This window comes from Metabacillus arenae (genome assembly GCF_014773385.1).
GTDB lineage: Bacteria > Bacillota > Bacilli > Bacillales > Bacillaceae > Metabacillus_D > Metabacillus_D arenae.
Genome location: NZ_JACXAI010000012.1, coordinates 57672 through 108122, shown reverse-complemented (window position 1 = coordinate 108122; position 50451 = coordinate 57672). Strand labels below are relative to the sequence as shown.

General features: G+C 38.5%; 47 protein-coding genes, 2 pseudogenes and 2 riboswitches (1 of these 51 cut by a window edge). Of the genes and pseudogenes, 9 read left to right on the top strand and 40 right to left on the bottom strand.

What is annotated here, in order from left to right; genetic code table 11:
* Positions 1–765 precede the first annotated feature (765 nt).
* A complete protein-coding gene (locus IC621_RS11370; protein WP_191158422.1) occupies positions 766–1092 on the bottom strand; it encodes a YuzD family protein in 327 nt (108 codons plus the stop codon).
* Between the two features lie 153 nt (positions 1093–1245).
* Here IC621_RS11370 and IC621_RS11365 point away from each other — a divergent pair.
* Positions 1246–1528: pseudogene (locus tag IC621_RS11365) on the top strand (NifU family protein).
* Between the two features lie 179 nt (positions 1529–1707).
* Here the strand turns inward: IC621_RS11365 and thrB are convergent.
* The 5 genes and pseudogenes from thrB to yutH form a co-directional block, all read right to left on the bottom strand.
* Positions 1708–2640, bottom strand: coding sequence for a homoserine kinase (gene thrB / locus IC621_RS11360; protein WP_191158420.1), 933 nt, complete (start codon positions 2638–2640; stop codon positions 1708–1710).
* Positions 2637–3698: a threonine synthase gene (gene thrC / locus IC621_RS11355; protein ID WP_191158430.1), complete on the bottom strand. Its 1062-nt coding sequence runs from the start codon at positions 3696–3698 to the stop codon at positions 2637–2639. Before thrC ends, thrB begins: the two co-directional genes overlap by 4 nt.
* Positions 3695–4993 (bottom strand): homoserine dehydrogenase, encoded by a 1299-nt coding sequence (locus tag IC621_RS11350; RefSeq protein WP_191158419.1) that lies wholly within the window; start codon positions 4991–4993, stop codon positions 3695–3697. Before IC621_RS11350 ends, thrC begins: the two co-directional genes overlap by 4 nt.
* Before the next feature lie 339 nt (positions 4994–5332).
* Positions 5333–5544 (bottom strand): annotated as a pseudogene (locus tag IC621_RS11345) (NAD(P)-dependent oxidoreductase); the annotation flags it as partial.
* 99 nt (positions 5545–5643) lie between these two features.
* The gene (gene yutH / locus IC621_RS11340; protein ID WP_191158418.1) at positions 5644–6657 is read right to left on the bottom strand and encodes a spore coat putative kinase YutH; all 1014 of its coding nucleotides are present in this window, start codon (positions 6655–6657) and stop codon (positions 5644–5646) included.
* A gap of 482 nt (positions 6658–7139) precedes the next feature.
* Here yutH and IC621_RS11335 point away from each other — a divergent pair, with 482 nt between their 5' ends.
* Positions 7140–7634, top strand: coding sequence for a phosphatidylglycerophosphatase A family protein (locus IC621_RS11335; protein ID WP_191158417.1), 495 nt, complete (start codon positions 7140–7142; stop codon positions 7632–7634).
* A 452-nt stretch (positions 7635–8086) separates the two neighbouring features.
* On the opposite strand, the gene IC621_RS11330 is transcribed toward IC621_RS11335, so the two are convergent.
* Positions 8087–8860 (bottom strand): TIGR01457 family HAD-type hydrolase, encoded by a 774-nt coding sequence (locus IC621_RS11330; protein WP_191158416.1) that lies wholly within the window; start codon positions 8858–8860, stop codon positions 8087–8089.
* A 97-nt stretch (positions 8861–8957) separates the two neighbouring features.
* Positions 8958–9395: a DUF86 domain-containing protein gene (locus tag IC621_RS11325; protein WP_191158415.1), complete on the bottom strand. Its 438-nt coding sequence runs from the start codon at positions 9393–9395 to the stop codon at positions 8958–8960.
* A 173-nt stretch (positions 9396–9568) separates the two neighbouring features.
* On the opposite strand from IC621_RS11325, the gene IC621_RS11320 reads away from it, so the two are divergent.
* Together IC621_RS11320 and IC621_RS11315 are read left to right on the top strand one after the other, a co-directional pair.
* Complete coding sequence (locus IC621_RS11320) at positions 9569–9832, top strand: DUF3055 domain-containing protein (protein WP_224752465.1); 264 nt, start codon at positions 9569–9571, stop codon at positions 9830–9832.
* A 220-nt stretch (positions 9833–10052) separates the two neighbouring features.
* Entirely contained in the window at positions 10053–10340 is a 288-nt protein-coding gene (locus tag IC621_RS11315) for a cytosolic protein (protein ID WP_191158414.1), read from the top strand.
* Positions 10341–10420: 80 nt separating this feature from the next.
* On the opposite strand, the gene IC621_RS11310 is transcribed toward IC621_RS11315, so the two are convergent.
* Complete coding sequence (locus tag IC621_RS11310; RefSeq protein ID WP_191158428.1) at positions 10421–10696, bottom strand: YutD family protein; 276 nt, start codon at positions 10694–10696, stop codon at positions 10421–10423.
* A gap of 129 nt (positions 10697–10825) precedes the next feature.
* On the opposite strand from IC621_RS11310, the gene IC621_RS11305 reads away from it, so the two are divergent.
* The gene (locus IC621_RS11305) at positions 10826–11497 is read left to right on the top strand and encodes a YhcN/YlaJ family sporulation lipoprotein (protein ID WP_191158413.1); all 672 of its coding nucleotides are present in this window, start codon (positions 10826–10828) and stop codon (positions 11495–11497) included.
* A 212-nt stretch (positions 11498–11709) separates the two neighbouring features.
* On the opposite strand, the gene lipA is transcribed toward IC621_RS11305, so the two are convergent.
* On the bottom strand, positions 11710–12606 hold the full coding sequence (gene lipA, locus IC621_RS11300; protein WP_191158412.1) for a lipoyl synthase: 897 nt from the start codon (positions 12604–12606) through the stop codon (positions 11710–11712).
* 241 nt (positions 12607–12847) lie between these two features.
* On the opposite strand from lipA, the gene IC621_RS11295 reads away from it, so the two are divergent.
* A complete protein-coding gene (locus IC621_RS11295) occupies positions 12848–13813 on the top strand; it encodes a M23 family metallopeptidase (RefSeq protein ID WP_191158427.1) in 966 nt (321 codons plus the stop codon).
* 298 nt (positions 13814–14111) lie between these two features.
* On the opposite strand, the gene cysI is transcribed toward IC621_RS11295, so the two are convergent.
* The 9 genes from cysI to IC621_RS11250 form a co-directional block, all read right to left on the bottom strand.
* On the bottom strand, positions 14112–15824 hold the full coding sequence (gene cysI, locus IC621_RS11290; RefSeq protein ID WP_191158411.1) for an assimilatory sulfite reductase (NADPH) hemoprotein subunit: 1713 nt from the start codon (positions 15822–15824) through the stop codon (positions 14112–14114).
* A gap of 25 nt (positions 15825–15849) precedes the next feature.
* Positions 15850–17670, bottom strand: coding sequence for an assimilatory sulfite reductase (NADPH) flavoprotein subunit (locus IC621_RS11285; protein WP_191158410.1), 1821 nt, complete (start codon positions 17668–17670; stop codon positions 15850–15852).
* A 524-nt stretch (positions 17671–18194) separates the two neighbouring features.
* Complete coding sequence (locus tag IC621_RS11280) at positions 18195–18305, bottom strand: methionine/alanine import family NSS transporter small subunit (protein ID WP_191158409.1); 111 nt, start codon at positions 18303–18305, stop codon at positions 18195–18197.
* Positions 18306–18307: 2 nt separating this feature from the next.
* Positions 18308–19816, bottom strand: coding sequence for a sodium-dependent transporter (locus IC621_RS11275; protein WP_191158408.1), 1509 nt, complete (start codon positions 19814–19816; stop codon positions 18308–18310).
* Positions 19817–20069: 253 nt separating this feature from the next.
* Positions 20070–21626 carry a Na+/H+ antiporter NhaC family protein gene (locus tag IC621_RS11270; protein WP_191158407.1) on the bottom strand — a complete coding sequence of 519 codons (1557 nt, stop codon included), beginning with the start codon at positions 21624–21626 and terminating at the stop codon, positions 20070–20072.
* Positions 21627–21779: 153 nt separating this feature from the next.
* Positions 21780–21969, bottom strand: a riboswitch (Lysine riboswitch).
* Positions 21970–22034: 65 nt separating this feature from the next.
* A complete protein-coding gene (yunB, locus tag IC621_RS11265) occupies positions 22035–22790 on the bottom strand; it encodes a sporulation protein YunB (RefSeq protein ID WP_224752464.1) in 756 nt (251 codons plus the stop codon).
* A 464-nt stretch (positions 22791–23254) separates the two neighbouring features.
* Entirely contained in the window at positions 23255–23557 is a 303-nt protein-coding gene (locus IC621_RS11260) for a YunC family protein (RefSeq protein ID WP_191158405.1), read from the bottom strand.
* A 133-nt stretch (positions 23558–23690) separates the two neighbouring features.
* On the bottom strand, positions 23691–25145 hold the full coding sequence (locus tag IC621_RS11255; protein ID WP_191158404.1) for a bifunctional metallophosphatase/5'-nucleotidase: 1455 nt from the start codon (positions 25143–25145) through the stop codon (positions 23691–23693).
* A gap of 164 nt (positions 25146–25309) precedes the next feature.
* Positions 25310–26161, bottom strand: a complete 852-nt coding sequence (locus tag IC621_RS11250) for a DUF72 domain-containing protein (RefSeq protein WP_191158403.1) — start codon at positions 26159–26161, stop codon at positions 25310–25312.
* Positions 26162–26306: 145 nt separating this feature from the next.
* Here IC621_RS11250 and IC621_RS11245 point away from each other — a divergent pair, with 145 nt between their 5' ends.
* On the top strand, positions 26307–26936 hold the full coding sequence (locus IC621_RS11245; RefSeq protein WP_191158402.1) for a VC0807 family protein: 630 nt from the start codon (positions 26307–26309) through the stop codon (positions 26934–26936).
* 223 nt (positions 26937–27159) lie between these two features.
* On the top strand, positions 27160–27753 hold the full coding sequence (locus IC621_RS11240; protein ID WP_191158401.1) for a TetR/AcrR family transcriptional regulator: 594 nt from the start codon (positions 27160–27162) through the stop codon (positions 27751–27753).
* 147 nt (positions 27754–27900) lie between these two features.
* On the opposite strand, the gene sufB is transcribed toward IC621_RS11240, so the two are convergent.
* From sufB to IC621_RS11150, 18 genes are all read right to left on the bottom strand, one after another.
* Entirely contained in the window at positions 27901–29298 is a 1398-nt protein-coding gene (gene sufB / locus IC621_RS11235; protein WP_191158400.1) for a Fe-S cluster assembly protein SufB, read from the bottom strand.
* 37 nt (positions 29299–29335) lie between these two features.
* Complete coding sequence (sufU, locus tag IC621_RS11230) at positions 29336–29773, bottom strand: Fe-S cluster assembly sulfur transfer protein SufU (RefSeq protein WP_191158399.1); 438 nt, start codon at positions 29771–29773, stop codon at positions 29336–29338.
* The gene (locus IC621_RS11225) at positions 29763–30983 is read right to left on the bottom strand and encodes a cysteine desulfurase (RefSeq protein WP_191158398.1); all 1221 of its coding nucleotides are present in this window, start codon (positions 30981–30983) and stop codon (positions 29763–29765) included. Before IC621_RS11225 ends, sufU begins: the two co-directional genes overlap by 11 nt.
* Entirely contained in the window at positions 30983–32293 is a 1311-nt protein-coding gene (sufD, locus tag IC621_RS11220; protein ID WP_191158397.1) for a Fe-S cluster assembly protein SufD, read from the bottom strand. The genes IC621_RS11225 and sufD overlap by 1 nt, the downstream gene beginning before the upstream one ends.
* Positions 32294–32310: 17 nt before the next feature.
* The gene (sufC, locus tag IC621_RS11215; protein ID WP_191158396.1) at positions 32311–33096 is read right to left on the bottom strand and encodes a Fe-S cluster assembly ATPase SufC; all 786 of its coding nucleotides are present in this window, start codon (positions 33094–33096) and stop codon (positions 32311–32313) included.
* A gap of 1214 nt (positions 33097–34310) precedes the next feature.
* Entirely contained in the window at positions 34311–34694 is a 384-nt protein-coding gene (locus tag IC621_RS11210; protein ID WP_191158395.1) for a carboxymuconolactone decarboxylase family protein, read from the bottom strand.
* Positions 34695–34828: 134 nt separating this feature from the next.
* Positions 34829–35641, bottom strand: a complete 813-nt coding sequence (locus IC621_RS11205) for a MetQ/NlpA family ABC transporter substrate-binding protein (protein ID WP_191158394.1) — start codon at positions 35639–35641, stop codon at positions 34829–34831.
* Positions 35642–35652: 11 nt separating this feature from the next.
* Positions 35653–36321 (bottom strand): methionine ABC transporter permease, encoded by a 669-nt coding sequence (locus IC621_RS11200; RefSeq protein WP_191158393.1) that lies wholly within the window; start codon positions 36319–36321, stop codon positions 35653–35655.
* Positions 36314–37342: a methionine ABC transporter ATP-binding protein gene (locus tag IC621_RS11195; protein WP_191158392.1), complete on the bottom strand. Its 1029-nt coding sequence runs from the start codon at positions 37340–37342 to the stop codon at positions 36314–36316. The genes IC621_RS11200 and IC621_RS11195 overlap by 8 nt, the downstream gene beginning before the upstream one ends.
* A 234-nt stretch (positions 37343–37576) precedes the next feature.
* Positions 37577–37685, bottom strand: a riboswitch (SAM riboswitch).
* Between the two features lie 137 nt (positions 37686–37822).
* Positions 37823–38140 (bottom strand): SCP2 sterol-binding domain-containing protein, encoded by a 318-nt coding sequence (locus tag IC621_RS11190; RefSeq protein ID WP_191158391.1) that lies wholly within the window; start codon positions 38138–38140, stop codon positions 37823–37825.
* A 295-nt stretch (positions 38141–38435) separates the two neighbouring features.
* Positions 38436–38744: a thioredoxin family protein gene (locus IC621_RS11185; RefSeq protein WP_191158390.1), complete on the bottom strand. Its 309-nt coding sequence runs from the start codon at positions 38742–38744 to the stop codon at positions 38436–38438.
* Between the two features lie 111 nt (positions 38745–38855).
* Entirely contained in the window at positions 38856–39203 is a 348-nt protein-coding gene (locus IC621_RS11180) for a toprim domain-containing protein (RefSeq protein WP_191158389.1), read from the bottom strand.
* A gap of 534 nt (positions 39204–39737) precedes the next feature.
* Positions 39738–39983, bottom strand: coding sequence for a YusG family protein (locus tag IC621_RS11175; protein ID WP_191158388.1), 246 nt, complete (start codon positions 39981–39983; stop codon positions 39738–39740).
* 205 nt (positions 39984–40188) lie between these two features.
* Complete coding sequence (gcvH, locus tag IC621_RS11170; protein ID WP_191158387.1) at positions 40189–40572, bottom strand: glycine cleavage system protein GcvH; 384 nt, start codon at positions 40570–40572, stop codon at positions 40189–40191.
* 67 nt (positions 40573–40639) lie between these two features.
* Complete coding sequence (locus IC621_RS11165) at positions 40640–40999, bottom strand: arsenate reductase family protein (RefSeq protein WP_191158386.1); 360 nt, start codon at positions 40997–40999, stop codon at positions 40640–40642.
* 601 nt (positions 41000–41600) lie between these two features.
* Positions 41601–43385, bottom strand: coding sequence for an acyl-CoA dehydrogenase family protein (locus tag IC621_RS11160; protein ID WP_191158385.1), 1785 nt, complete (start codon positions 43383–43385; stop codon positions 41601–41603).
* Positions 43386–43445: 60 nt separating this feature from the next.
* Entirely contained in the window at positions 43446–44624 is a 1179-nt protein-coding gene (locus tag IC621_RS11155; RefSeq protein WP_191158384.1) for an acetyl-CoA C-acetyltransferase, read from the bottom strand.
* Between the two features lie 13 nt (positions 44625–44637).
* On the bottom strand, positions 44638–47022 hold the full coding sequence (locus tag IC621_RS11150) for a 3-hydroxyacyl-CoA dehydrogenase/enoyl-CoA hydratase family protein (protein ID WP_191158383.1): 2385 nt from the start codon (positions 47020–47022) through the stop codon (positions 44638–44640).
* Positions 47023–47269: 247 nt separating this feature from the next.
* Here IC621_RS11150 and IC621_RS11145 point away from each other — a divergent pair, with 247 nt between their 5' ends.
* Entirely contained in the window at positions 47270–47419 is a 150-nt protein-coding gene (locus IC621_RS11145; RefSeq protein ID WP_191158382.1) for a YuzL family protein, read from the top strand.
* An 86-nt stretch (positions 47420–47505) separates the two neighbouring features.
* Here IC621_RS11145 and IC621_RS11140 read toward each other — a convergent pair whose 3' ends face one another.
* The 3 genes from IC621_RS11140 to IC621_RS11130 all read right to left on the bottom strand — a co-directional run.
* Complete coding sequence (locus tag IC621_RS11140) at positions 47506–48423, bottom strand: proline dehydrogenase family protein (protein ID WP_191158381.1); 918 nt, start codon at positions 48421–48423, stop codon at positions 47506–47508.
* Between the two features lie 1149 nt (positions 48424–49572).
* Entirely contained in the window at positions 49573–49842 is a 270-nt protein-coding gene (locus IC621_RS11135) for a YusU family protein (RefSeq protein WP_191158380.1), read from the bottom strand.
* A 30-nt stretch (positions 49843–49872) separates the two neighbouring features.
* Positions 49873–50451, bottom strand: the 3' portion of a protein-coding gene (locus tag IC621_RS11130) for a (2Fe-2S)-binding protein (protein ID WP_191158426.1). The gene runs 153 nt beyond the window's last position; the window shows 579 of its 732 coding nt (coding positions 154–732); the start codon falls outside the window, past its right edge; the stop codon is at positions 49873–49875.

The following is a 50451-nucleotide window of genomic DNA, read 5'->3' as shown; positions in this document are numbered from 1 at the left end:
TTATTTATCTAATAGCACTGAAAATAGCCAAAATAGACGGAAAGATTCCGACTATTGACTCGAAAAACGTGAAAATGGGTACATTTGCTTTGCTTAATCGGAAAACCTCCGCTTATATACACCTAAATGAGCTCTATTCTACAGTTTAACCGGAAAACCTCCACTTATTTTAACTATCACTGGTTCCTCTATTAAGGATAAGACTTCTTATGTTTCAAAAAAACCAAGTGAACCTCATTTTGATGCGTTGTGGGGAGACTTCCATCTGTGGGGTCTCCTCAGCCCCACTAATCCTGAAGAAGTCTAAGTGCTCGTGAACGTTACCCATTAAAATTAAATCCAACAATCTTTGTCATCGCAACATAATCCATGTACTAAATCACAAAGAATTCACAAACTCTCCAATAATTATTTCATACCCTGTGATTTCCTATGTGAATTAGGAAATGATAAGCGATGAAAATTCGCCAAACGCACTGTGAATTATATTGTGAATTCAAGTGCGTTTTCCTATGTGCTTTACAATGTTTGCACCTCTAAAGTAAACCCGTTATACCTCAATACAGCGAGTTTTTTTATTTGATTAATCCAAATCTGCCTCAAAAAGAAGATATGTCGTGCGGAAGATGTATTAATGAATGGCCTAGTTTCATTGCAGTAACCGCTATTCCAGTCTCATTCCCGTAATTGTCTATTCTGATTAGATAAGTCTTAAGGTATATAGAACTTAATTAGTCCTTTTTTTAACTCGCGCTTATTAAAATATCAAGCAACAGGAATATAACCGTGTTTTTCCATTTCCTTGTATATCACTTTTAAACGTGGATTTCCTTCACCTACTACATTTCCTTCGATTACAATTAACGGATAAAAGTATTCATCGTTTAGCACTTTTTCAGAAAAGCTTTTTTTTAACTCGTCCTCAGGTGGCTGATGGATATCAATGTAATCCATTTGAAAGGGCTGATCCGGGTACTTTCTTGAAATAGCCGCTTGCAGCCACTCATACGTTTCCCTGGATGATGGTAAATTAACGCAGCTTGGACATAATACTTCAGTACCATAAACACAAACTTCTACTTCTTTTTTCATTAGTTTGTTCCCCCGGTTGTCTTTTTTTCTATTGTAGACAATAATGGAGGAGAAATCCATTCTCAATTGTGAATTTCATTTTTTCATTCTCAGTTGCTTGAGAATATGGTAAACTATTGTTAATGTTCCACAAACATCTCAATAGATTTTCGGATGCGAATTGAATATAATAAAGGACATAAGGAAGGAGTCGATTATTTTGACTGAAGTGGAAATGAGAGAACAGGTTCAAGAAGTATTAGATAAACTGCGCCCATTTTTATTACGTGACGGCGGAGACTGTGAGCTAGTGGATGTCGAGGACGGGATTGTAAAACTTCGTCTTTTAGGAGCTTGCGGAAGCTGCCCAAGTTCAACGATCACACTAAAAGCAGGTATCGAAAGAGCACTGCTTGAAGAAGTTCCAGGCGTAGTAGAAGTAGAACAAGTATTTTAATAAGAATGATTTTAAAAAGGGCTGTTATTTGACAGCTCTTTTTTAGTTTACAAATGGATAATTTAATTAATGTATTAACGAAAACTTTAATTCAACCAAACCCTTGGGAAATCCGGCCATTTTAAGTAGCATTTCGGCCAAATTTCAGCAATTATTCGACCTCACAAAAAAGAACTACCCTAAGATAGTCCTCCCTTTTCTAAAACTGTACCAACAGACTCTACATAGCATCCTTTTTCAGCGATCCCCAGGTTTTTCACTTCACATTCTGGAAAAGCATCAGCAAATGTTTTAGCGAGCTGTTCAGAGTTCTCTTTCCTTGTTAAGCATAGAATTGTTGGGCCTGCTCCGCTCAATGCCACTCCGTAGGCTCCTTCTGCTCTTGCAATTTTTTCGGCTTCTGCAAGTTCTGGAACGAGGGATTGACGGTATGGTTGATGGAAGAGGTCCCGACTCATCATTTTCCCGACTAAGCCCCAATTTTTTGTAAGAAGGGCGGCGACTAACAGATTGCTTACAGCACTTGCCTCGACTGCCTTTGAATATGGCATTGCGCCTGGCAGGACGTCTCTTGCATCCTTCGTGAACACTTCATATGAAGGGATAATGGCAATGACATCAACATCAAGGTTGGGGATGTGGACGAGTTCTGTTTCGTCTTCCTGATGCAGGCCAATGACAAGGCCGCCTAGCAGGGAGGCACCAACGTTATCTGGGTGGCCTTCATATTCACTCGATAATCGTACTTTTTCGTCGTCGGATAGATTTAATCCCGCAAGCTGATTCGCTAGTTCAATTCCTCCTATAACAGCTGCAGCGCTGCTTCCCAAACCCCTCGCTAAGGGAATATCGCTCCAAACGTAAACTTTGCATGGAGGTAATTCAGCTTTGTACTTGTCTGCTGTAAACTTGGCTACTTGATAAACCAGGTTTTCTTTACCCGAAGGAATATCTTTGACCATTTCACTTTCAGCAACAAACTCCCACTGTTTATTGGGAGACACTGTCATTGTCAAATAACAATTCAGCGCAAGTCCAATGGAATCAAACCCAGGTCCAAGGTTGGCCGTGCTCCCAGGTACCGTAATTTTTAACATGTCACCTTCAGTCATACTTTTGCAACTCCTCTAAGCTGCTCCAATACGGCATCTTCGTCATTTGGAAGAACCAATGGCTTAATTTCAGATTCATCAACGGCTGTATTAGGATCTTTAAGTCCGTTGCCCGTTAAGACAGCGACTACCTTACTGCCCTTCTTAATTTCACCTGATTTTATTTGTTTAATAACACCTGCAATTGAAGCACATGATGCTGGTTCAGCAAAAACTCCTTCTGTTCTTGCTAAAAGTTTATAGGCGCTTAAGATTTCCGGATCTGTCACTTCATCAATTTTTCCATTAGATTCTTCTGCTGCTGAAACTGCTTTGTCCCAGCTTGCCGGGTTTCCAATTCGAATAGCAGTTGCAATTGTTTCAGGCTCTTCAATGACCTCATTTCGTACAATGGCAGCCGCACCCTCAGCTTCAAAGCCTCTCATTTCAGGCAAGCCTGTCTGGTTACGCTCGTGAAACTCTTTAAATCCCTTCCAGTACGCTGTGATGTTTCCAGCGTTACCGACTGGGATTGCCAGTACATCTGGAGCTGTTCCTAGTTGTTCACAAACTTCAAATGCAGCGGTCTTTTGACCTTCAATGCGATAAGGATTAACTGAGTTGACAAGAGTAATCGGTAATTTAGCACATATATTCCGAACCATCGTTAATGCTTGATCGAAGTTTCCCTTAATAGCATATATTTCCGCTCCATACATAACAGCTTGAGCGAGCTTTCCAAAAGCAATTTTCCCGTCCGGAATGACGATGATACATTTCATATTTGCTCTCGCTGCATAAGCTGCTGCCGCTGCAGATGTGTTTCCGGTAGAAGCGCACATGACAGTATCGCTGCCTTCTTCTTTCGCTTTTGCAACCGCCATGACCATCCCACGGTCTTTAAACGAACCTGTCGGATTGACCCCTTCAGTTTTAACATGGAGCTCTACGCCGAGTTGTTCAGATAGCTTAGGTAAATAGATCAGTGGTGTGTTTCCTTCATGTAATGTAAGCAGCGGTGTTTCTTCAGTTACTGGTAAATATTCACGATACTGTTGTAATAATCCTTTCCAACTCATGTCCAACTATTCCCTTCTACACGGTATGTGCTTTTTACGTTATCGACTACTGCAAGGTCATTTAAGAGCTGAAGAATTTCTTCAAAGTCTTTTTGTGATGCTTGATGAGTGACAATTACAATTTCAGCTAAGTCGTCTTTCTTTAACGGAAGCTGAAGGATCTTTTCAAAGCTTACGCCTCTTTCTGAAAATAGTGAAGTAATTTTTGAAAAAGCTCCAACTTGGTCTGCTACATGAATGCGTAAAAACCGCTGTGAATAAATTTCTTCTGGCAGCTTTAAGTTTTTATCAAATTGCGGAGCAACAGCGCTGTTACCATTTACGCCAAGACGCATGTTTTTCATTACTCCGACCAAATCTGAAACGACTGCTGTTGCTGTTGGAAGACTGCCGGCTCCAGGACCGTAAAACATCGTTTCTCCTACAGCTTCACCGTAAACATAGACTGCATTATATTCATCATTAACAGATGCTAGCGGGTGATAATCAGGAAGCAATGTCGGTTGAACGCTAACTTCAACCTTTTCTCCTTGTCTTTGTGCAACCCCAATGAGCTTCATTGTATAACCAAGACGCTTACTATAATTAATATCTTCCGCCGTTACCGAACTGATTCCTTTAACCGAAACATCCTCAAGATCGACATTCATGGAAAAGCCTAATCTTGAAAGAATGGCCATTTTTCTTGCAGCGTCTAATCCTTCAACATCTGCCGTTGGATCAGCTTCTGCATAACCTAAATCTTGAGCTTCCTTAAGAACTTCATCATAAGGGGAACCGTATTTGCTCATTTTTGTTAAAATAAAATTTGTCGTTCCATTAACAATACCCATTAATTTATTAATGCGATCTGAAGCCAAACCGTCTACTAATCCTCTTAAAATCGGGATTCCGCCGGCAACACTTGCTTCATAAAATAAGTCACAGCCGTTTTCTGTAGCGACAGATAAAAGCTCGCTTCCATAAACAGCCATTAAATCTTTATTTGCTGTTACAACATGCTTTTTATTTTGAAGGGCCTCTAATAAAAAGTCTTTTGTTTCCTCAATACCGCCCATCACTTCAATAACTACGTCTACTTCTGGATCGCGGATGACTTCATAAACATCCTTCGTTAAGTAATTTTTATCTACCACAACTTGACGTGCTTTTTCTATATCTTTTACTAATATTTTTGTTACTTCAACAGGACAGCCGATTAGGTGCATCAATTTATCTTGATGGTCTTTAATAATCTTAACAACACCGCTGCCAACCGTTCCTAAACCTAATAAACCAACATTAATTTTTTTCATACTCACTCACCTCTATGTCCCTTTCAAGTAGACATTTGTTTATATACAGTAGACACAAATGAATTTATTTGTCATTATATTATGCTAATAAATAATTTACAAGGGCGAATTTTCAGTTTTCAACAATGTAAGCGTTACAACAGTTGATATTTCAAGCTCTTTTTCTGCTTAATTTCTTTTTAAGCAGATTTTCAAAAAGATTGTATGTATCACTTACCAACCTTAACTCCGTTCCTCCTTCTCATTAGAGTTCGCTGTCAAATAGTTAAACACGATTATCCTTTTAGGATTTTTTTTCTATTAAACAGAGTTTTATGTTTTCTATCCAAAGCTTATCAAAAAACCTGTTGCGCGTTTTGCAATAGCTTGTCCGATTTTCCCCATTCCAAAAATACCGATTGTCTTATGGTGAATATCGGCAAGAACGTGCTCCATCCTTCCCACTTACCTTATTTTACATATTCTGCATCCTCTGAAATTCTTCTTAAAGACGCCATTAAGAGGGCAAATATTAAATCTGCGGTCGTATCGGTTAATACATCAGGGGTGCCTGTAAATGACAACCCCTTTATCAGAAGGCGCTTTTAACTAGGTTTCAATCACAACAGTCTAAGAAAACAGCTTTTCTCTATTTTATCATATAGGGGTGATCAAGAAGTATAGCTTAGCCACTCAATATTCGGTAAATAGATTTTTTTTGTTCGCATTGAGAGCATTTGATGAAATTCAGCTAGAAATTCTTCATATTCGCTTGAACGTGAAAGAAGATCTTTTAATTTTCTTTCGTAGTATGGGTTTTCTGTTTCAGGTGATAAGTAATAATTTTCAATGCATTCAAAATAATGAACTGGCAAGAGAAGTCTTGAGAACATGAGTCTCCATGAAAACGCTGAAAGCGGTGTAGTCCTGTCATATTCTTCTGCAAATAAAAAAACAGAATCACGGAATTGCGTTTGCTGATTAAAAAATTGATCGCGCATATACTCAGCAATATCTCTGCTTGCATGATCAAACACCCAATCGATTGGGAGTTTGATTAATTGATCTTGTCTCCATACATTTCCAGTAAAACGATGATGACAGATTGTTGCAGAATCTATTGGCTGCGGTTCATCATCCAATTCTGTATCTACTAAATATTGTATACTATTTTCTGCTAGTCCTACATAATATGGAAATGATTCAATAAACAGTTTTTCAAAGTGATCTAAAGGATGAGCCTGAACTTTTCCTCTCCAAAAATTCTCCAATTGATCGAGTCGTTTCTCCCACAATTGCTTCCACTGACCGATTCTGTTTGTTTTTATTACTTCATAAGGGAAACTCCTCCCTTTTTGATGAAATCTTGCCAATTCTCTTCCCTTTGAAAGTGAGCGTCCTTCATTATTGTTTGCACACTTAAAAACCACATACTTTTGATTGTCATGCTCCATAAAAATAGATCCATTTCTAGCGACCATAAACTGTGCTACGTAAGGATCAGCTTTTTCATATAAATATTGGCTCATATGATACAGTTCATATAGCTCATCTTCTTCTATTTGACTCACTGGGACAATAAGACACATAGTTCCCGGTGTACGAAAAGCTTTATATGGGCCAAAAGAAAAGATTTCTGTTGCAATTAATCCGTATGTTTCCTTAATTTTCTTTTTCACGGACATTTTCCTCCATTCTAGATGTGAGAGGTCAGAGGTGGGATTGGATGAAATCAGCGAAAAAGCTGATTTCTTTTTATAAAAACCACCTGTTTATCCTTATTTACTTTGGTGAACTTAAATTTCTGAAATAAAGGCAATCGGTGTCTCGCCGAGTGCTTCTATTCTCATCTCTCGCTTCTTACCTCTGGAAATGAGAGGTCGGAGGTGAGATTGGATGAAATCAGCGAAAGAACTGAATTCTTTTTTTAAAAACCACCATATACCCTTTTTCGCTTTAATACAGGAAAGCTCTCTGCTCTGATGAAAAAGCCCTTATCCTATCGTAGTCTTTTTTTTCCTAGAATATGAATGATTTTAAGCTAACAGTTAAACACTTTTTCTATATAGACAACTGGATGACAGATCGTTAAACATAACCATGATTTTACACACACATTCTGGCTGTTCATTGCGTATAAATTAGTAAAAAGGATTGGGTGAAGCTGATGAAAGACAAAATGGATGAGGTCGAAATAAGAGCCCGGCAATGGCTGATAGAAAGAGGCGTAACAGTTGATGATATTGCAGATCTAGTATTTTTTTTACAAAAGAAGTACCATAAAAATCTTACAAAAGAAGAATGCTTAAAAAATGTAGAAAGAGTTCTCGCAAAAAGAGAAGTGCAAAATGCCATTTTGACAGGAATTCAGTTCGATGTTTTAGCTGAGAAGGGAATGCTTGAAGCTCCACTGCAATCTATAATTGAAACTGATGAGAGCCTTTATGGTGTTGACGAGGTCTTAGCTTTTTCTATTGTTAATATATATGGTTCAATCGGCTTCACAAATTATGGGTATATTGATAAAGAAAAACCCGGTATATTAGCTTACCTGAATGATAAATCTTCCGGAAAGTGTCATACATTTTTAGACGATATCGTTGGTGCAATCGCAGCAGCTGCCTCAAGCAGGCTCGCACATCGTGCAAGAAATACTGAATAAAAAGGAAACGCTTCGCTGATAAGCGAAGTCTTTCTTTAGTATGTACAATAATTAGATTGATTGCATCCTTATCCGCATTATTGAACCGTAAGTGAGTTAATTGTACGTTTAGTTGAAAATTTTCACACATTGTAATAAAGGTGTGAACTTACCATTCTCTTGTCCCCACAGTTTGCATGCATCTTTGATGATGTGTATTAATAAATGAATAATAAATAAATTCTGATGTTTAAACAAAAAACGCAGAGCGCTGGTCCTTCGGCGAAAAGCACTCGGCGAGCCGTTAAGAAGCTTGTTCTTTAACCTTTTTAACAGCTCGCTGACCTAAGACCTGATTTCCGCCTGGAGCTGGATAAATGATAATCGCACTTTATCTGACTGTTAAAATGAAGCACCAAGCAAATGCCACTCACTTTCACATTTAGATTATTCATAAATCGCTAATCTCCCAATTAAATTTTCTCGTACCATTCCTCAAGGGAGTTAATAGCATAGGTTGGCTGCTCCTTAACACTAGCTAGGTGCTCCTTCATCGTAATACCTGTATGAACAAGCAATGTATCTAGACCACTGTTCATTCCTGCCATAATATCTGTGTCATAATTATCTCCAACCATTAATGTTTCTTCTTTGCTTGTTCCAAGTACTTTTAAAGCTTGCTCCATAATAATTGGCTCTGGTTTTCCAATAAAGATTGGAGCTATAGTTGTTGAGACAGCAATGACTGATGTTATTGAACCATTTCCAGGTACTAATCCTCGTTCAGTTGGAATAGCAATATCTGCATTTGTTGAGATAAAAATTGCTCCATTTCGAACAGCGATACACGCTTTTGACAGTTTTTCATAATTAATATTCCGATCAATTCCTACAACTACAAAATCTGGATGATCGTCATCTGCCAGTTTGAAGCCTTTTTCAATCAAAGCTTGCTGAATTCCTTCTTCTCCAATAACATAAACGCTTGCTGACCGCTTCTTTACATACATAAAATTTGCAGTTGCCATACTTGAAGTGAATATCTGTTCATCTGTCGCAGGAATTGAGAATTCCCTTAATCTTTCTGCAACCTGTTTTGGTGTCTTTGAAGAATTATTGGTTACAAATAAATAAGGAATATTCTTTTCCTTTAGCAGCCTAACAAATTCACAGGCTTCCTCTATTTTCTCGATTCCTCTGTACATAGTACCGTCTAAATCAATTAAGTATCCCTTATACTGTTTCATTTTGAAATCACTCCAATATGTTCATATCGTGTTCATTATCCCAAATAAAAATAACGCTTTCTATATGAAAGCGCTGCAGTATTCAAAATCTCTACAATTAATGGCGAAATGCTGAAACAGGACCAAGCTCATTTTCTAGATATATTCTCACTTTTGGAGCAAAACGATGCAATGCTTCTTTTTCTTGGGCAAGGACTTTATTAATTTGCTGATGATCCATTGAAAGGTAATGCTGAACAAGATCTTTACGGAAATGAATAACCTTCTTTAAACTATCAGCGTCCTCTTTTTCCACAACCTTTTCGTCCAGCAGAATGTCTATTATATCTTCATAACTCCCTGGATCTCTCATGATAAATCCATCAATCATCGCATTCCCTACATCCAAAATGGATTCAATAATCGTATGAGCAATCCTTTCTAGAGCCATTTTTTCAATTTCAGTTTCCCAATGAGCAGTTGACCCAAAAAGAGAAAGCTTCTCTTCTAAATAGATCAGGTTCTCCTCGATTTCCTCGCGATTTACAAAATACATGTTTTCACCTTCCTGCCACAGGTATGGGTTCACTTATAAAACCATATTCCTATGATATTTTACCATAAACTGCGCCTTTCCACTTTCACCAATTGAAAATTTCTTCGTTCCAAAAAGTCAGATCTTTGCTATGATGAAAGGTAGCAAAGGAAACTTGTTAGGAGTTGAACCAATTGGAACGATTTTTCTTATATGATGATTTAGTGGAAACTAAGGCTAGATTTGTAAGTTTTATGGGAGAAAATCAGCGCTTCGATTTAGCTATTTTAAAAACGGATCGGTATTATGGAAAAAGTCTTATCTTAGATATTCAAAGCAACCGATTTGCGATCATCGGGGAAGATGACTTGAAGGAACCTGGCTATATTGAATATGCTTTTAAGCTTGAGGAAGACGCAGCAGAGGAACTTCGTGACTTCTTATTTGACATAATGTGACGACGTACGAAAATCTTAAAATACCGAATCCATCCCCTACTGGAAACATGCAAATCCTTTCGAAAAAGCTTGCTTTGCTTTTTGGGAGGATTTGCTTGTGACTTTAGAATAAGGCTGGAAGCCGAAGCGGTTTAATTAGTTTTTTTCTAAATTAATCTGATCGAATAAAAAAACCTGCTTTTCAAAAACTAGTTTTAATCATTAAAAAGCAGGTGAAAAAATGAGTGATAAAGAAAAAGAAACGTATTCAGATTTTTCGAATGTAGAAGCGATGAGAAATTTTTTAGTGCCTGAGGCAACACCAGAAGGTCCCTATGGAGCGCCTAGAGGAAAATATGAACCAGTTGAAAACAAAAGCTCTCCTTGGAGAGAAGGGCAAAGATATTACAGTGCATTTAGCTATGAATATAAATCTCTCCACCAAAACTTGCCAAGGCAAGATCCAGGGTCTCACCCGACTCATGACAATTCATCCGAAAATGATGGGCCTCCTTATTCTAGAAGTTAAAAAAGGGTGAGAATAAATAAAATCGGCGAAAGAGCCGATTTCTTATTTAAATTATCCAATAAAAAAGTGAGCCTGAAATCTCACTTTTTTACTTTTTTTAGAACAAAATACGCACATCCGAAATTGCAATATTCATACAAATATTCTTCCAGCGTACTGATTTTGGTATCAAAAGTTGCTTTTTGATTTTGGTCATCAAAAAAACCTTTTAATCTAAGCTGGTTATAGCCCCAATCCCCTACGATGTAATCATATTTATTTAATATATCAGAATGACGGCCTTTAAAAGCCTCTTCATTAAAACCATTTCGCACGTCTTGTACTACCTCATAACATTGATTTTGAATACAAATCATGGTTTTCACCTCAATTCTTAAGCTTCCCAGCGTTCTATGTTCTATCATAATCAATTCTCCTGTCTCCATCAATTACTAAGAAAAAATTTATCCCTTCTCGGTCAAGCTAAAGGTAAGGAGGTGTTATCCATGAAACAACTTGTAGCTTTAAGCATAATCGGAATGTCGATAATGGCAGGCTGTCAAAATCAACTAGGTGAGGATGATATATACGAAGAAAGCGGGAATACAATAAACGTATCGGAAAGAACCGATATGTATAATAAAGATGGGGTCAGGAATGACAAAAATGATAAAAACTCAAATTTCGGATATGTCCGTCACCAAAAAAGCCCAATCGCAAATGATACAAACAATCAAAGGCATATTGGTCTTAATCGTGAAGAATTAGCGGATGCAATAAGTACCTTAAGCGTTCAACTGCCAAATATTCAGGATGCAGCAACCCTTGTAACTGACGAAGAAGTTCTTGTAGCTTATAAAACAGATGCGAAAGATAGAAATAATGCAGCCGATATGGTGAAAAAAACTGCCGCATCTGCTGTACCAAGGTATTATCACGTGTATGTATCAGACGATCCGAATATGATTGGGCAGATTGAAAATTACAGCACACTTGATTCAAATAGCCGAAACATCGATTCCATCATCGATAAAACGATCCGTGAAATGCTTAAATCACCTCAGGGAAGAAAATTAAGTGATGGCGAAAATGCGAATGGTGAAGGGTATGGCGAAATGAATGAAGAGCTTGACGACGATTTTAAAGATAATTTTGATAAAGTAGGGAATAAAAGATAGGATAGCGTCAGCCACTAGCCAATCGGCGTTAAGTATAAGATAAATCTCTAGTTTGATGGATTGGCTTATGTTTTAAGGTTACTTTACTAGACCACGATAACTTTCTTTAATACGTTTTAAAAATAAGCCTGGCACATCTACCCTATTTGTCCAAGTGGTTAGGCGGCCAGGCAAAATTTTATTAAAGCAATGAATAACGAGTGAAATTACTATTAAGCTTGAGCTTGTCTTTTCTTCGAAGCTTCATTCACTTGTTCGTCTGCATGGTATGAAGAACGAACTAATGGACCCGCTTCACAGTGGCTAAAGCCTTTTGTCATTGCAATTTCTCTTAATTCAGCAAATTCGTCTGGATGGTAGTATTTCTGCACCTTTAAATGCTTTTTCGATGGCTGTAAATATTGACCAATCGTCATGATATCAACTTGATTTTCACGTAAATCATCCATTGTTTCAATGATTTCCTCTTTCGTTTCTCCAAGTCCAACCATTAAGCTTGATTTAGTCGGGATATCTGGTTGCAGCTCTTTTGAGCGTCTTAACAGCTCTAATGAACGCTCATATTTAGCACGGGCACGGACTCTTGGTGTTAAACTGCGAACCGTTTCTATATTATGATTTAGAATATCAGGGCGTGCATCCATTAATGTTTTGATATTCTCAAATTCTCCCCCCATATCTGAAGGAAGCACTTCAATTGTTGTGAACGGATTTTTCTCCCGAACAGACCGAACTGTCTCAGCAAAAACAGCTGCCCCTCCGTCTTTAAGATCATCTCGTGCAACCGCTGTAATTACCGCATGCTTCAAATTCATTAATCGAACAGATTCTGCAACCCGGCTTGGTTCGTCCCAGTCAAGCTCGGTCGGAAGCCCAGTTTTTACTGCACAAAATCTGCAGGCACGAGTACAAACAGAGCCTAAAATCATGAATGTTGCAGTTCTTCTTACAGCCCAGCATTCATGTATGTTCGGACACTTTGCTTCTTCACAAACAGTATGCAGGTTGTTCTCCCGCATTAGCTTCTTTAAGCCTGTGTAATTCTCGTTCGTATTCAGTTTTATTTTTAACCATTCCGGTTTTCTGAGATGTTCTTCCTTTTTTGCCAAGTATATCAACTCCAATAGTATTCCAAGGTAGTATTTGCCCCTAGAAGCAAATATATCCAAGATGTATAGACTCCTCTTCTATAAGTCACTTTAACATAGGAAAGGAACCTTGGACAAGGAAAAGTCCTTTAGTCAATTTCTAACATTTTCTAATAATGAAATACCATCCTTTCACCACACTATGAATATGAACTTCGCCTGAAGGGAGCCCAAACTTTTGAGAACAAATCTAACTGCTTTTATGATATTACTTTTACTATCTTTATCGCCAATATCAACATATAGTATGGAAGAGGATGCCTCTAAAGAGAATGAACTTCGTCTTGCTTTATATAAAGAGATGGCTGCTGTTACTCAAGTCCCATGGTACACTCTCGCTGCTGTAGACCAGTATGAAGCAAGCGTGAGGAGAAGCCGAAAAGACTTACCCAAACAAGAGGGGCTTATTGGAATTTATTTTTCACCAGAGGATTGGTATGGGGCTCTTAACCCTAAAAAAGAGGGAAAAGGTTACCCGCTGTCCATACAATTTTTTGAGGGAATGGGCAAGGACGGTAACGGAGACGGGAAAGCTGATTATAGAAATGATAAGGATGTTCTCTATACTTTTGCAGATTATTTATCAAGCTATGGAGCAAGTTGGGAAAATATTAAGATTGGCCTCTGGAATTACTATAAACGAGATAAAACCGTGAGCTTGATTGTCGGCCATATGAAGCTTTTTCAAAAATACGGAAACGTAAATTTACAAGATCACGCCTTCCCAGTCCCTCTTCATTCAACCTATAGCTACCGCAGTACTTGGGGAGATGCAAGAGGCTGGGGAGGACGCAGAATTCATGAAGGAACTGATATTTTTGCAGGCTATGGAGTACCAGTTAGATCCACTTGCTATGGGATTGTAGAAATGAAAGGATGGAACCGATTTGGCGGCTGGAGAATCGGCATTCGTGACATAAACAACACATACCATTATTTTGGTCATTTAAATGGATTTGCTGATGATTTACAAGTCGGTCAATTAGTTGAACCTGGACAGTTGATCGGCTCTGTTGGGAGCTCAGGCTACGGGCCGCCCGGCACTTCAGGAAAATTCCCACCCCACCTTCATTATGGAATGTACAAGGATAATGGCCGTACAGAATGGTCTTTTGACCCATATCCACATTTGAGAGCTTGGGAACGTGCAGAAAGAAAAGCTAAATAAGAAAAGGTGCAAGACACTTGTCCATCGGCGATAAGCACTAAGGCTGCGTTTATATTTTCATTAACATAACAGATCTAATAAAAAAATCATTTTCCAAAATTGTTACTTCAAGATAATGGAACGTTTAAATGAAGCAATCGGTGACTCGCCGATTGCTTCTACTCCCACCTCCGACCTCTCACCTCAAGTCGTACATTCACTCTTAAAATCATCACTTTGTATTAATAGCAACAATATTTGTGAAAACTGCCCATTAAAAAAGAGACAGGCAAATGTACCTGTCTCTGCTGCTTTTTCATCAATCATGAAAATTCATACCGTCTGTCACTGCTTTAACAACGCCGGAACGGATGACAAAGTCACCGAAATTCTCGTTTTCATGGCGTTCTTTTGCGTAGCGGGAAAGAAGCACACTTAGTTCGCTCAAAATTTCTTCTTCACCGATGTTTTCTCGGTACATTTTGCTTAGGCGGCTACCGTCAAAGGCTGCGCCGAGATACATATTGTATTTGCCTGGAGCTTTGCCGATAAAGCCAATTTCACCGAGTGCATGGCGTGCACAGCCGTTCGGGCAGCCAGTCATACGGATCGTAATTTCTTCATTCCGCAGACCGTTTTCATCGACAATTGCATCAATCTTATCAAGTAATTTCGGCAAATAACGTTCTGCTTCAGCCATCGCGAGTCCGCACGTCGGAAGAGCGACACACGCCATTGAGCTACGGCGGAGTGCTGAATGATGCTTTCCATCAGTTAAACCAAATTGTTCAATCAGTTCGTTAATCTTTTTCTTTTTTTGGCTTGATACATTGGCAATGATTAGATTTTGATTTGCGGTCAGACGGAATTCTCCTTTATGAATTTTTGCGATTTCACGCAAACCGGTCATCAGCTTGTAATCATCAAAATCTGCCACACGCCCTCCTTCAACAAAAAGCGTAAAATGCCACTTTCCTTTAATTCCTTTTACCCAGCCATAACGGTCGCCGTTATTATCGAAATGATACGGCTTCGCTTCATCCAAATTCCAGCCGAGACGATTTTCCAGTTCATCCTTGACTGTTTCGAGACCAAGACGATCAACTGTGTACTTAAACCGGGCATTTTTGCGGACAGAGCGGTTTCCGTAGTCACGTTGAATCGTAATGACTTTTTCCGCCACATCATACATTTGATCCGGCCTGCAGAAGCCGATTACTTTGGCGAGTTGCGGGTAGGTCGCTTTGTCGCCATGCGTCATGCCCATACCGCCGCCGATCGCCACGTTAAATCCTATAAGCCTGCCATCTTCAACAACCGCAATAAAACCAAGGTCCTGTGAAAAAACATCAATGTCATTTGATGGCGGAACAGCGATCCCGATCTTAAACTTCCGCGGCAAATAAAGCGTTCCGTACATCGGTTCGACTACTTCCGGCGTGCCAGCTACTTTTTCCTCATCCAGCCAAATTTCGTGATACGCTCTTGTGCGAGGTAATAAATCATCACTCAATTTTTTTGACCATTCATAAACTTCGGAATGGATTTCAGATTGATATGGATTCGCGGCACACATCACGTTCCGGTTTACATCTCCGCAAGCCGCAATCGTATCCAGCATAGATGCATGGATTTCTTGTATCGTTTTTTTCATATTCCATTTTAAAATACCATGCAATTGAAACGTCTCGCGAGTTGTCAGTTTTAATGTGCCATTGGCGTATTTTTGGGCAAGCTCGTCCATGACAAGCCATTGATCAGGCTGTGCAACACCACCCGGCAGACGAACGCGAAGCATAAACTGATACGCTGGTTCAAGCTTTTGTTTTTGACGCTCATTGCGAAGATCCCTGTCATCCTGCAAATAGCTGCCATGATGTTTCATCAAACGGTTGTCATCGTCAGGAATTCCAGCACTGATCCGATCCAGCATCACTTCCTTCAGCGTGCCGCGCAAATAGTTACTCTCTTTTTTAATACGCTCAACATCGCTTGGCTTGCCATCCGGTGCTTTTAATATTTTGTTCACCATGTTGAAAAACTCCTTTCAATCAAAATTAGTATACATCACGTTGGTAACGTTTTTGTTGCTGCATGTCTGCTAGATAGTCTTCCGCTTGTTCACTGCTCATGCCGCCTTCTTTTTCGATAATCTTAAGTAATGTTTGATGAACGTCATGGGCCATTTTCTTCTCATCTCCACAAATGTAAACGGCTGCTCCTTCTTGAAGCCATTCGAACAATTCTTTGCTATGTTCAAGCATACGGTTTTGCACATAGACTTTTTCATCCGTGTCACGAGAAAACGCTACATCCATTTTAGTCAGCACACCGTCTTTCAGCCAATTTTGCCATTCGGTCTGATAAAGGAAATCGGTCACGAAATGCTGGTCACCGAAGAACAACCATGATTTTCCTTCTGCACCAGTTTCTTCACGCTCCTGCATAAAAGATCGGAACGGCGCAATACCTGTTCCCGGTCCAACCATGATAATTGGTCTATCTGGGTCATTTGGCAGCTTAAAGTTTTGGTTATGCTGAATGTAAACAGGCAGCGTGTCCCCTGGCTGCAGACGTTCTGCGCATAAAATAGAGCAAACACCTTTTCTTTCTCGTCCGTGTGTCTCATACCGAACGGAACCGATAGTCAAATGCACTTCATCTGGATTCGCGGATAAGCTGCTCGCAATTGAATAAAGTCGGGCCGGCATTTTCCGAAGAATGGTGATAAGCTCTTGTGCAGATACACCCCAAGGACCAAAATCGCGGACCAAATCAAGCAAATCGCGCCCATCAAGATACCCTTTTAATTTTTCTTCATTGCCCGTCGATAAAAGCTCCCGTAAATCCTCATTCCCTGAAAGCTTGGCAGCCTGTTCAAGAAGTGGTTTTGTTAAAACTGTAATTTCAAAGTGAGAGATCAGTGCCTCTCTAAGCGGACGAACGTCCCCCTGTTTGTTAACCGTCACGATTTCTTCAGGATCCCATTTCATTTCCTCAAGAAGCATATCTACAAGAGCTGGATCGTTTTCCGGATAGACACCAATACTGTCACCTGGTGCAAATGTTAGACCTGATCCTTCAAGAGATAGCTCAACGTGGCGCGTTTCTTTATTTGAGCCGCGGCCGTTCAAATTTAAATTTTCTAACACCTCCGCTTTAAACGGATTTGTTCTAGAATACTCAGCTACACTTCCTTGTGGTGCTGCTGCCTGGGGAGGAGCACTACTTACTCCCTGCGCTTCACTTAAGCCGGCAAAGACTCCTTCAAGCCATTCTGCTGCTGGCTCATCATAGTCAAGGTCGCAATCAACACGCGGAGAAAGGCGTTTGCCGCCAAGCTCTTCAAGGCGCTGATCGAATTCTTTTCCAGTTTGACAGAAAAATTCATACGAGCTGTCTCCAAGCGACAAAACAGAAAAGCGAAGTTCGTCAAGCTTTGGAGCCCGTCTGCCATGAAGAAACTCATGGAAAGAAAGTGCGTTATCCGGAGGATCACCTTCTCCATGTGTACTCACGACAATAAGAAGATTTTGGACTTTCTTCAAATTGTTCGGCTTAAAATCACTCATAGAAGAAACGGTTACTTGAAAACCATTCTCCTCAAGCTTCTTGCCTGTATTTTCTGCAAGCCCTTGGGCATTGCCCGTTTGGGATCCGTAAAGAATAGTTACTTCTTTTGAAATAGTCTGCCCGGTGCTTTCGGCAGAAGGTTCTCCCGCAGGGGTTTCTTGGGTTCCCTGAAAGGATGCAGACTGGGCCGCGGATAGATAACCGCTCAACCAGATTTTTTGTGATTCTGTCAAGGTCGGCAGAAGACGATTTAGGAGCTCTGCCTGCTCCTGATTAAAGGGACTGTTCATTACCTGAAGTTGCAACAATATCCACCTCACAAAATAATATAAACTTTATCGTACATCCATCATTTTATAAATAATGACTGTTTTCACTAATTTTTCCCATTCATTTATCAGTGAAAAAATGATTAATATTATCATATAACCACTATTCCTATAAATCAAGTGGGTTATAATAACATAAAACTTATAAGGAGAATTGTAATATCCCTTAAATTGTTTATTGAAACTACTTTGAAAAAATAAACCTATACTTATGAGCTTGCAGCAAAATAAGAACATCTAACTGATCTACATCTTGCAAATTCGATCACAAGAGTAGAGTTAAGATGTCAGAATGAACCGCATAAAGAAACAGACTAACAACCATAGAGGCTTGCCGTGTTTCTTTTAGCAGCATAGTCTGTGAAATGAGCTTTTTTAGCTGATTATTTAAACTAAACACCGACAATTATACTTTAACACGTTATCTCTTTTTGAACTTAAAAATTTTGATACTTTAAAAAATTTAAGCTGGCAGCAAGCCGCCAGCTTTTTTACTTGATTTAGGATTTACTCTGTTTAGCTTTAACAACTGCATTTGTAATGCTGGCTATTAATCCTCCCCAAATAATAACCATACCTATGACCATCATTGTAATAGCTCCGCCGCTCATTATTAGGAAACCCCCTTGTCATTAGAAACTGAGGCTGGATGTTCTTTTTTCCACTTAATGGCTGAAAAAGCTATGCCAATGATGATGACTGCAAGTGCTACTAACCAACCCCATTGAATCAAGAATGCAATTGGATAACCTCCATAAGGAGTTGTTAAATTAATTCTGAAGTTATCAATCATCATCCATCCTAATACAATTGGTGTAATAACCGTAAGACAAATTCTCCACCACGTACCTAGTTGAATATCTGAAATTCCATTTGCATGTGATTGAAGATTTTTTAATTCTTTTGCCACCCAGGCAACTAGGATAACCTGAACTAAACCTGCAAGTGTAATTCCAAATGTATTGATAAAGTAGTCAACGCTGTCTAAGAAATTTAAGCCGCCTCTTGTTGCATAAATAAGTGAGAGCAGGGCTGAGATTCCTCCGCCAATTAAAACAGATTTTGTTCTGGATATTCCGAATTTATCCTGCAGGCCTGCGACAAACGTTTCTACGATCGAAATTAAAGATGTTAATCCTGCCAATACGATTGAGGCAAAGAAAAGGAAGCCAAATAACCCATTGAAAGCAGGAAACTCATTAATAATTTGCGGAAATACGACGAATGCTAACCCGACCCCTGCTTCTACAACATCCTGAACCGGGACACCTTGTTGGGCAGCCATAAATCCTAATGCGCTAAAGACGCCAATACCCGCTAATAATTCAAAACCGGAATTTGCAAATCCAGTAATAAAGGCATTGTTTGTAATATCTGATTTTTTAGGAAGATAACTTGAATAAGTAACCATAATAGCAAAAGCAATCGATAAGCTAAAGAAAATTTGTCCGTAAGCTGCTACCCAAACACTTGCATCCATGATTCTGCTCCAATCAGGACTGAAGAAAGACTGTAAGCCCTCTGTTGCCCCATCTAATGTGACAGCACGGATACATATGATAAGAAACATAACGACTAAAGTCGGTATGAAAATTTTATTTGCCTTTTCAATTCCTTTTTTAACACCTGCAAATAAAATCCCTAAGGTTACCACCCATATAATAACTAAAGGAATTAACACGCTTGGCACTATACCGCCAAACTCCCCTGGTGCAGCTAATTGAAGATGTTTTTCAAATAAGAATGCCGCTGGGTCATCTCCCCAAGTCAAGTTAAATGAGAAGACAGAATAAGAAGCAGCCCAAGCTAAGATGACGGCATAATAAGTAGATATAACAAATGCAATTCCAACCTGCCACCAGCCAAGCCATTCAAATTTTTTATTTACCCTTGCATAGGTCATAGGAGCAGAACCTCGATACTTGTGACCCAAAGTAAACTCTAAAATAAGCAAAGGTATACCTGCTGTTAATAGGGCAAACAAATACGGTAAAAAGAATGCTCCTCCTCCATTCTCATAAGCTACGGCAGGAAAACGCCAAATGTTTCCCAAACCCACGGCAGAACCAACTGCTGCTAATATAAAGCCGGCCCGTGTCCCCCATTGCGGACGATTTTCCATAAGTTTGACCTCCTTGTTAATCCAACTTTGTCTTACACCTTAAGAACAGTTGGAAATTAACCAATATTCAGATTATTCTCTATAACTATACATAGTATATATGGACATTATGCCTATGTCAAAATAAAAATTTTCGAAAATACTATTTTAAAATGATAATTTTTACCTAGAGATTCATGTCCATGTTAAGATCAGATTTTGCTAACTCAATTTTAAAAAACAGAAGCCTTGATAAGACTTCTGCTTTCCTTATTTATGATGATGCTGTTCTTTTTTTATAAATGATGACAAAGACGGCAAGTAAGCCTAGAGTCACAAATAGACCTAATATGATACTTCCTGTAAAGCCCAGGATTAAATAGCCGATAGCCGCTATTGCCCCGCTTAAGATGGCATATGGCAATTGAGTCACAACATGGTCAATATGATGACTTCCTGCACCTGTAGAGGAAAGGATGGTTGTATCAGAGATTGGTGAACAATGATCCCCTAAAACGGCTCCAGCCAAAACAGCAGCCATTGCAGGCAGGATCATTGAGATGTCTGTTGCAGCCGTTATTTCTCCTGCGATCGGAAGCATAATTCCAAATGTTCCCCATGATGTTCCTGTAGCAAATGCCATAATGCCTCCCAGCAAAAATAATATGACGGGCAGATAGGCAGTATCCATATTAGATTGCTTTACTAGTCCAGCTAAATATTCACCAGTTCCGACTTGCCCTATTAAATCAACAATTACCCAGGCAAATATTAAGATATAGATAGCGGGCAGCATCGATTTTGCTCCGTGAAGAAAGCCTTTTGGAAGATAAGAACTGTTTATTCCTTTCATAAAATACAGGATGAGAGTGACAACAAGTCCGATCAATGCACCATAGACTAGTGATTTGGCCACATCTGTATATTCAAACATGGTAATAAGAGTTGCTTCCACTCCCTCTTCGCCTTGCAAGCCTTGATATCCAGTCCAAAGCATAGAAGTTACAGTTCCAATGACTAACGTAATGATTGGCCATACTAAATTTCCAATCGATCCTTTTTCACTTACTGGGAGCTCCTCCTTTAAATCACCAAGCGGCTGCTTGTTTGGATCGAAAACAACACCTTCTTCTTTCGCTCTTGTCTCATGCACTTTCATGCTGCCGATATTGATCTCAAAATAAGCGACTACCAATACCATTAAAAGAGCTGCTACCACATAAAAATTCATAGGAATCATCATCATAAAAGCAGACAATGGTGTATATTCTGTTACCCCGTGTGCCGCTAAAATTGAACCGATCATCGCAATGATATAAGCTCCCCAGCTGGATATCGGCGATACCACACACACAGGTGCAGATGTGGAATCAATAATATAAGCAAGCTTTGCTCGTGAAACTCCTTGTCTATCTGTAATCGGCCTGCTTATCTGTCCAACTGCCAAGGCATTAAAATAATCATCAATAAAGATTAAAATACCCAAAAATGCGGCAGTAAACTGAGCTCCAGCACGAGATTTCACTCTCTTTTGAGCCCATTCTCCAAATGCCCTGCTCCCTCCTGAAATCGAAATGAGAGCCGTTATTATACCTAATAAGATTAAAAAAAGCAGGATAAAAATATTCCATGTATTCAATCCGCCATCAGCAACAAAAATGGTTTTAATTGCTTCTATAATAACCTTAATTGTATCAATGAGGGAAAAGTTAGCTAGAATTAGGGCAGCAGATAAAATACCAACTCCAAGAGAGAGTAACACCCTTCTCGTCAGCAGAACCATCAAAATCGCGATGATAGGCGGGATGATAGAAAAAATAGTGCCTGACATATAAAACCTCCTAAAATTTTGATAGGGAGGGCACTACTCGTTTTGTAGGATCATTGCAAGAGGAATAATTGAAGACAAATAAAAAAGAGTAACGATAGAAAATAACTATCATTACTCTGCACATTTTAGCAAAATAATATGTTATCCTCCATCACGATCAGTAGCCCTCCATTATAGAAACCTAATTCGTTTCCATAATGACAGTGTTACCCTTATTCAAGGCAACCCCAGCAATACATAAGCTTGACGCTTATCCATGCTTCGGCGAAAAAGCCTTTCAACAATGATCACAGTTGTCATCCTCACATTGTGTACTCATCTTTGACGCACCTCTACCTCATCCGTGAGATAAGGTGAAGTATTCATTTTTACTGTATGAATTATATCAGTAAATTATGATTCTAGCAACTAGTCGCCTGAAGGTATTTCAATAGACGGGGAGCTGTCTCCGCCTCCATTAAAGAAATTCGGCACGTCTCCTGGAATTATTCTATTAACAACAGGAATCGTGTTCTCAACAGTAGCCATTTGAGTTTCAAATGGGACTACAACTTGGACATTCACTTTGATATGAATCGACACCCTTATTGCCGCATTATTAATACCATATTCCTCAATAGTATTTGTCACATCAGAAATTACGTTTCCTACCACATAAAATCGTACGGGGATTCTAGGTCCCAAGTTTCCTAGTAGAGCATTATTGGTTGCCTGGCCTAAAGGAATATAATAAATGATCCCGTCTTCATCAGGACCCGATGCTTCAAACTCCTCATCCGGCAGCTCCAAAAGCTCTACATTTCCCTTTTCAGCTTCCTGTAATTCTTGCTGGACCCGATTCGTTATTTTAGCTTGCATACTATTTATGAGATGTGTATCAAGATTCACAGAGGTTATTTTCCCATCTTTGTCTTTTTCTACTGAAATGATTTTACCTGTATTTTTTCCCTCTTCGACTTGCTTATTAACAGCATTATTTATGACCAAAGTAGCTATTCGCTTTGTTTCTGTTTCTGCGACACTTACGAGAGTCGGCTCTAATCCCCGGTTAATCAACCATAAGCCAAGTGTAGTTAATAAAATGAAAAACACAAAGCTTAATAATAGGAGATAACGAAAAGGTAAAGGCCCTCTCCGCGGCAAGAGGCCGTGAAATTTTGCCAAGTCAATCCCCCCTTTACAAGCTATGTTTATGCAGGCAAGAAGGGATATAGGCATGTTTTTGTAAAGCGACAGATAAGCAGCCAAATCTCAGTGGTATGATAATCGGAAGGAAATTATCCAAGTGGATGTGTTTCAGGTTTGGCAGGCTGAACAACCGATGAAATGTCACATTTATAAATGGGCAGCTCCTATCCAGCTAAAACCACAATTGAAGTCTTCAACTCTGATTTTCTTCAAATCTACAGTTCAATTTCCTAAGAAAAGCGCAAGCGCCTTGTTCAGCCCCGACAAGCATAAGACGCAAATGAAATGAAGGTGTTCTTTACCTTCAATTCATTTGTGGCTTATGACCTCAGGCGGGCTAGGCGCTGGAGCTAGACACGAAAACTTGGTACAAAAACTTATACTTTCTTATCTTTGAACAAAAAGCAACCAGTCTAACTGGTCGCTTTAATTAAAATTATCTATACCATTTTTAAAAGCGCTTCTTTCCCAGACATCCCAACATGAATTCCGATGTTTTCAGCCTCTATTGTTATGGACTCTAGGGGAGCTTCGATAAGTTGTTCAATTGTGCGCACCCCAACGGCACGTCCTGCAATGATCCCTCTATCTTTTAATTTTTCATTTAATAAAGCAACATCTAATGCCCCGCACATAATATATCCCCTGTCATTTGTCACTGCCATAAAGTTTGTTTTAGGCAGTTTGACTGTTATGGCTGTAAATTGATGATCCCCGATAACAACTGGAGTCATTGTGACCATTTGCGTTTCACACTCCCTTCCTAATCTACTGTATGAAGGAAGGGGGTATGTTTGTATAGGTTAACGCATAGGATTTGTACAATTTTTCGGGAATAGGAAAAAGATACGATGCCAAACAAGAAAAGTACAGTTATTATATCGTTTTGGGTTTTCCGGCAGAGCTCAAAGTTGATTTTGAATCCAAATCAATTTTGAATTGTTGAATGGATTTAAGCTTCCATTCTAATAAATCCCTTAGAAATTCAGGCATAAAATAGGTCTTTTTATCTGCATGACTAATAACGGGGTAAAGCGGACCAAGTGTGAACATATCCACAGTTGCCACTCCATATAGCTTATCAGGATCAAGCGGTTGACCATTTACTAAAATTGAGGTGACATGCATTTCCCCATCATCCAGCTTTTCCTTAACAACATCAATTCCATCATATACCATCTGTCCCATGACCTTCCCCCGAAATCCAAGTCCTTTAAGACGCAGATGTTCCATTTTTTCTGTGCTCGCTTGCAAAATGACCTCCTTAAGCTCATCTCCTTTTAGAAAGACTTTGCACGGGTTTATTGGGTGGGGACAAATTCGATGCAAATCCCCTTTTGTCACAGGTCCTGCCGGAAGAGGCGCAAGCAGCATTCCAGCGTTCACCATAGCAACCTCCCCTTGGCACCATTCCTTTATTGAGGAGACTAATATGCTAGTAAAGTCTGAGCTTTCAAACCACTCTAAGGGAATGGCTTCATGTAAATGGACGATTTCCTTTGAAAGAATGCATCGGCTTTCTTTCTCTTTCTTTTGCAGCCAAGCTTCCGTTGTCTTACATGTTTGCGATAAGTTAATCATCTCTTCTACCCGTGCTTTTTTTTTCAGCAAATGGAAATTTTCTTTTTCATAAGTTATCTCTATGCACCCTACGTAATGCCCGTATTTTTCAGCCCCGCCTAAAAGTACACCATTAATGAATTTCCCATCACAAAGTAGATGGTGAGTATGGGCCCCTAAAATAAGGTCGATATCCGGAAATTCATTAGCCATTATTTCATCATCACTTATACCTAAGTGGGACATTAATACAACAAGATCAACCTGGTCCTTTATCGCAAATAGGGATTCCTGAACGGCTTGAAACGGATCTTTGATTTGCCATCCAAGCTGCTTATAAAATTTCTCATAAAAAACAGTGACTCCTATTAATCCAATTTTATATCCAGTTTTCAACTCGATAATGTGATACGGCTTCATCCATTCTGGCCTTTGCTTAAGCTCATCAAATAGATTGGAAAGGACGACGGTGAAATCGGCCTCTTTGTAAAGGCTGTTTAATGTCTCGTAGGATAGAGTAATTCCTTCATTATTTCCTATCGTAACTGCATCAAATTGTAATTGATTTAACAATTCAACATTTGCTTTTCCTTCCGTAGCTTCTGTAATAGGATGAAATCGATCGACGTGATCTCCAATATCAAGCAGAAGATAGTCTTCTCCGTTTTCATCATGGTGTCTCTTTCTCTCATTTAAATAATGAACTATTTTAGGCCAGTTTTCAAAATGACTATGTAAATCATTTACATGATAGATATAAAGCTTTTTCAAACGGGGAACCTCCTCTCCTCGGAATAGATGTCAGGAAAAGAATTAAAAGCTTAACTCCGGCTACTCAAAAATCGTGATGATGACATATCGAAGCCAGCTAAGCTTCCAACAGCTCCAGCATGCTAAATCCAACTGTTATTAACAACCTGAGAACACTTTTCTTTCTAACTGAAAAAGTCAAGTTGTCTTGAAGCCAGCCCTTCATATTCAACATTTAATAAGGATATCATCTGTTTTGCATTGTCAGCTGCATCCCCACCTGAATTGTTGTTAAACAATACATAAAGATTTGGACATTCTTCTTTTAAAGCTAACAGATTTTTCTTCCACTCCATTAATTCTGTTTCAGTATAGCGGTACAGATATCTTACATCCCTCCACTCTTGGCCTTTCCCAGGCTTTGTCCAACCATGTTTATTTCTGCCGTGAAAGCGGATGAGAGTTTTTTCAGGATGTGTACTTTTTAATACAGTTGGAATACTGCCAGATCCAGCTTGTGGTTCATCACAAATACTATGAATCCACTCTTCGTTTTTCATAAAAGAAAGCGTCCGCTCATAGTATTCGGGGAGGAACCAAGAACGGTTTCTAAACTCAAGTGCTACCGGAAAGTCTTTCATCTGCTCACGACACCAACGAATATAGTCAACATTCTCCCGTTTGCAATCAAACCACGGAGGAAATTGAAATAGAACCAATGCCAGCTTGTTTGCTTCCTTATAACCAGTCAGGGATTGGTTAAAGGCTGTAAACATTTCTCCCATTGATTCAAATGGAATCTCTCCCCTTTGATGACCTGTCATTCCTTGATAAGTTTTTACAATAAACTGAAATGTTTCAGGAGTATCTGAAACCCATTTCTCGATATTACTCCTCGGCTGAATCGCATAGAAGCTTGAATCTACCTCAACGATTGGGAAATGGGCTCCATATTCTTTTAATTTATTGGAATTAGAAGTACCTGAAGAATAAAGAGTATCATGATCTCCCCAACCAGTTACCCCAATATAAATCATAACTTTCACCTCTAAATATTATCATAACCTATCCTTCCATTTTACCGCGAACATTTTGAAAGGGGTTGGATTTGAAACTTCCACATCAAACAATAGACTTTTTTAAAAAGGAAAAATATGTTACCTTGAAAACAGGTGATGAAAATTGAAAAAACATTTAATTTACGGAGATCTTATTTTTTATTTAGCATTGCCTTATCTCATATGGAGGTTTGGTCAAGAACCTCTTGGTGATTATACAGCCATGCTTCTTACTACAGTCCCAGGCATTTTTTATACAATTTATCGGTTTATTTCTGAAAAACAATTTAATGTCACAGGTTTGTTTATTCTTAGTACAATGACGCTTGGGACGATCATTGACCTGATGTCACAATCCGCAGAACGAATGCAATGGAATAATGTTTATTATGGTGTTGCACTCGGATTGTTCTGGCTATTAACCATTTTGTTTAAAAAACCACTTGCCATGTATTTTGCAATAGATATTGCCTATCTTCAAGGACATAATAGGAATGATAGCTATAAGCTTTTTACTATTCCTGATCTTTATCCTTCGTTTTGCTGGCTGACAGCATTATTTGCCATCCGAAACTTTGGCCAAGCAGGATTTAAAGCCTACCTCTTAAATACGATTGGAATCGAGCATTATGATAGAATCTTATTTTATATGAAAGTGTATGGATGGACTTTTTCTGTCATTATCTTTATTAGCTTCCTCTATATTGCAAATAAGATATCTAAATACACTGATCTTACAATACCTAAATCATAATTGGTGGGTAAACGTAAGGCACCAACATCAACAATAGTGTATTACACTTTAAATGTATAACCTATACCATGTTAAGCCATATAATAGCATGCTCCATTGACTCTTTTCATCAATAGAGATCTCACAAAGCATTGACAGGAGATAGAAACGTGTTCATAATTATTTTTGATTGATAAATCAAAAATAATTATGAACAACCAAAAAAATAAAGGTGGAAATATAAATGGAAAACAAACAATATTTGATAGCTGAGGCTCGGAGAGAACAAATCATTAAAGCTGCTATAGAGGTGTTAACAGAAGTTGGGTATGCCAGCACGAGTCTATCCAAAATAGCAAATAAAGCAGATATAAGTACAGGACTTATATCTTATCATTTCTCTGGTAAGGAAGATTTGATGAAAAATACTTTGATGTATTTGGTTCAACATGAGCGAGCCTTTATTAAGGCAAAAGTAGAACAAAAACAAACGCCTATGGAAAAATTAATGGCTTTTATAGAAGCAAGTTTAGCATATCAGGGTACAAACCGTGGAAATAACATCGCTTTACTTGAAATTGTTTTTAATGCTCGCACGCCAAACAACGTCCCTTATTATCTGGTAGAAGTCGATGATGAAGATGTATTAAATGTTTTATTGCAAGAGATTCTTCACAAAGGAAAAGAATCTAAAGAATTTGGTGATTTTGATCCTCAAGTGATTGCGGTTGTCATTCGGGGATCCATATCGGGTTCAATGTTATCACTTAAAAATGGATTAAGCCTCGAAGATTATAGTGAAAAGCTTATAAAGAGCATTTTAAAAATGATTAAATAATAAACCGAAAGTAAGTTATAAAACGTCGGAGGTGAGGGAGTGTTCACAGAAAGACGTCGGCGTAAAACCGCACAAAAATTTTGTGCAGAGCTTATCTGCATAAAAAAACCTTGGCATAATCCTTATTATACCAAGGTTTCTTTGACTTTATCCGATAGAACCTTCCATTTCAAACTTGATTAAACGGTTCATTTCAACTGCATATTCCATCGGCAGTTCTTTTGTGAATGGTTCGATGAAGCCCATTACGATCATTTCAGTTGCTTCTTCTTCTGAAATACCGCGGCTCATCAAGTAGAATAGCTGTTCTTCTGACACTTTTGAAACTTTCGCTTCATGCTCTAACGAAATGTTATCATTCAGAATTTCGTTATAAGGAATTGTATCAGATGTTGATTGGTTATCCATAATTAATGTGTCACATTCGATATTGGAACGGGCACCTTCGGCTTTACGCCCAAAATGGACAATTCCGCGATACGTTACTTTTCCGCCTTGTTTTGAAATAGACTTCGAAACAATCGTAGATGAAGTGTTTGGTGCTAAATGGATCATTTTTGCACCTGCATCCTGATGCTGTCCTTTTCCAGCAAGCGCAATTGATAATGTCATTCCGCGTGCGCCTTCGCCTTTAAGGATAACAGCAGGATATTTCATCGTTAATTTTGAACCAATATTTCCGTCAATCCATTCCATTGTCGCATTCGCTTCGCAAACTGCCCGTTTCGTTACAAGGTTGAAAACGTTGTTTGCCCAGTTTTGAATCGTTGTATAACGGCAGTAGCCGCCATTTTTCACAATAATTTCAACAACTGCACTGTGAAGGGAATTTGTTGTATAAACAGGTGCTGTACACCCTTCCACATAATGGACAGATGCTCCTTCATCAACAATGATCAACGTACGTTCAAATTGACCCATATTCTCAGAGTTGATTCGGAAATACGCTTGAAGTGGAGTATCTACTTTTATGCCCTTTGGCACGTAGATAAATGATCCTCCTGACCAAACCGCCGAGTTTAATGCAGCAAACTTATTATCAGTAGGAGGAATGACTTTTCCCCAGTGCTCACGGAAAATATCTTCATTTTCGCGAAGAGCGCTGTCTGTGTCTTTAAACACAATTCCCATAGACTCAAGGTCTTCTTGCATATTGTGATAAACTACTTCTGATTCATACTGTGCAGAAACCCCAGCAAGATATTTCTGTTCTGCTTCAGGGATACCAAGTTTATCAAACGTACGTTTAATTTCTTCTGGTACTTCGTCCCAAGAACGTTCAGACTTTTCTGATGGTTTCACGTAATACGTGATCTCATCAAAGTTAAGTGCAGCTAAGTCTCCGCCCCACTGTGGCATTGGCATATTATAGAAGTGCTCAAGAGATTTTAGTCGGAAGTCCAGCATCCATTGCGGTTCATCCTTCATTCTTGAAATCTCTTCTACAATCTCTTTTGTCAAGCCACGTTTTGAACGGAAAATGGAAACATCCTTATCAGAAAAACCGTACTTATAATCACCGATTTCAGGCATTTTTTTAGCCATCCATTTTCACTCCAATCTTTTATAAAAAGCTAAATACTTATTTCTCTTTGTTATTAACACCCTTCTCCATTGCTTTCCAGGCTAACGTTGCACATTTAATTCGGGCTGGAAATTTTGAAACACCCTGCAATGCTTCAATATCACCTAAGTCTATGCTATCATCATATTCTTTTCCTTGCATCATGTTGGAAAAGATTTCTGACATTTTTAACGCTGTTTCAATATCCTGGCCTTTTACGGCCTGAGTCATCATTGAGGCTGATGCCATTGAGATTGAGCAGCCTTCCCCATCGAATTTTGCATCCGTCACTTTTCCATCATCAACCTTCAGTGTCAAATGGATCCGGTCGCCACAGGTAGGATTGTTCATATCGACTGTCAAACTGTCGTCAAGAGAACCCTTATTTCGCGGGTTTTTGTAATGATCCATGATGACTTGCCGGTATAGTGTATCTAAATTGACATTAGAAGACATTTGAAAAGTACTCCTTTGTTTTGATTACTCCTTCGACAAGCTTATCAACTTCTTCTTCCGTGTTATACAGATAGAAGCTGGCCCGTGCAGTGGAAGAAACCTTGAGCCATTTCATTAGCGGCTGTGCACAATGATGCCCTGCTCTTACCGCAATTCCTTCTGCATCCAGGATGGTTGCCACATCATGCGGGTGTACATCTTCAATGTTAAATGTAACCAAGCCAGCGCGTTCTTTTGGGCCGTAAATGGTTAGACCTTCAACTTCAGACAAACGTTCTATGGCATAGCCGGCTAATTTGTGTTCATGAGCTTCAATCGTATCAAACCCGATATTTTCCAAGAAATCAATAGCTGCTCCCAAACCAATAGCTCCTGCAATAATAGGGGTTCCGGCTTCAAACTTCCATGGAAGCTCTTTCCATGAAGATTCGTAAAGCCCTACAAAATCAATCATTTCCCCGCCGAATTCAGCAGGCTCCATTTTTTCTAAAATAGTCTTTTTACCATACAATACCCCAACTCCGGTCGGACCACACATCTTATGTGCAGAAAAAGCAAAGAAGTCACAATCCAAATCCTGGACATCCACTTTCATGTGTGGAGTACTTTGTGCTCCATCTACAACCATTATGGCTCCTTTTTCATGAGCAACCTTCCCAATTTCTTTAATGGGGTTAATGGTTCCGAGAACATTGGAAACTTGCATAACCGAAACAATTTTTGTATTCTCTGTTACGGTCTTTTTTACATCTTCTAATGCTATCGTTCCGTCCTCTTGAAGAGGAATATATTTTAAAGTTGCACCAGTAGCCTTAGCCGCCTGCTGCCATGGAATAACATTTGCATGATGCTCCATGTGCGTGATGACAATCTCATCACCGGCTTTTAAATAGGCTCTTGCATAACTGATAGCAACTGTATTTAAAGCTGTTGTGGCACCTCTTGTAAATATAACCTCTTCAGTAGAGCCGGCATTAATGAATTTCCGGACTTTTTCACGAGCCCCTTCATATTCATCAGTAGCTTTTGTACCTAAAGTATGGACACCTCTGTGAACATTTGAGTTATAGCCGCGGTAATATTTATCTACCGCCTCTATGACAGACAGCGGCTTCTGAGAAGTCGCTGCGCTGTCAAGATAAACTAGATCCCTGCCATTGACTTGTTGGTCTAGAATCGGAAATAGTTTGCGTATATCCTGGATATTCATTACTTAACTTTCCTTTCAATTACCTCAACCAGCTGTTTTTTTACGCCTTCGATCGGAAGTTCGTTTACAACAGGCGCCAAGAAGCCAAAAATCACTAATCGTTCTGCTTCTTCTCGTGGAATTCCACGGCTCATCAAGTAATAAAGCTGAATTGGATCTACACGGCCAACTGAAGCTGCATGCCCTGCTGTTACATCATCTTCGTCAATAAGCAGGATTGGGTTCGCATCGCCGCGTGCTTTTTCACTAAGCATAAGGACGCGGGACTCTTGTTCTGCGTTTGATTTCGATGCACCGAGCTCAATCTTTCCGATTCCATTAAAGATTGAAGTTGCATTATCTTTGGATACCCCGTGCTTTAAAATATACCCTTCAGAATGTTTACCAAAATGAACAACACTTGTTGTAAAGTTTTGGATTTGCTCCCCGCGGCCAACAGTCACTGTTTTTGTATCGCCAAAAGATCCGTCTCCAATTAAATTGGTAACATTCTCAGAGATTGTATTTCCTTCATTCATCAACCCAAGTGCCCATTCGATTCTTGCATCTCGGCCTGCAATCCCTCTTCTGTTTACATACGTTGTAACACCTTTTGCTAAGTTATCAACTGCTCCATAGGTTACTTTTGCATTTGTATTAGCAAAAACCTCTGTTACTATGTTGAAAATTGATTCCTCTGTTTCTACTGAAGAAATATAATTCTCTACATAAGTAACAGAGCTATTGTCCTCTGCTACCACAATGACATGGTTGAACAAAGTTGTTTCAGGATTTTCATGTACATAGACAGCTTGCAGCGGAGCTTCAACTTCTACATTTTTAGGGACGTAGATAAATGCTCCTCCGTTCACTAAAGCTGCATGTAAAGCTGTAAGACGGTGCTCATCGACTTTTACTCCGTCTTTCATAAAATACTTCTCAACGAGATCGCTATGTTCTTTTGCTGCTGTTTGAATATCTGTGAAAATAACACCTTTTGCTTTTAATTCCTCAGATAAAGTGATATATGCTGGTGTATGATCACGTTGAATATAAAGATTTTTATTTTCTTGCTCTAAATCAATTAATGATTTTACTGTATCATTAAGCTCTTTAAGAGAACCAAGTTTTTCTGTTTCAACAGTATGCTTTTTGAAATTTGTTAGATTCCATTTATCGATTTTCGTTTTATCTGGTTTCGGCATTGGAAGATCTTCCACTTTCGCTAAAGCTTGTAAGCGGAGGTCTTTTAGCCAAGCTGGTTCACTATGCTTGTTTGAAAAGCTTGTGAGATACTCTTGATCGATCGGTAGTTTTATGTCCACTGTCATCATTATCCCCCTAACGCTTACGCTTCTTGGCCAACAGTTTCGTCTTCAATACCAAGTTCTTTTTTAATCCAGTCATAACCCTCTGATTCAAGACGCTGTGCGAGTTCTGGTCCGCCAGATTTAACTACGCGGCCTTGCATCATAACATGTACGTGATCAGGTGAAATGTAATTTAACAAACGCTGATAGTGCGTAATAATTAAGCAGCCAAATTCTTCATTACGCATTTGATTAATACCTTTTGAAACGACTTTTAAAGCATCAATATCAAGACCAGAGTCAATCTCGTCTAAAATAGCAATTTTCGGCTCAATCATCATTAATTGAAGAATTTCGTTGCGTTTTTTTTCTCCGCCGGAAAATCCTTCATTTAAATAGCGTTGAGACATATCCGGATCCATATCTAACTCTTCCATTGCAGAGTCCATTTTACGGATGAATTTCATCAATGAGATTTCTTCACCCTCTTCGCGGCGTGCATTAATAGATGAACGAAGGAAGTCTGCATTCGTTACCCCGCTGATTTCGCTTGGATATTGCATTGCAAGAAACAGACCTGCACGAGCACGTTCATCAACTTCCATTTCTAAAACATCTTCTCCATCTAATGTAATGCTCCCTTTCGTCACCTCATATTTTGGGTGGCCCATAATTGCAGAAGAAAGAGTAGATTTTCCTGTACCGTTCGGTCCCATAATTGCATGGAACTCCCCGCCTTTTATTTCAAGGTTTACACCTTTTAAAATCTCTTTTCCATCAATTTCAACATGTAAGTCTTTAATTGATAAAGTAGAACCTGCCATGCTAATACCTCCAATAATATATCATTTAAGTTTTAATGATTCTCATTTTATTCTCATTCTAATCTTATAACAAATGAAAAGTGAATACAACTTTTTAAGAAGACATCCTCTTCCGATTAAAGGTGTAATACTCTCTATTAGACCTATTTATAAAAATAAAGGATTTTCTCAAAGTTTAAGAAATAGTTGAGAATGTATGTATAGTCCTTTTAGAAGTTTAACACGTTTCGACAATCAGCAAAAGTCTATCCTATGTAATCTACACTAATTTATGTTAACCAAGATTTCTTTTTTATATAATGAAAATTGCAGATCAGGGGTGAGCTGGTGAAAAAAATCGGAGAGCTTTCCTTTGAAGCTCCCATTCTCTTATTTAGATACTCTTTAATCAATAGGATTAGTGAATAATGAAGAGGAAGGATTTATTAGCCTGTATGCTGCAAACACTTCATTCCTTATCCCGTTTACTTGCCACACCTCTTTTTATTCTCCACAATTACCTATTTTCTTTCCCCATCGTGAATTTTACTGGGCGATCTTGTGTTTTATTGGTCTTTTAATATCTGCAATTCAAATTTTTCAGCTCCATCAACGTTCTATTTGCCGCTAAAAGTTTTTTTGTCCCAACTGATTTATCTTCGACATTTTCAGGTATATTGTATATTCGTCGTTTTACTAAAGGTGAAAAGGTTGGTTCAGGTAATCCGTTGGGGATGACAACAACAATTCACTTTTCATACATTTATACGTAAACGCCAATAAGGAATCAGAATTACTCTGATTCCTTATTGTTAGTTTTTATTTAAAGGTCCTGTCCCTAACCATTGTCTGTTGGTTAAGAATGGACTTTGCGATTATGCTCGGCTACAATTCTTTTGCTTTTTTTAAAGTCTTTCTCTCGACTCATTTCAACTTCCATTCTCTTCTCATGCTTTTGGCTGTATTCCGCATATCCAAGATTATGATTTTGCTGCATCGCTTTTTCCATTTCAATCGTGTAATCAAGATTTAGCTTTTCTTGATTTAAAATAACGAATCAACCCTTTCAAGTTTTATCAAACACCTATTATGTTACTACCTTTAAGAATTGATATCAAAGCGGGTATAACTTGATGTATTATCACTGGATAGCTTCATCTTGATTCTATTTTGATTTTGATTCTTACCCTTTTAATTGCTCCCCAATACAAACAATGAGAGCCATTTTCATGCTCTCATTGTTTTAACTGATTTAATTCTGTTACACACTCTTGTACTAATGTGACAGCCTGACTCATGGCAGCCCCACCGCCAAATGCTGCAGTGACCCCTACCGCTTCAAGGATTTCTTGTTCTGATGCTCCATGATCGAGACACCCTTTGGTATGATAGATTATGCAATACTCATCTTGCGAATAGACACTTATTCCAAGTGCTATTAATTGCTTTTCTTTTTGAGAAAGTGTCCCTTCTTGAAAACAGGCTTCTGTAAATGCATTAAAGCGAGTTGCTAAATCAGGCATTTTTTGGGTGAAAATTCCCAGTCCTTCTTTGTAATCGTGCAAGGCTGCTTCTGTTGAATTGCGCGGCTCATGATGTTCCAATTCAATCCACTCCATTCTAATTCATCATAGTTAGTATGTTGAAATAATGAGGGTTTATGCGTGAAAAATGAGGGGAGACCATATGTAGGCAGTTAACATAAATAAACAAGGCCTATCTATTGGTGATAGGCCTCAGGTAAAACAATGAATTATTCTGCTGATATGATAGAACCTTTATATTCTTTTTCAATAAATTGTTGAATTTCTTCCGATTGAAGAACCTCGATTAAAGCTTTAATTTTTTCACTGTCTTCATCCCCATTACGAACAACCACAAGATTAACGTATGGATTATTGTCAGCTGATTCAAGCGCAATGGCATCTTTTTCAGGGTTTAAATCTGCATCCAGAGCATAGTTCCCATTTATTAAAACGGCATCTCCTTCATTGTTTTCAAGAGCTTTTGGCAGGAGCGCTGCCTCTACATCTGCTGTAAATTTAAGGTTTTTAGGATTTTCTTCAATATCATCTACTGTAGCCTCTGTTTTTTCAACGCCTTCTTTTAACGTTAGAAGCCCCTTTTCCTCCAGCATTGAAAGCATCCGTCCATGGTCAGCTACAGAGCTGCTCATAATAATTTCTGCCCCATTTGGCAGCTCTTCTAGTGATTTATGTTTATTAGAATATACCCCAATTGGCTCAATATGAACGCCTCCAACACTTGTAAATTCGTAGCCATGCTCTTTCTTTTGCCCTTCAAGGTAAGGAGCATGCTGGAAAAAGTTTGCATCAATATCTTTTCCCTCTAATGATTTATTAGGTAAAACATAATCTGTAAACTCTTCAACTTCCAGTTTAAAACCCTTTTCTTCTAATAAAGGTGCTGCTTCTTCTAGAATTTCTGCATGAGGAACAGGTGATGCCCCGACTTTAATCGTTTTTTCTTCGCCTGAACCCGAACCGCACGCTGCGAGTATAGCTGCAGATGCAGCAAAAACAGTTGTTAATAGAACTTTTTTCATAATTTTTCCCCCTATCGTTTGTCTAATGATTTTGTTGCAATATCTCCAATGAATTGAAGGATAAAAACAAATAGTAAAATGAAAATTGTAGCGACTGCTGTTACATCGTTGTTGTTTCGCTGATAACCTTCCAAATAGGCTAAATGCCCTAGGCCTCCTGCACCGACCGCTCCAGCCATAGCTGTATAACCTACAAGAGCGATTGCTGTAACAGTAATACCTGAAACTAGTGCAGGCATGGATTCTGGCAGCAGCACTTTCCAAATGATCGTCGATGTTTTAGCACCCATTGACTTTGCGGCTTCAATGACTCCTTTATCTACTTCTCGGAGAGCAATTTCAACCATTCTTCCATAGAACGGGGCAGCACCAATAATAAGAGCGGGCAGTGCTGCTTCAGCACCAAGCATACTTCCGACTAAAACTTTGGTAAAAGGAATTAGTAAAATAATCAAAATGATAAAAGGAATCGAACGAAAGATGTTGACAAAGGACGCCACTACAAGGTTGATAATTTTGCTTTCCCAAATGTTTCCCTTAGAAGTTAAAAATAGAAGTAAGCCCAGCAAAACTCCTAAAACAAAGGTAGCAACCACCGATATCCCGGTCATATAAACAGTTTCATATGTTGCTTCCCAAACATTTTCCCAATTTACATTTGGCAGAAGCTCTTCAACCATTAGCTAACACCTCCGCTTCTACTTTCTGTTCTTTAATAAAATCAAGTGCACGATTCAGCTCATTAGCGTCCCCGTCAATATGAATAAAGAGACTGCCATATGATCCCCCTTGAGTTTGCGATATTTTCCCTTGAAGAATGTTCACATCAATTGCAAAATTTCGGATAAGATCTGTGATTAATGGCTTTTGTGCATCAGAACCGATAAAAGTCAATTGCAGCACTTTCCCTGTTGGATAACTTTCTAAAAGCTTCTGAACCGTTTCTTTTGTTTCCCCAGGCTCTGTAACTTGCTTGACGAATCGTTTTGTGATCGATTGCTGAGGGTTTCGAAATACAGTAAGAACATCACCTTGTTCTACTACTTTTCCTTCCTCCATAACGGCCACTCTGTGACAAATTTTTTGAATGACATGCATCTCATGAGTAATCAAAACAACTGTAAGATTAAGCCGCCTGTTTATATCGACTAACAAATCTAGGATTGAATCTGTAGTTTCTGGGTCAAGAGCTGATGTAGCTTCGTCACAAAGCAATACCTTTGGATCATTTGCTAATGCCCTTGCAATACCGACACGCTGTTTCTGCCCGCCGCTTAACTGAGCAGGATATGCTTTTTCTTTGCCCTCTAATCCAACTAGTTTTATGAGATCATTGACTTTTTTCATTCTTTTCTTTTTTGAAACACCAGCAATTTCAAGTGGGAAGGCAATGTTTTCTTGTACTGTCCTTGACCATAATAAATTGAAATGTTGAAAAATCATACTAATTTCTTGGCGGGCTTTTCTCATTTTAGCACCGGAAATGTAATCAATAGAATATCCCCCAACATCAATTGTTCCGCTTGAGGGCTTTTCCAGACCGTTTAGCAGTCTAATTAGAGAACTTTTACCAGCCCCGCTGTATCCAATAATGCCAAATATTTCACCCTTATTTATTTTAAGGTTTACTTGATCAACAGCGGTAATGCTTTTGCTTTTTTTAGAATTGTATATTTTTGTAACATTCTTTAGATTAATCATCACTTTCACCTTCTTTCTTATTGCTGCTTCCAGTATTATTAGCGTAAGAGCCGGCAGGCATGAAGGTTTTTCCTTAATCTACATGTCCGATCAGCTTATGTCCTTTGGGACGAAGTCGCATGGAGCTGGGCAACAATGACTGCTTTAACACATTCATACACTTTGACTTTCTAGCAACCTATTAAAAAGCCTTCCTGCTTAACGAGCAGAAAGGCATATTAATCTATGTCCTTTCTCTCATCTCTCAAAGCGAATTGCTTTGTGTGAATTGGCACCATTTCAAACAAATGTTGTTGGTTGCCGGGCTTCAAAGGGCACTTCCCTCCACCTCTCTTGATAAGAGAACAAGCTATTTTATTATATTGATATTCTTTTTAGTACGAAGGTGATTGTATCATGGGTATATCCACCTGTCAATTATCTTCCCCTCTAAAATAAATATATTTCTAAGATTGATAAATAAATGAATATTATGATAAATTATTCCGAATTCATCCATAAAATAGACTCTAGGTTAAGAAGGCTTCGATAGGTGCCTTCAAATTTAATCAGTCCCATCTTTATTGATTGCTGCAATTTTATTTTCCCTGTAAAAATCTCGATCAATTCATTTTGCTTACCTCTGATCCGAATATTCGGGCTGGTTTCATCATCAACAATAAAAACTCCTTCCTCATGGAGACTAAAAAAAAAGGTCATTTCATTGTTCGATACCTCTATAATCACCTCTTTACGGTAAAGCAAAGGTTTTAGTAATTGATTTTTGCTTAAATTCTCCATTATCTCTGTAATATTCAATTAGACCTTCCCCCACTATTTACTTTATTTAAATAGTTCTTTAGAAAGTCCAGAGTTCCTGTTATGAAATATCGACAAGTTTACCAAAACCAATCATTTCCCAAGAAATATGTCGAGTGAAAAGCGTACAGCATTTGTCCTCAGTGACAAATAATCTTATGAACGCATGAAGATTGTACTTTACATATCTGACAGGTTGTCTCTTGACCTTGGGACCACTGTTGTTTTTTACTAGATAACGATAACTCCCCTAAACATTAATTCACTTAACTTACTGGTGAAACTAAAAAACCGCCTAGTTGGCGGTATATGTTTTAAACAAATTATATAAATTTTCAACAGATTGAAAAGCGTAGACCTTTTTATCAAGCTGTCCTTCTTTAAAAAAGAGTAAACAAGGTACACTTTCAATTTTCCATTCTTCAGCTAAAGTAGGGATATAATTTAAATCACAAGAATGAATGGTTAAAGAAGGCATAGCTTCTTCAACAATTGTCAACATTTTCGCAGCCAACTGGCATGTACCGCAAAGAGGAGTATATAAGTATAGAAATTGGTCACTTTCACCAAGCTGGAAGAGATCTTCCTTTGTTAGTTTTTCCATAAAATGATAGACACCTCTAATTTTCTAAAAATATCTATTATAAAGCAGGTTTTTTTATTGAAAAATTTTAATTAAAAAGGTGTTTGTGGTTAATTTTAATATTTTTCCTTTTTATAAAAATCTTGCTTGAACATCAATATTAGCACTCAACAACACAGAAGCAACGTGTTGGTCTGGCGCTGAGGCTACTTCCCTGTACATTCGATCAATATAAAGATGGGAAGCCTCTGGAAACTCTCTTTTAAATTGTTTTCTTAGTTTTTCTCCCGATTCATCAGAATCCACTAGGACATACACATCTTTAGAAAAATTCTCATCTATAAGTTCATCAAGCTTCGAAATACTAATTGTTCCATTTGTGCAGATAATTTCAATTTGTTCATTAATCACATTTTCTATCTTTTTTTTGTCAGATTTACCTTCTACAATAATGACCTTCTCAACCTCAACTACCGACATTCTCATCACCTGTTTATCGTTGTTTCTATAATTTATTCAAAACGTAAAAGGTGTTTCCAATTTCTCCTGCACAACCGAAGAAACGGGCATAGAACGAAAAGAGCAGAGCGCTAGTCCTTCGACGACAAGCACAAGGCGAGCCGGCATGAAGGTTGTTTTTTAACCTTCTCAGCGGATTGACCCTGAGACCTAAGAGTTGATGGCGCCCGGAGCTGGATAATGATACCGCTCTTAATCACGTTCATACTTTCATTAGCTTAAGGTTTCTTAGCTGATAAAAAGAAATGATCCCATTTTTTGAAAATTTGAGATCAATGATGGGAATAGATGAAACCAGCGAAAGGATGATTCTCTAATTTAATAAACCACCCCAGCATTTTAGCGATGTAGTCATCCTAAAACTTCGCATCTAATAAAAAGGACAAGACCCATCGTGCCAAACTTCTCTGCCGCTAATTTTTCCTGCTGTTCAACATAAAAGTTGAGCTGTAGTAATAGTTGCAGTCACTGTGCACTTGATGAGTCAGGTCCAATTTAACACCAACCATTTTCATAATCACAATCCACATACTTTGCATCTGGTTGACTTGTCACGTCTGCCATTTGATAAAAACGCTCATTATCAAAATAGTAGCCATTTTTTAACTCGAATTCATTTCCTTTCGCTCCAGAAATCATTTGGCCAATCTGTTCCTTTTCTAAAAATAGTTTCATTTGCCCTTCTTGGAACTTTCCTGTGATTCGGTCTGTAATATCAATGCTCTTCTTTTCTATGGTCATTAAGCATCCTCCTAAATAAAAAGGCTGTTTTCAAGCTTTGTTTTAACCTTTTAAAAAAAGTAAAGGTACCTCCCCTAAAGAGGGAGGTCAGATGTGACAGAAAGCAAACGGTGAGTCACCGATTGCTTTCTTTATCTGATGAGCAAACTCTTTAAAAAAGAACCTTTACGATATAGGTTGCCCAATGACCAGAAAAGAAATGTGATTAGCCTTCTTTCACCATCTCTTCATATTGCTCGGATGTCATAAGGTTTTCAATTTGCCCTGCATCACTAGGTTCAATTACAATCATCCATGCTTTTTCATATGGTGATTCATTAACAAATTCAGGGCTGTCATCTAGGTCCTCGTTAATTTCAACGACTGTACCGCTAATAGGGGCATACAATTCGGAAACAGTCTTAACTGATTCAACGCTCCCAAAAGGCTCGTCTGCATTAATTTCGTCCCCAACCTCTGGAAGTTCAACGAACACAATATCCCCTAGCTCTGATTGTGCAAAATCAGTAATACCAATTCGAACCTTGCCGCTTTCTTCTTTTACCCATTCATGTTCTTCAGAATAACGTAACTCTTTAGGTGTATTCATTTTAATTTCCCTCCATTTAATAATCATTATTTATGAAAAAAGATTTCTATTGGAAGAACTCTTTTTCTTATGAACCCCATGCTTGTTTAAACTCGTCTTCTTTAAAACCAACGGTTACTTGCTTACCATCAGTTGTAATAGGGCGCTTTATTAACATTCCATCTTGAGCGAGAAGTTCTAGTAATTCATCTTCTGATGCTTCTTTTATTTTATCCTTCAGCCCAAGCTGACGGTATTTCTGGCCGCTTGTGTTAAAAAACTTCTTCAACTCCAGACCGCTTCTCTTGTAAAGGTCTTTTATTTCTTCTTTACTAGGCGGATTTTCAACAATATGTACTTCATTTATTTCAACGTTTTGTTCTTCCAGCCATTTTTTTGCTTTACGGCATGTCCCGCATTTAGGGTACCAATAAAACGTTAGAGCCATTTCCTTCACCACCTGTCACTCTTACTCACGAAACCATTTTATCATATCTCTTTTAACAAGCCTAATGTCTTATCTTCTAACTCCCTCAATTGTTGATATGATTCACTAAAATACATTTGACAATACATTCAGCGATCTCATTCTTATTTTTACTGATACTTTTTATAAACTTTGTTAAAGGGCAAAAATTCTGGGAGAGAAGAATTATTTTTCAAGTGAACTAGATGAGGTTGTCCGAAAAGAGCAAATTCTTTAATAATTGAATTCAAGAATTTTAATATATTCTGAAACATGTAAAGGGGCATCCAAAAGCCGAAAAATCGACTTATTGGACAGCCCCCTTGATTTATATGCTATTCTTCAGAAAACGTTTATTCTTTCAAAAAAATGAACATTTTTAAAAATTTTCTCGGTCCTTAAAGATTGACCAGAATTAAACGGTTCGAGCGTATTGTTGAAGTGAAAGAGAACCATCACATACTATCGTGTTATAAATGTTTGAGCAGCAAGGTCTATAAGTATAAAAATATATTTCACATCATTTGGAAATAGAACTGAACCCAGTGAATCCACTAGGTTCAGTCCTTTCAGCTTGCAATTTTTAAACTGTATACTTCTCTTCTTCGATTAGCTTTGCAGCAATTATACGTTTTTTTGCAATGACATTGATTGGAGTATGCCGGGTAAATTTACGAAGAGCGGAAAGCATCATCCTTAGTCCGTCACCGCTTTCAATTGCTATAAGGGATTCCTTCGCATGAGCTTCAATTTCATTAAATGCTTCCTGTGCAAATACTTGAGTATATAGCAGCTTTTGTTTGGCCTTCTCCTTGCCGCTTACTGCAATCCCCTTTTCAGTTCTAAGAATCGCTGATTCCATTGCATAGATATTGCTGATTATGTCTGCAATGTTCACAAGGATTTCTTGCTCTTTTTGAATTTTCTCTCCATATTTCTGAGCGGCAAGGCCAGCGATCATCAAGGCAATTTTTTTGGCATTTTTCAATAAATGTTTTTCTTGCTCAAGCAATCCATCGCCAACCTCTTCTGGCATAAGCATCATTAATTCTTCTTGCAGTGCTTGGGCCTTTTGAAGAAGAGGGATTTCACCCTTCATCGCTTTACGAAAATAGGTTCCAGGCACCAACAAACGATTGATTTCATTAGTTCCTTCAAAAATCCGGTTAATACGGGAATCTCGGTAAGCACGCTCTACCTCATATTCTTGCATAAAACCATATCCGCCGTGAATTTGAACACCTTCATCTGTGACATAATCCAATGTTTCTGAGCCAAAAACTTTATTTAATGAACATTCAATGGCATATTCAGCAATAGAAGCAGCTACTACTTTTCCATCCTTTTGCTGCTCGATTGAAAGACGGTTCATACGGTCTTCAAATAAACCTACAGTTCTATATACAGAGCTTTCCATTGCGTATAGCTTAGAGGCCATATTAGCTAATTTTTCTTGAATTAAGGAAAACTTAGCAATGGGGGTCTTAAATTGCTGGCGTTGATTAGCATATTTAACCGATACCTCTAACACACGCTTAGATGCCCCAATGGTACCGACAGCAAGTTTATATCGACCAATGTTTAAAATATTAAAGGCGATGATATGACCTTTCCCAAGTTCACCTAACAAATTTTCTTTTGGAACTAGCGCATCTTCTAAAATTAATGTCCGTGTCGAAGATCCTTTGATCCCCATCTTCTTTTCTTCTGGACCGGTTGAGACCCCTGGAAAGCCACGCTCTACGATGAAGGTTGAAAAGTGCTCTCCATCAACCTTTGCATAAACGATAAAGACATCTGCAAAGGCTGAATTTGTGATCCACTGCTTTTCTCCAGTTAATACGTAATGGGTCCCTTCATCATTGAGCTTTGCTGTCGTTTTAGCACCGAGAGCATCTGATCCTGATCCAGGCTCTGTTAATGCATAAGCAGCAATTTTTGCTCCTGAAGAAAGATCAGGTAAATATTTCCTCTTCTGCTGCTCATCTCCGAATAGAACGACAGGTAATGAGCCGATTCCAACATGTGCTCCATATGACAATGAGAAGCTTCCCGCACGTGAGAACTTCTCTGTAATAAGAGCTGAGCTTACTTTATCAAGTCCAAGGCCGCCATATTCTTCAGGTACATCTGCTCCTAGCAGCCCCAGATCCCCTGCTTGTTTTAAAAGCTTTACTGATTTCTCAAAGTGATGGTTTTCGATGTCATCTAAATGCGGCAGTACATCATTCACGACAAATTCCTCAGTTGTTTTTGCAATCATTTTGTGCTCATTTGTAAAATCCTCTGGTGTAAATACACGCTCAAAATTGACATCTTCTATTAAAAAACTGCCGCCTTTTATAACTGAATCTGTTGTTTTTGACATAATACATTTCCCCCCGTTTTACAATGTAGCTTAAAAGGTTATGAAAGTGCCAACAAACCATTAAGCCAAAAGTTCAAACACCCCTGCTGCCCCCATACCGCCGCCAATACACATGGTGACAACCCCAAATTGTTCATTGCGGCGTTTCAATTCATGAAGTAAAGATAATGTGAGCTTAGCACCTGTACATCCAAGTGGATGACCTAATGCAATTGCACCCCCATTTACATTTACTTTGTCCTCATCAAGCTTTAAATGACGGATTACTTGAATAGATTGTGAGGCAAAGGCTTCGTTTAGTTCGAACAAACCAACATCTGAAACGGTGAGCCCTGCCAGCTTTAATGCTTTAGGGACTGCCTCAACAGGACCAATTCCCATTACTTCAGGAGGAACCCCTCCGACTGCAAAAGAACGGAATTTCGCTATTGGCTTTAAACCTAAAGCGTCAGCTTTTTCCCTGTCCATGACCATAACCGCAGCTGCCCCGTCACTAGTTTGAGAGGAATTCCCAGCAGTTACAGACCCTTTTACTGAGAAAGCAGGTCTCAAGCCTGCTAAAATTTCCGAAGTTGTTCCTTCGCGTACCCCCTCATCTTTACTAAACTGAATGGTTCTTTCATGAAGCTTATGATCAGATCCTACATGTTTAACTGAAACTTCTACTGGTACAATTTCTTCTTCAAACTTGCCTTCTTTAATAGCCTTTGCCGCTTTTTGATGGCTTCGAACAGCAAAGTCATCTTGTTCCTCACGGCTTACACGATATTTCTCAGCGACTTGCTCTGCTGTATGTCCCATGCTCATATAGTATTCAGGAGTCTCTTCAGCAATCTTTACATTTGGGCGCTGAACATGCCCCATCATAGGTACTAAACTCATAGATTCAGCTCCACCAGCTACAGCCGTGTCATAGTGGCCAATCATAATTTTTTCAGCTGCATAAGCAATTGCTTGAAGACCAGAAGAACAGTAACGATTTACAGTAATTGCAGGCACCGTATATGGAAGGCCGGCAAGGGCTCCGATATTTCTAGCCATGTTTAATCCCTGCTCTGCTTCAGGCATTGCACAGCCTATAATGAGATCATCAATATTCCCTTCATAATTACCTGCCCGTTTTAACGTTTCCTTAACAACCAGTGCTCCTAAATCATCAGGTCTAACGTGAGCAAGGGTTCCTTTTTTCGCTCTTCCTACAGGTGTTCGAGCTCCAGAAACAATGACCGCTTCCCTCATTTTTGATTTCCCCCTAGTTACGTAATGGCTTTCCTTTAACAAGCATATGCTGCATCCTTTGCTGAGACTTTCCTTCGGCCACTAAACTGAGAAATGCTTCTCTCTCTAAATCTAGTAAGTATTGTTCATCAACCTCTGTTCCGAATGGTACTTTTCCTCCTGCAATCACATAGGCCACCTTTTTAGCAATCTTCATATCATGTTCGGAAATATATCCCGAGTGCAGCATAGCTTGTGCCCCCAGTAGTAATGCTGCATATCCTGTCTCCCCAACAACCGGGATTTTTCTACGAACTGGCGGCAGATAGCCTTCTTCTGCTAAATGAAGGACCTTTTGCTTTGCATCATAGATCAGGTGATCTCCATTAATACTTATCCCATCACTTTGACCCAGGAAATTATTTTCAATTGCTTCATGAGCAGAAGAAGATACTTTTCCTGTTGCTATTGTTTCAAATACTTTATTTGCCACATTTTGAAGATCAAAATTGACCCCTTTAGGTAGACTTCTTAAATGTTTAATGTAAAGCTCCTTGTTGCCTCCCCCGCCCGGAATTAATCCGACACCGACCTCAACTAATCCCATATAGGTTTCGCTTGATGCTTGAATATGTGCAGCTGGAAGACATATTTCCGCTCCTCCGCCAAGTGTCATTCCAAACGGTGCAGCTACCACGGGTTTACGGCTGTACTTTATCTTCATCATTGCTTGCTGAAAATGACGGATGACCATATCTACTTCAAAATAATTATCGTCTTGTGCTTCAAGTAAGATCATCGCTAGATTGGCCCCAACACAGAAGTTTTTACCTTGATTCCCAATTACCAGCCCTTTGTAGTTACGCTCTACTTCATCGATTGCAAAATTGATCATTTGAATGATGTCTAGGCCAATTGCATTGTTCTTAGAATGAAACTCAAGTAAAGCTACACTTTCACCTAGATCTATTAAGCTTGCACTACTGTTCTTTTTGATTACACCCTTTGTTTCCTTTATTTGTTGTAAATTAATTGATTTTGGATTGACCTCAATCTTTCTGTATTCCCCGTCCTTATAATAAAATCGGACGCCGTTTTCATTTATATAAAAAGATTTATGCCCTTTTTCGATCATTTCATATATCCAATCAGGTGCTTTCATTCCCTGACTTTCCATTACTGAAAGAGATTTTTCAATACCAATTGCATCCCACGTTTCAAAAGGGCCGAGCTGCCAGCCAAAACCCCATTTCATTGCCTGATCAATTGCAACAATATCATCTGCAATTTCCCCTAATAGGTTCGCTGAATATAAAAGTGTAGGAGCTGTTATTTGCCATAATAGCTGACCAGCGCGGTCTTCCGAGTAAATAAGCGCTTTCATTTTAGCCCCTGTACCTTTTACTTGTTTTACCATTTCAAGGCTTGGAGCTTTTAGCTTTTTACGCTCTACATACTTTAATGTCTCAGACTCTAATTCAAAAATGTCTTGACCCACTTTTTTATAAAAACCCTGGCCTGATTTACTGCCTAACCAACCATTTACAAGCATTTGTTTCATAAAAGTCGGCGGGTCAAATACATCTTTTTCTTCTCCTTCAACCTGGTCATAAACGTTTTTCGCTACATTCGCAAATGTATCTAATCCAACTACATCCAGTGTTCTAAAGGTTGCACTTTTGGGCCTTCCAATCAACGGTCCTGTAATGGAATCGACTTCACCAACACTATAGTTACCTTTAACCATTTCCCGCACGGTTACTAAAAGTCCATAAGTTCCAATTCTGTTGGCAATAAAGTTTGGAGTGTCTTTCGCTTCAACCACACCCTTGCCTAAAACATCCTCCGCAAACGTCTTCATGAAGGATAATACATGAGGGTCCGTATCTTTTGTAGGTATTAGTTCTAACAATTTAAGATAACGTGGCGGGTTGAAAAAATGTGTTCCCAGAAAATGTTTTCGAAAATCCTCTGAACAGCCCTCTGCCATTGCTTCCACTGAAATTCCCGATGTATTAGAACTTACAATAGCTCCTGACTTGCGGTACTTATCAATTTCAAATAATACATATTTCTTTATATCTAAGTTCTCTACAACGACTTCAATAATCCAATCCACATCAGCAAGGCGGTCCATATCATCTTCAAAATTCCCAACCTCTATAAAAGATAAGTTTGATTTTGATGATAATGGAGCAGGCTTTTGCTTGAGCAGTTTTTTAGCAGCAGCAGAAGCTATCCTGTTTCTTACAGGTTTATCCTCTAATGATAAACCCTTCTCTTTTTCCTCCACTGTTAAATCCCTCGGGACAATATCAAGTAATAAGACAGGGATACCGATATTTGCTAAATGTGCAGCAATTCCAGAACCCATAACTCCTGAACCTAAAACTGCAGCTTTCTTAATGCTTTTAGTCATTTCTTTTCCACCTTTGTCGTTTTTTGAATGAATGATCATTCATTTTTTTAGTAAAAAAATATACGCCATTACCCCTAGTTATAAATATAAAAGATTTAGAAAATTTGTTCAACATATTTCCAAAAGAAATTCATTCAGGAATTACTATATGAAGCATCCAAAAAGGGGACTCCATTGATTATACGCGAAAAAAAGTATAAAAGATGAACGATTATGAGAAATTAATCGCTAGGAGGTGATATTTAACATGGCACGATTAAAGAAAGATCCTTCAAAAGCAGGAGTTAGTGCAGCAAGTGTAAAAGGGAATTCCGGACCAACCAATGAGCATACTGGCGGCGGAAAGAGAACTAGTCAAAATCAGCAATATAAAAAAGAAAATATGGGAGAAGTTTAATTATAGAGCAGAATGAGTCTTAAAGAAGAAATGGTAAAAAGCATTCAGGTTGTCGCATTTATAACCGCGACACCTGAAAGGTTTTCCTATTTTTTTAAAACGCCTTTTAAGACGAACGCAACATTGGCGGGTCTTTCTGCTAAACGTCTCATAAAATAGCCGTACCAATCCTTACCATAAGGAACATACACACGCATTTTGTATCCTTCATTCACCAGCTCCAGCTGTCTTTCGGGACGAATTCCGTATAACATTTGGAATTCAAAAAGATCCTTTGAAATATTCTCTTCAATTACAAGCTGCTTTGTATATTCAATGATTGCATCATCATGAGTAGCAACAGCTGTATAGTTTCCATTCAACAAATGCATTTTAATAATCTTTTTGAAATTTTCATCGACATCTTTTTTCTCTGGAAAGGCGACTTGAGGTGACTCTTTATATGCCCCTTTTACCAAACGCAAATTTGGATTATATTGATTCAGATCTGCAATATCCTTAACTGTTCTAAAAAGGTATGCTTGAATAACGGTACCGATGTTATCATACTCACTTTTAAGCTCTGTGAAAATATCAATTGTTTTTTGACAACGAGAAAAATCCTCCATGTCAATTGTCACAAAAACATTGTGAGTTTTCGCGGATTTTAAGATTCTTCGCATATTTTTCATCACAATTGCAGCTGAAATATCCAGTCCCATTGAGGTTAATTTGAGAGATAATTGAGAGTGCAATTTTTCTTTTCCGATTACTTCAATGGCGTTTAAACAATTGTCGGCCATTTCGTTTGCTTCTCTTTCATTATCAACAAATTCCCCAAGGTAGTCGATCGTTACATCAAGATTTTTTGAGTTTAAGTCTTTGATGACTTCAACCGCTTTCTTAATGTCCTCGCCTGCAACAAAACGCGCCGCTCCAAGCCTGGGCCCATACTTTTTCGCAAGCTTTGTAAATGATTTATTTTTAGATAAAAACAAGAAGAAGTTACGCAAAAGTTGTTCCACCAGTGTATCCCCCTTTGAACGAAAAGCACAGAGCGCCTGCCTATCGGCGACAAACACAAGGCGTGCCGGCATGAAGGTTGTTCTTTAACCATCTCGGGCGGATTGACCCTGAGACCTAAGGGTCTATGGCGCTCGGAGCTGGACAATGATACCACTCTTTATCACGTTAATACTTTAATTAACTTAAACTTTCAGAAACGAAGAAAAACGCTTCCGAGCCTTTCAAGATGCTGGGTCATTGATGAGTTTTCATTCAAAATTACCACTTATACACTTTAGTTTTAATCAAAAGATGCTCCAATAATAAAAATTAATGACTTTGTAGCAGAGGCCTATTAATAGCACCATAAAGTTAAAATAATATTACCACCTTTCGAGCTTTTTGAATATTATTTTTGCAGTTACTTGTCAATGATTTTATTGAATAATGAAACGAAGGTAAGAGATTAGGAAGAAAATAAAATTTTTGAGGGAATCCCTATGCAACAGCAGCATCATATCCAACAACAATGCTGAATTTCTTTCAGCAGATCGTGCATGAATTGAAGAAAATATCAATAATAAATATAATTGTCCGAATAAAGTAATGAAATGGTTGAATTGCCACGTGTATTGGCCGAATAAAGTAAATGGCGGGGGCAGGATTGATTCAGGGTTTAGCGTTAGTTTGAAGAATTGTGGACTAACTTGTTTTACTTGGAGACAGTTGCAGTTGTGATTATTTATCGGAGGTTCCTTTAAATAAGTATAAAAATAGGTCAAAAAAAAGAAAAATTCCATATTTGCCTTGCTCGCTTGTCCTCTACCCTTTTTTCTTTGCAGCATATAGTAAAGTATGAGAAGTCAAAGATTTCTCATTAAGCCATAGCCGGCCCATACAGCCTCCCTTCTTTCAGAGCACATGGATTCTCATGTGCTCTGCTTGTTTGTAGTGAAAAAGTGAAACAACCTGGGAAATTCAATGTGAATGTGAGAATGTATCATCGGGAAAGATGCAGGATTTTCTGGTGTGATTTTTAATTAATGGGGGAGAAAACTAAATGGCCGGAGAGCATCCTACCTGAACAAGCTTCAGATTTGGCGGAATGAACAACATAATGATTAGTTGTACTGAAAACAAAAGACCCAAATGGAATGAAAACCTACCATTCAGGCTTCTTTGTCCTTATTCTTTGTTGAATTTCGATGCTTTACGTTCATTTCTTTGATTTCTGAGATCAATTGCTTCATTGCCTCTTTTGCATCTGGATAACTTTCATTCCAATGCTTTGCAAGCGGCGGCATCGATTTTGCAATATGGGAATATAAAACCCAATGCATGACTTTCTCTTTCAAATCTGGATTGGATTCTCCAAGTAAAAGTTCTGTATACTTTTCAATCAGACCATCCATTTGTTCGTTGAGTTTTGTATACTCCATCATAACCTCCTAAATGGTTTGCTGCTTTACCTATTTAGTAGGACAAGTCTTACAGCGGGTTCCTTTTTCAGAAGTTAAATAGTAAAGGCAGCAAGTTTTTCTCATTCTTTCCTCATTCAGATCATTTATCTGAAAATACTTTGAAAGCGGATTTTTATGATATGGGCCAAACACTTCTCCAGGTGCTTCATGCATAATATAATGAAAATCATTTTTAATTTTTTCGATCAGATCCTGATCTGTTTCCCTTTTTAATAGTGTTTCATACATCCATATAATATACAAGGCAATATTTTCCCACATGATCAGCCTGGACAGCTTAACTGTTTTACTAATTTCCATAATTAAAGGATATATATTTTCTTTAAAAAGCAATGTGAGCTTTTCGTCACGCCAACTCCCCCGATTATCGAGTGCAATGTCCACACTTAAATCTTTGAAAAAAAAACCAGGAAGCCATACAGGGTCTTCATCAACTGTTTCAAGAGAAATATTTTTTGTACTCACATTTAAAGCTTTGTCCCACATCGTTATGGCATACAAGTTTAAAGCTGCAAAAAAACCGTACCGTTTTGTCAGCATAGATGCGGAAACAAGGTTATTATTTGT

Bases quoted from the DNA above. Each gene is read 5' to 3' on its own strand.
- IC621_RS11370 (WP_191158422.1), bottom strand. From the start codon at position 1,092: ATGAAAAAAGAAGTAGAAGTTTGTGTTTATGGTACTGAAGTATTATGT.
- thrB (WP_191158420.1), bottom strand. From the start codon at position 2,640: ATGACTGAAGGTGACATGTTAAAAATTACGGTACCTGGGAGCACGGCC.
- thrC (WP_191158430.1), bottom strand. From the start codon at position 3,698: ATGAGTTGGAAAGGATTATTACAACAGTATCGTGAATATTTACCAGTA.
- IC621_RS11350 (WP_191158419.1), bottom strand. From the start codon at position 4,993: ATGAAAAAAATTAATGTTGGTTTATTAGGTTTAGGAACGGTTGGCAGC.
- yutH (WP_191158418.1), bottom strand. From the start codon at position 6,657: ATGTCCGTGAAAAAGAAAATTAAGGAAACATACGGATTAATTGCAACA.
- IC621_RS11335 (WP_191158417.1), top strand. From the start codon at position 7,140: ATGAAAGACAAAATGGATGAGGTCGAAATAAGAGCCCGGCAATGGCTG.
- IC621_RS11330 (WP_191158416.1), bottom strand. From the start codon at position 8,860: ATGAAACAGTATAAGGGATACTTAATTGATTTAGACGGTACTATGTAC.
- IC621_RS11325 (WP_191158415.1), bottom strand. From the start codon at position 9,395: ATGTATTTTGTAAATCGCGAGGAAATCGAGGAGAACCTGATCTATTTA.
- IC621_RS11315 (WP_191158414.1), top strand. From the start codon at position 10,053: ATGAGTGATAAAGAAAAAGAAACGTATTCAGATTTTTCGAATGTAGAA.
- IC621_RS11310 (WP_191158428.1), bottom strand. From the start codon at position 10,696: ATGATTTGTATTCAAAATCAATGTTATGAGGTAGTACAAGACGTGCGA.
- IC621_RS11305 (WP_191158413.1), top strand. From the start codon at position 10,826: ATGAAACAACTTGTAGCTTTAAGCATAATCGGAATGTCGATAATGGCA.
- IC621_RS11295 (WP_191158427.1), top strand. From the start codon at position 12,848: ATGATATTACTTTTACTATCTTTATCGCCAATATCAACATATAGTATG.
- cysI (WP_191158411.1), bottom strand. From the start codon at position 15,824: ATGGTGAACAAAATATTAAAAGCACCGGATGGCAAGCCAAGCGATGTT.
- IC621_RS11280 (WP_191158409.1), bottom strand. From the start codon at position 18,305: ATGAGCGGCGGAGCTATTACAATGATGGTCATAGGTATGGTTATTATT.
- IC621_RS11275 (WP_191158408.1), bottom strand. From the start codon at position 19,816: ATGGAAAATCGTCCGCAATGGGGGACACGGGCCGGCTTTATATTAGCA.
- IC621_RS11270 (WP_191158407.1), bottom strand. From the start codon at position 21,626: ATGTCAGGCACTATTTTTTCTATCATCCCGCCTATCATCGCGATTTTG.
- IC621_RS11260 (WP_191158405.1), bottom strand. From the start codon at position 23,557: ATGGTCACAATGACTCCAGTTGTTATCGGGGATCATCAATTTACAGCC.
- IC621_RS11250 (WP_191158403.1), bottom strand. From the start codon at position 26,161: ATGATTTATATTGGGGTAACTGGTTGGGGAGATCATGATACTCTTTAT.
- IC621_RS11240 (WP_191158401.1), top strand. From the start codon at position 27,160: ATGGAAAACAAACAATATTTGATAGCTGAGGCTCGGAGAGAACAAATC.
- sufB (WP_191158400.1), bottom strand. From the start codon at position 29,298: ATGGCTAAAAAAATGCCTGAAATCGGTGATTATAAGTACGGTTTTTCT.
- sufU (WP_191158399.1), bottom strand. From the start codon at position 29,773: ATGTCTTCTAATGTCAATTTAGATACACTATACCGGCAAGTCATCATG.
- IC621_RS11225 (WP_191158398.1), bottom strand. From the start codon at position 30,983: ATGAATATCCAGGATATACGCAAACTATTTCCGATTCTAGACCAACAA.
- sufD (WP_191158397.1), bottom strand. From the start codon at position 32,293: ATGACAGTGGACATAAAACTACCGATCGATCAAGAGTATCTCACAAGC.
- sufC (WP_191158396.1), bottom strand. From the start codon at position 33,096: ATGGCAGGTTCTACTTTATCAATTAAAGACTTACATGTTGAAATTGAT.
- IC621_RS11210 (WP_191158395.1), bottom strand. From the start codon at position 34,694: ATGGAGTGGATTGAATTGGAACATCATGAGCCGCGCAATTCAACAGAA.
- IC621_RS11205 (WP_191158394.1), bottom strand. From the start codon at position 35,641: ATGAAAAAAGTTCTATTAACAACTGTTTTTGCTGCATCTGCAGCTATA.
- IC621_RS11200 (WP_191158393.1), bottom strand. From the start codon at position 36,321: ATGGTTGAAGAGCTTCTGCCAAATGTAAATTGGGAAAATGTTTGGGAA.
- IC621_RS11195 (WP_191158392.1), bottom strand. From the start codon at position 37,342: ATGATTAATCTAAAGAATGTTACAAAAATATACAATTCTAAAAAAAGC.
- IC621_RS11185 (WP_191158390.1), bottom strand. From the start codon at position 38,744: ATGGAAAAACTAACAAAGGAAGATCTCTTCCAGCTTGGTGAAAGTGAC.
- IC621_RS11180 (WP_191158389.1), bottom strand. From the start codon at position 39,203: ATGTCGGTAGTTGAGGTTGAGAAGGTCATTATTGTAGAAGGTAAATCT.
- IC621_RS11175 (WP_191158388.1), bottom strand. From the start codon at position 39,983: ATGACCATAGAAAAGAAGAGCATTGATATTACAGACCGAATCACAGGA.
- gcvH (WP_191158387.1), bottom strand. From the start codon at position 40,572: ATGAATACACCTAAAGAGTTACGTTATTCTGAAGAACATGAATGGGTA.
- IC621_RS11165 (WP_191158386.1), bottom strand. From the start codon at position 40,999: ATGGCTCTAACGTTTTATTGGTACCCTAAATGCGGGACATGCCGTAAA.
- IC621_RS11160 (WP_191158385.1), bottom strand. From the start codon at position 43,385: ATGTCAAAAACAACAGATTCAGTTATAAAAGGCGGCAGTTTTTTAATA.
- IC621_RS11155 (WP_191158384.1), bottom strand. From the start codon at position 44,624: ATGAGGGAAGCGGTCATTGTTTCTGGAGCTCGAACACCTGTAGGAAGA.
- IC621_RS11150 (WP_191158383.1), bottom strand. From the start codon at position 47,022: ATGACTAAAAGCATTAAGAAAGCTGCAGTTTTAGGTTCAGGAGTTATG.
- IC621_RS11145 (WP_191158382.1), top strand. From the start codon at position 47,270: ATGGCACGATTAAAGAAAGATCCTTCAAAAGCAGGAGTTAGTGCAGCA.
- IC621_RS11135 (WP_191158380.1), bottom strand. From the start codon at position 49,842: ATGGAGTATACAAAACTCAACGAACAAATGGATGGTCTGATTGAAAAG.